This is a genomic window from Pontibacter brevis, from assembly GCF_054779655.1.
Genome location: NZ_BAAGXV010000033.1, coordinates 1 through 57,082, shown reverse-complemented (window position 1 = coordinate 57,082; position 57,082 = coordinate 1). Strand labels below are relative to the sequence as shown.

Here is a 57,082-nt window from a genome sequence, read left to right as displayed (position 1 = left end):
TTAGGGAAATCAACGGCATCTTCATCCCACTTGCTCTGGAAGTCTTTGATTAACCTCCATTTATAAACCTCATCACTGTTATTGGTTAGTCTAATTTTACGTTTATAATCATGTATAAACTGATTTAATGTGGCTTCATAAGGGAACACAGGAGCTGGCTGTTTGTCTTCTAGCAGTTCATTATTCATAGTGATGATTGTTAAATTGTTATATAATATTGAATTAGGTAGATTTATTTAAATCGGACGACTATAAGAAGTTGGGAATGCATCTAAAAAGGGTCACTTATATTTACTTTACAATCGTTTTAGTCTCGTTCAGTAACTTATCAAGAGTGCCTATTATAAATATAGCTAAATATACATATCTGCATATAAAATGTATAAGCTTTTAGGCAAGAATACTTGATTTAATGCGAAAGAAGGGATTTTAAATATATTTTGATTTATAAGCTATGTACGGAAGATACACCTTCATTCCAAAGAAATACCTTAAGGGCAAGTCTAAGGCTGTGAAGCTTTTAGATCAGTATCAGGAAGATGCCCGTTACAACGCAGCGCCTTCGCAGCTGCTGCCGGTCATCACTGGTGAGGCGCCCAACACGCTGCAGTTTTTCTCGTGGGGCCTACTGCCGCATTGGGCAAATAAAGGCTACAAGCATAAGTCAGTTAACGCCAGGGCCGAGACCCTGACCGAGAAGCCCATGTTCCGGGAGCTGGTTAACAGCAAACGCTGTCTGGTGCCGGCCGACAGCTTCTACGAGTGGAGAACCTCCTCGGCCGGTAAGCAGCCCTACCGCATACTGCTCAAGAGTGAGGAACTGTTCTGCTTCGCCGGTCTCTGGGATGAGTGGACGGACATGGCGACAGGGGAGGTTGTGAACACGTTCACCATCATCACCACCGAGGCTAATAAGCTGATGCGCCCGATCCACGACCGCATGCCGGTGCTGCTGCACCCGGAGGAAGAGGAGGAGTGGCTCTCCGGTGAGAGAGCAAATGAGCACCTGCTTTCCCTGTTAAAGCCATACCCGAGCGAAGAACTGAAGGTCTACCCGGTGTCTTCTTTGGTCAACTCCCCAGGCAACGACTCGCCCCAGGTGCTGGAGACAGCGCCAGAGCAGGGGAGCCTGTTCTAGAGGGCGCGCATCGGCTCACCAAAAGAAGTAGGAGGGTTTCTTTTTCAGAGTTAATGTCTCCCAGTCTATTTCTGTCAACAGGTCATCGTGGCGTTTCACCTGTGGGTCGTGCCAGTCTGCCTTATTTCGTACCCACTCAGCCCACTGGCCTAGCTGATCTGTGTACGCGTCGTTGGCACGGGCGGCACGCTCCACCTCGTCGGCGTATTCGCGCATGACCTTTGCCTGCCGCCAGCGCTCAGCCTCTACCAAAATATGCTTCAGGCTTGCCAGCTCTTTTTCCTGCCTAGCTTCCATCTCGCGGTACACCCTTTCCCTTTCCTCGCGTTCTGCCTGCTTCCTTTCCCGCTCCAGCCTCTCTGCATGCTTCTGCTGGCCTTTCATTTGTAGGGTGGCAAGAATTCTTGACAGCCGGTCTTCAAGCGGCTTTTTTCCGTCCACCCACTCCTTTGAGCCAAAGTTCTTATACCAAAATGCCAAGAGGCCAGAGGGCTTATATTCTGAATTGTCCCAGGTGCCATACTTAACAATGTGTTTTGTCAGCTTCTCTCGGACCCCAATCTCAAATCGCTCGCCTTTGATGACGGCGTAGGTGCTTTGGTATTCCACAACCACACTGTGCCCGAGCGCTTTCAGTGCTTTGATGAGCGTATCCATGAAGCGAAATGCTCTGGCAGCGGTTGCAGGTGAAACTTGAATGCTGAGACTCCTCTTACAGGAGTATAGGCCGTTGTAGGCCCTTTCCTTTTTTCCCCGATCAAAGACCTCTTTGGCCGCTACAATCAGCGGGTCAGGGCGCTTCATCTTGTCTGGGACGGTGACTAGATCACTGTGGTGGTCCTCCAGGTCTCGCTGCACTCTGGCCAGTGCTGAAAGGCCTGTGGGGTCATAAGCCTCGCCGTCTTCTCTTACAGTCAGTTTCACCTTCTGCTCTCCTTTGTAGGTGGAGGGCAGGGGAGTGACTTTGACTTTCTTGCCTGCTTTTACCTTCATCCAATAGCCCGCCTTAGGAAGCGGGACCTGAAGCTTAATGCAGATCTTCCTGAGGCCGTTATCAGAGAGACCATATCTTTTGGCAAGCGTGGTCATGGGTTCTGCCCAGACCATGTCGTATAGCTCATTTCTGGTGATGGTTGCTTGCTCAATTTTCATTTATATTCATATTCAATGTTTAGAGAGCGGGTTAGCAGGAAAAATTATAAAATGATCCTTGTATATAAGACTTTATAATATTATATAGAGCTATATAATATAGACTATAGTGGGTTTGTATTAACTAATGTTATTGGCTCTTGCTCCCTTAAAGTACTTAACTGTTTGCTTATAAAATCAAATTTACAGAAAGCCTTCTTTCAGACCAGGAGGATAAATTTTTAAAACACACATCAGAAATTTACTTGGCTGACTACCGAATTGCACAAGTAGTTAGGGGAATATTAGTAAATAGCTATTTTTGTTTTTTACAAAACCTATCTTTGCATAGTAACTACTAATTCTGAGCAGTTAGGTATTGCATTGTACTTATATTGTGTTTAATTGGATGTAAAATAAACTATTGTAATGCTTAATTTGCAAAATATTAATACTGCTAAAACCCGTTTATCTAGCTACAATCCTTTAACCTTTAACAATGTTCAAAACAGTTTTAGATTTTTTACAAACAAAATAACGATAAATAGCTTTAGACATATTTCGGGTTTAGAAGTAGAGTTTGACCACCCTGTAACAGTAATAACTGGAGGCAATAAGATAGGTAAATCAAGTTTATTACTTCTTATCGCCTGCAGCCATTACAAGTTCAATAAGTATGATTCAACTAAGCCTGAAACTGAATGGCGGAGACATACTTGGAGAGATGTTTTCACTTTTACGTCTTATGAATCAGCTACCAGGAACTATTCTTATGAATTGACTTGGAGAGTTGGAAACAGGCAAAAGCATGGTGAAGGAAAACGGTTAGCTACTAGTAAAGCATGGACAGGTTTAGGCAAATATAGTTCTGACCCAAATAGGATCAATGCCCAAATACATGAAAGAGAAGTAAGGTTGATAGAACTTGATCGAATGTTACCTGCTAGGAGTTTTTCAAATAGCTTAATAAGAAAGATACAAAATTTTCAGGAAGTTCGTCTACAAGAAGATATTGAAAAAGCGTTTTCATACATATTGGATATACCTTATCAAGTTGAAATTTCAAAAATTGGCTCTCATGTAAATAAGGTAGCGTATTTAATAAATTATTTAAATGAACCGTACTCTAGTTATAATGCTTCATCTGGCGAGGAATCTCTAATAAATATATTAGTTGATATTTTTGAAGCTGAAAATGATTCTTTGATTTTGATAGATGAAATAGAGGCTGGATTTCACCCATCTATTCAGAGGAAATTAGCCGATGTGATACAATATGTTTCATATCATCACAAAAAGCAGTTTATCTTAACAACCCACTCTCCATCTTTTCTATCCGCTCTTCCTCAGAAATCTCGAAAGTTTATAGATAAAGATATCAATGGCAACTTCGAAACAATAAATTCTATACCTGTAAATGCAGCTTTTTCTAGAATGGACTCTCAGGCATATCCTCTAGTTCAGCTTTATTGTGAAGATGAAGAAGCTGATTACATAATCAAGAATATTCTAATAGAACTAAATAGGACAAGAAAGAATTTTGATCGCCTTATCAATATAATCAAATCTGGACCAATTAATCAAGTCAAAAATGATTATGAACGACATAAACATAATTTTGATCAGATGAGAATTAAACTTGGGTACTGCTGTGTATTTGATGGCGATTATGTACAAGATCCGTCATATTCACATTACCACCAGAACCCAAGTGAACATTCATTTTTCTTATATCCATATGTAGCACCAGAAAAGTTCTTAATTCAGTTTTATCTTCAGCAGTTTCCAAATCCTTTACTTTCCACTGCCTTCAATTTTACTGATCATCATTCTTTATTTCAAGAAATGGTTAATTTGGGTTTGGCAGTTGACGTAGCTCAAGCTAGGCAAAATTGTTGGAATGCTTTCAGTATAACCCCCGAGTATACAACACTGAAAACTGATTTAACTCAATTCTTGATTGATACAGTTGAGCATTTTTCAGTATTAGGCGACTAAGATTATTAAGAAAAAATAATAACTCCGTTAACTTTCTGCTTATGCAGTGACCTCCCCCCGCAAAAACGGACCACTGTAAAATAGAGAAAAGGTCATTTTGCAGTGGGAGGTCAATTTGCCATATCGTTTCAATAGCGGATTTCATTTAAGAAGACAAAGTTCAATGAGACGCAGATTGTAAGTACCCCATTTTTCAGACAGCGTAAATGAGACTTTTCGCAATCTTTTCTACTACCACTACTATGAAGTGGTAATGTGGTAAACTTGCCGTGCAGGCCCTGTGTCAGGGGAGAAGTTTTCCATATTTCCACTTCTGCTTTCCAGTGGCCACTCCTTAGGCGTCAGGTTGCCAAGCGCCTCATGCGGTCTCCTGGTATTGTACTCCTCCATCCACTGCTCTGTCAACTCCCTGACCTCCTCCAACTCAATAAAAAGGTAAGCGTCCAGTACCTCCCTTCGGTAGCTTCCGTTGAAACGCTCAATGAAGCCATTCTGCATCGGCTTGCCGGGCTGGGTGTAGCGTATGCTTATCCCATTCTCCCTGCACCAGCAGGTAAAATCAGCGCTGGTGAACTCCGGTCCGTTGTCCACCCGTATGGCTGCCGGCTTGCCGCGCCAGTCAATGAGTTGCTCCAGAACCCTGATTACCCTTTTGGATGAAATGGAGGTGGCTATCTCTATTGCCAGCGCCTCCCGGTTGCAGTCGTCTATCACGTTCAGGGTCCTGAACCTGGTGCCGGAGGCCAGGCTGTCGCTCATGAAGTCCATGCTCCAGCTTCTGTTGAGCTCCGCCTGTTGGAGCAGTGGTTGCTTCACCCGCGCCGGCAGCCTACGCTTGCCCTTTCTCTTCTTGTTGAGCTTGAGCAGCTTGTAGACCCGGTACACCCGCTTGTGGTTCCAAGTCTTGCCGTCCCTCTTCAGGTAAGCCAGCAGCTTTCGGAAGCCGTAAGTGGGGTGGGCGTCGGCCAATTCCTGCAGCGCGGCGATTAACTCTGAGTCATCCTTGCTGCTCCTGTAGTAGAATTGGGAGCGGGCCAGCCCGGTTAGTCGGCAGGCCCTGGCAACGCTTAGGCCGTAGTCAGAGACGATCTCCTCGGTCAACTGCCTTTGCTGCCAGGGCCCCAGCCTTTTTTTGTGATGACCTCCCTGAGTATCTCATGGTTCAGGCTCAGGTCAGCGAACATCTTCTTAAGCCGGGCATTCTCCTCCTCCAGCTCCTTGAGGCGCTTCACGTCCGAGGCTTCCATGCCACCGTACTGGCTCTTCCACCTGTAGAAAGTGGCCCGGCTGACATTCAACTCCCGACAGATGTCCTCCGTCTTCCGACCTGCCTCGTTCTCCTGGAGGGCCTTGATGATCTGGCTCTCGGTAAATCTTGTCTTCTTCATCTACTCAGTTTAAATGTAAAACCTTTTTGTCTACTTTTAAACTGTCTCGATTTTAGGGATACTTACAAGATCAAACTTGAGGGCAAAAGAGGTGTTATGTAAAGTGTGTATCTCTTATGCCTTTGGTATCTGGGAAAATTAGATGAGGCAGCATGAGAGTGGAAACCCTCAAGAAGCTTTAGTAGCTGATAGAGAATAATTGGCAGTTCGAAAAGTTGGTAGCGGTTCTGAGTTAGAACGGGCAAGTACAGCAGCGCAGTGGCAAAAGTAGAATGTGCGCAATCAATAGATACTTTAGCACTTCAGATGGACACCTAAGTCATAAAAAGAAAGGCGTTAACTGTATGGATATCGAATTTAGTGTCCGAATAGTGTCCGAAGGTCATGAAAAAAGGCCATCAGCAGCTGCTGATGGCCTTTCGTGTAGCCCGTAGGGGAATCGAACCCCTGTTACCAGAATGAAAATCTGGCGTCCTAACCCCTAGACGAACGGGCCTTGTTGCTGTATTGCGATGCAAAGATACGGGGCGATTTCAAATCTGCAAACGGGAATGGATAATAATTTTTCTGGTGATGCTGATGTGGCTGATTTTCAGGCAAAAAATTTTTTGAACAATGGATTATGCTGGAAATTCTAACCAATACAAGTATCTTCCGTTAAATGAAGCATCCTTACAAAAACCCAACGTATAGCAAAGATGGCTAGAAATTTACACTATGAAGGGCTGAAACCAGAAGCTTTTAACCAGTTCAAGAGCAAATTGCAGACTTATGGCATTGACCTGCGCGATAACAGCGGCAGTTTCAGCGAAAAAGGAGTTTCCGGCAAGTACAACTACAATCCTGAGACGGAAGTGTTAGAGCTAAATAATATGCAGATAGGCTTCCCGGCCAGCATGATGCTGAACATGGATACGCTGGCCAGCCGCCTGACAGAGACAGTGGTGCAGCATGGAGGCAGGCCCCGGCAGGGCACAGTGTAGCTTTTTGCAGCGGCACCCCGTATATGAGATATAAAATTTTTGACAGTTTAGATACATACTAGGATACTATGGAAAACAATAGCTCACAAAACCAGAACGGAAACAACTCTAACAGCGGCAATAACTCTACCAACAGCAACAATAACTCAGGCAACAAAGGAAACAAAAGACAAGGGCAGGAGGATAGCGTTTTAACACTGCTGCAACCGCATGATATGTCCAGAACAGTGGAGTCTGCCTTGCACGTATTTCAGGGAAGAACAGATAAGCTGCCGGAACTGATGCAGGATGTTGGGCAGATTATCATGAAAGCCTCCCGGCGTTTCTCTACAACACAACTGATAGTAGCCGCGGGTGCTTTAACAATTGGTGCCGTTCTTTTAACCAAGTACGGTCCTGTGGTTGAAGATCTGGATTAGGGTAAGAAAAGATAGATTGTATTTTAGCAGAATCCCCTGGAGCAGTTCACGCCAGGGGATTCTGCTTTTTTGCGGCCGCTGCTGCATCATGGCACATCATTTGATTAAGGTGCATCTACATAGGTTTCAGCTATATAAACGTTACTAAACCAACTTAAAGATGAAGACTATGAGAAAGATGAATCTGGTGCTTTTGCTGCTGCTGGCGTTTACTTCACTCCAGGCACGGGCACAACAACAGCAACTCCCGCCCCTTGTTAGTGTTTCCGGTGTAGGGGAGGTGCGGGTGCAGCCTACAGAGGTGGTGGTGAACCTGGGCGTGGAGACGCGGGAAAAGACACTGGATGCCGCCCGCTCAGAAACAGATAAAAAGGCCGCCGCCATTATCAACTATCTTAAAAAGCAGGGGGTGGAAGCGAAGGATATACAGACCTCTTACGTAACGCTGCAGCCCATGCACAATGGTGGGGAGTATGGCAGAACTACCCCAGATTTTTACCTGGCGCAGAAGAACATGACTGTCACTATCAAGAAGCTTAACCGGTTTGATGAAATCCTGTCAGGAATATATGGCGTGGGTGCCAATCATGTACATGGCATAAATTTTCAGGTTTCTGACCTGAACAGGTATAAGGCAGAAGCACGTAAGAAAGCCGTAGCAGATGCAAAACAGAAGGCCACTGCCTTGACGGGCGAACTAGGTGCCAGGGTAGGAAGGGTTTATGCCATCAACGATGGCGGGAGTGCCGGCGGGCCAGGGCCTTTGTACAAGTCTGCTATATTGATGGAGGCTGCTGCTTATGATGGTGCCGGAGGACCTTCTATTGCAGGGGGTGAGGTGGTGGTGACCGCTAACGTGGATGTCAGCTTTATTATAGAATAGGTGGGGCAAGCGTTAAATAAGAGAGGCGGCTGCTTTATTGCAGCCGCCTCTCTTATTTATGGTTTCTGGAAGTGGGTTATTGTTTTGAAGTTGTTCTCCTCATCCAGGAGAAAGCTTAGTGGCTGCCTTGGATTCTGCAGAATTTCCTGCTCTCTTATATTCCAAGGCTTCAGCATCTCCTCCAGCATATGGGCATAAGCCAGCATTTCCCAGGGATTGAAGATCTCGTTCGTTATATCATCAATCAGGGTGTCCAGCACCAGGTGGTCATCCTCCGGCTTTACGGGGCGTACAAAGTACTCCGGCACTACATTAAATATATAAGCAGCATAAAATGCGCGTGCTTTAAATTCTGCCAGTTGAACAGGATGTAGCTGCTTCCCCTGCATGAGCTGGTACAGTTTTCCCATGGCCGAGCGAATAATGCCGTTATCTAAAAGAGTACAGACAATGGCCACAGAGCCCAGCTTAATGCTGAAGGCCATGGTGGTCAGTTCATCCTGGTATTCAAACGGCAATTTGTCTTCTGCGGGGTTCACTTCTAATAAGAACAGCGAGCAAGGCAGGAAGTCAGAAAAAACCATAGACACCCGCAGCGACTGTAGTACCTGGAAGAAAGAGCGGAACTTACCCAGCATACGCGGGTCTTCGCTGACTGCATACTGCGGCATGATCAGCGGGTTCATTTCTTTTATAAGTTCCGTTACCAAGGTGCCGTAATACATCTTGCCAATCCACTGGAACAGTTCCTGCCCCTCCAGTGCCTTCAGTCCTTCGATTCCCTTGGCTGCCGCCGTTTCTACTTTGGCCTCCAGAGGTAAGAGGTAATGGGTATGGCAATGGTCGCAGCAGGGGATGGTCAGCTGGTCAAAAGTTGTCACACTTTTATCCAGTAGCAGCAGCTCCTTGTTTTTCAGGCCGTATTGCTGCTGAAGCCACTCAGCGAAAACAGGGGCGCGGTGCTCAGGCGTAATATTGGTGCCGCACAGAAAGCAGTTTGTATCTGTAAACTGCATTTTCTCGAACGGGTCATAGAGGGTAAGGTCGATCATGCTGTTGTTTCTATTCAGGCTGCAAAGATAGCAAGAGCAGCGACGAGTTCCGAACACCAACCCCGGCCAAAGGTTTAGTTGTTAAATTATGTTAAATAAAATGGCGTAGAGTTTACTCTACCGGTAAAAGCATGCGCCGGTACATCAGCCACACAGCGGGTGTAGCCATACAGGAAAGGAAACAGGTGGTGAAAAAACAAGTGCCCGAGAATGTAAAGAGCAGGAGGGGCAAAAAAAACAGCAAGCCTGTAAGCCGGGTTCTGTTCCCGACGAATCGGGTCTTATCATTTATCTAGGCCTGCACTCACGCACAGGCTCCATCGACCTACCCACTGACATCGGACGAGCAGCCCTTAGCCCCACCAATGCGGAGCACTGTCAGCCTATTTGGTCTTTCAACTCCTAAGGTTTACCCAGCCGAACTGGTCACCCAGCCGCTGGTGCGCTCTTACCGCACCTTTTCACCCTTACCAGCACAAGGCTGGCGGTTATTTTCTGTGGCACTGGCTGTATCCCGGTTGCCCGGGACCCTTCCCGTTAGGAAGTAGGATGCTCTGTGTTGCCCGGACTTTCCTCTCTCCCCGAAGGGACAGCGATAAGACGGCTTGCTGTTAATTTTTTGTATTGCAAAGGTAACACATTTTAAAGTTAGAAAGTTTAGGAGTTAGAAAGTTAGAGGTTGAAAGCAAACTCTAACGCCTAAACTCTCTAACTCCAAAGGCTTATTTCAGTTTTACCAGCGTGGCGCCGTAGCCGAACTTCTCTTTGCGGGCATCCTCAAAAAACTTAATACCAGGGGTGCGGCTGAGTATTTTCTGTAGTTCCTTGCGAAGCACCCCATTGCCGGCTCCGTGTATAAACACAATCTCATGCATGTTGGCGGCCAGTGCCCTGTCCAGGTTGTCCTGGAAGTGTTCCAGCTGCAGCTTCAGTATGGCGCTGTTGCTCATGCCACTATGGTCCTCCACCAGCTTTTCGATGTGCAGGTCTACCTCATGTTCCGGTGCCTGCAACTTAAAAGTTTCGTGCTTCGCCGTCGCGTCTATCAGTTGCTCCGTTATTTTATCGGTATCCACGGCAACAGGCTTCTGGTCGAGCTGAAACAGGTAAGCTTCCTTGTTGAGCACAGGAGCTGTTTTCTTGCTCTTATAAAATGAACTGGCCCTGAAATGCACCTTTTTGGTGACAGGCTCATATAAGGTAGGGCTGCCGTTGCGGTGCTGTATGAACTGCACTAACAGGCCTGGCCACTTTTCAAAATCCTTCAGGTGATAATGGGTGATGACACGGGTAGTTTTAGGTGCCAGTTTATCGTTCTGCAGGCCACGGTATTTGTTTTCACGCTCTTCGCCAGATGTAAAGAGCAGGTCGTGGTCTGAATTGTTGATGATGGTAACAGCCAGCAACTCTTCTGACTGGTGAACCAGCGCCAGGTATATGCCTTGTGCAGCCAGCACAGGTGCTGACGTTTCTCTTCGGGCCACCGGTTTAATTTCCGGGTCATTTTTAAGGTAAGTTGCCTCCTCCTTCGCAATCACCACTACCTCACGGCGGGCCACCGGTATGGTGAAATCGTTATCGATGGCTACTTCTACAATGTTGTTATCTAATATGCGGGTAATAATGCCTTCCTCGCGGCCAGACATTAACCGCACACGGTCTCCTACATTCATATTTTTGTTGTTCTGTGTTCGCTATTCTTTGTTCGCTGCATGTGTCTTATCTCTGTGCCGCGTTACTCTCTTTAACAAAGGTACGGATTTATCAGGTCTGGTGTCGTGGGTTCTAAGCCTGGCCATGGTTAACGGTTTGGCTAGTACGGGACAAAAGCATGCTAGAAGTACAGTGCATGCATTCTGAAGCCATTTTTCCGGTTGTATTCCAAGGCAGGTGCAGGAATTTTGATGATGCTGAGCACATATAAAGCGGTGTTCAGGACTTTGCTGCGCCCTTTAAAGTGCATCAGGTTCAGGTCGGGGCTGATGTAGTACTGCCGGTAAGCATCGAAACCACTTGCCCTGTTGGCGTAGGGGTGGTTGTATACTATCTCATGGGCACCATACCCTACAGCCAGGTTCAGCCACCGCGGGTACCGGGCCTCTGGTTTCAGTAAGGCACCCACATTCACAGAGAGCCAATAGGTCTGGCCGTTGTAGTCTTTCAGGGCCTGCTCCGCCAGGTTGCTACCTAATACGTTCGGGCGTACTGCCGCATAAGCAGTGGTGTGGAAGGAGAATTTGGGCATCACACGCACTTCTCCCCAGGCCAGCTCCTGTGCCACCACCGCGGCTGAACCTACAGTGTTAGCAATCAAGTCGCCTGCAGAGGCACCATATTCCGGCTGAAAGCCATCAAAAAACTCAATAGGGGTTTGCAGTACAATACCGGTAAGGCCTCCCAGCAGGATGGCTTTTTTCTCTGGTACCCCCGCCCAGCGCAACATGTCTATGCCCGCCCTGCTTTCATGGAAAGCTCCCCAGAAATGCCCCGCCTTGTCCATCTGTTTCCATTGGCTATTGTCGTTGAAGAAATGAAAGCTGCTTCGTTCTTCCGCGTACCATGAATTACTCAGCGACACCAGCATGGCTGTATAGCCCGCGGTGAAGGTGGCACCCATGGCAATCAGCCGGGAGGTGTTTACGGTGGAGGTATCTGGCTGCACTTGTGCAGCAGAGGGGTGAGCCTGGCACAGCAGCAGGAGTGAGAGCAGGAATGTAATAACAGTCTTGTGGCGCATGAGCCCAAAGATACAGAATTGCCTGCTTCCATATTACAGCACAGCCACATGCCTGCTCTTCCTGCCATCATCTTAGGGTAGTGGTTGCATTTATAAATAAATACTTTCCCTGCACTATCCTTACCCTGAGAAGAAGTTGTTAGACTGAATATTGACTTGGAAAAGCCTGCACTAGATGATGCACTTTTAGTTAGCCTGTTGAACAGTAAATTATTGCTCGTCATTAAACAATTCAAAGAAGAGCTTTCAACACTGGTTTTCACTGGTAGCACGTATGGCTTGCAGCAACCGGTATTGCCTGTAAAGCGTCAGAATTTTTTTATATAAAATAAAGTGAGGGTGCAGTTGCCTTAACACAGGACTTAGGGTGGTTTTGAGGCTTCATATATGCATATAACCCTATAAAAGTTTTTACTCGTAGCTAAGGGTATACAGGTGCTAAGTCATTTAGTAGTGGTACTGGATTCCCCTCATTTTATGTGATTTGAAGTAATACAGGAGGGTGCCGTATTGTAAATATCTAATATGAAAAACCTACACCTACAGGAGGTTATAAATAAGAGGAATAGATGGGCATGGTGAGGAAGAAGACGGCAGAGATAATTTCCACCCAGGAACTTGATATAGCCATAGCTGCTACTGACTTACATTATAAATTGCAACCGGAACTTGAAAGCCATTTTGGTAAGGCAGGCCGGGAAGCATGTCTGAAAGGGGTACGCAATCACCTGGCACAGCTCTCAGAAGCGATACTTGCCTCCAGCCAGGTCCTTTTTAAAAACTATGTTGCCTGGGCTCAGGAAAAGCTGGCAGCGCGCAATATACCTGCCGGAGACCTTGCTGTTAACCTGAACTGCGTGAAGGAAGTGCTGGCGCAGCGCCTGCCTATTGAGAATTACGTGGTTGCGGCCAAGTACATGAATGGTGCTTTGCTGCAGTTGGAAAAAAAGCTAACCCGGCAATCCTCTTACCTGCGGGAGGAAGCCCCTCTCAGCAGCCTTGCCACCCAATACATGCAACACCTGATGGAAGGAGACCGGGCAGCGGCAAGCAAACTGATACTGCAGCAAGTGGAGGGAGGTACCTGTGTCAAAGACATCTACATGCATGTGTTTCAGCCAGTACAGTACGAAATCGGGCGCCTGTGGCAACAGGGGGAGCTTTCTGTGGCTCAGGAGCATTACTGTTCAGCAGCCACACAGCTGGTTATGTCGCAGCTGTACACGAACATCATCGGAGCTAAGAAAAAGGGATATAAAATTGTTGCAGCCTGTATTTCCGGTGATTTGCATGAGATAGGTATTCGCATGGTTTCAGATTTCTTCGAGATGGAGGGGTGGGAGACGTATTACCTCGGCGCAAATACCCCAAAAAAGAGTATCATCAAGACCCTTCGCGAACAAAGACCTGACCTGCTGCTCATGTCGGCCACCATGACCTACCATTTGCACGACATAACCGAGGTGGTGGAGGCCATAAGGGCAGACAATGCTATACAGCATATAAAGGTAATGGTAGGAGGCCATCCTTTCAATACGGATCCAGGCCTGTGGAAGGAACTGGGTGCAGACGGTTGTGCTGCCAATGCACAAGATGCACTGGAACAGGCGCAGAAACTGGTGAGAGAGGCTGCGGCTTAACCTTTACACGCAGCAGAAGGCATGCCTGGCTGCTCACTGCAGCAAATAGCTTTCCAGGTGTAACAAGCAGATACACCCTTGCCGCCTGCGCACTTAAAAGTGTATCTGCCACTCTTTTCCCCTAATTTCAGGAAATCAACAACCTTTTCCCCTGATTTCAGTTCTAAAGATAGATTTGGAATTATGCTGCATGCATACTATATTTGATTGAATGGCACGGAGGAAGACAGATAGCAGATCAATCATCCTCATAATCAAGTCCCATCATTTTATTGTATGCCTGCTGCAGTTCAGAGAAAGCGTGGAGGTTGCCCTCTTGCCGGCTAATCTTCATTCCTTTTTTGTATGTCTGTGCTGCTACATCGTTCTGGCCTAACTCCTCGTATAGTTTAGCAGCGTGGTAGTAAGTGCCAACATAGTTCTCATGCTCGGCCAGTAGCCGCTCATAATACATGAGCGCTTTATCCTTATCTGCCTGGCGGTACTCAGTGGCTATGGCATACAATGTAAAAGGGTCATTTGGGTCGTCTTCAAGAAACTTGAAGAGCTGCTCCAGTCTGTTTTCGTTCATTCGGAATTGACTATATTTTAATTAACTTCGCACAAATCTAAATTTAAAAAGCTAACATTTCTAACCATGAAAATATTAGTTTGCATTAGTAATGTACCGGATACTACATCCAAAATCAATTTCACAGCTGACAACAAGGAGTTTGACAAAAACGGTGTGCAGTATGTGATAAATCCCTGGGATGAGTATGCGCTGACTAGAGCCATCGAGCTGAAAGAGGCTAAAGGTGGCACTGTAACCGTATTAAACGTAGGAGAGGCCGATGCAGAGCCTAACATCCGCAAAGCCCTTGCTATTGGCGCAGACGATGCTATACGTGTAAATGCCTACCCGAAAGATTCCTTTTTTGTTGCGCAACAAATTGCAGCTGTGGCAAAAGAGAACAACTATGACGTTATCCTGATGGGTAAAGAGTCTATTGACTATAATGGCTCCCAGGTACACAACATGGTGGGCGAATTGCTGGGTATTCCTGCTGTGGTGCCGGCCTTTAAGCTGGACATGCTGGATGACACAACCGCCCGACTGGAGCGTGAGATAGAGGGAGGCAAAGAGGTTGTGGAGGTGAACCTTCCCTTTATTGCAAGCGCGCAGCAGCCTATGTCTGAGCCCCGTATCCCGAACATGCGCGGCATTATGACAGCCCGTACCAAGCCTCTGAAAGTAGTGGAGCCAACCGGCGCCGATACGAAAGTGAACTACGTAAACTACAGCAAACCTGAGAAAAAAGGCGGGGTGAAAATGATTGACCCTGAAAATGCTGGTGAGCTGATAAAATTATTAAGAAACGAAGCTAAAGTACTATAAGATATGTCTGTATTAGTATTTGTAGAAGGTCTTAACGGCGAGATCAAAAAGTCCTCTCTGGAGGCTGCATCCTATGGTAGCCAGGTAGCACAGCAACTGGGTACCACTGCCACTGCCGTTGCCATTGGCGATGTAAAGGAAGATGCCCTCAGCCGCTTGGGCGAGCAGGGAATAGAAAGAGTATTGTACGACGGAGACGAGCGCCTGAACCAGTTTGTGGCCGATGCTTATGTAAAGGTTATCGCCAGGGCAGTAGAGCAGGAAAATGCCAGCGTGCTGGTGTTCTCTAACTCCAACATTGGAGCTGCTGTAGGTGCCCGCCTGGCGGTGCGCCTGAATGGCTCCCTGGCCACAAATGTAACCAACCTGCCGAAGATTGAAGGCGACAGCTTTACCGTTACACGCGGTGTGTTCTCTGGAAAAGCTTTCGCCGATGTGGCTTTAACCGGCGATCTTAAAATAGTTGCCATCAAAAAGAACTCCATCGAAATAACTTCCGGTGGCGGCTCTGCTACGGTAGAAAATTTTTCAGCTGATTTAACAGACGCTGATTTCTCTGTTGCTGCCAAGGAGACTGTCATGCAGGATACTGGCGGTGGCATCCTGCTGCCAGAAGCGGAACTGGTGGTTTCAGGAGGCCGCGGCATGAAAGGGCCTGAGAACTGGCACCTTATAGAGGACTTGGCAAAAGAACTTGGCGCCGCCACTGCCTGCTCCAAGCCTGTTTCAGACATGGACTGGAGGCCGCATCATGAGCACGTTGGCCAGACAGGTATTACCATCAGCCCTAACCTTTATATTGCCGTTGGTATATCCGGCGCCATACAACACCTTGCGGGGGTTAACTCTTCTAAAGTAATTGTCGTTATTAATAAGGATCCTGAAGCACCCTTCTTTAAAGCCGCAGATTACGGCATTGTAGGAGATGCGTTTGAGGTAGTTCCGAAATTAATTGAAGCCGCGAAGGCTTTAGACAAATAGAATAGAAGAAACTGTGGAGAAAATTCAGTTAGAGATACTTGGTCTCTCATCAAGCCAGTCACAGACAGGCTCATTTGCACTTGTACTTGGGGAAAGAGAGGGAAACCGGAGGTTGCCGATCATCATCGGTATGTTTGAGGCGCAGTCTATCGCTATCCAGATAGAGAAGATAAACCCGAACCGCCCGCTTACCCATGACCTTTTTAAAACCTTTGCCGAGCAGATGGACGTCACCATCACAGAGATTCTTATCTCTGATTTGAAGGAGGGAGTATTTTATTCCAAAATCATGTGCACGGATGGTACAAAAGAGTTTGAACTTGACTCACGCCCTTCAGATGCTATTGCTATCGGCCTGCGCTTTGGCGTTCCGATTTACACCGTAGAAAGTGTGCTGTCGGAGGCGGGTATTATTCTGAGTGACCTGGAAGAGGACGAAGATGAAAACGAAGAGATGACAATTAAAAGCACGTCCGCCTCTACTTCATCCGGTTCTAAAGAGCCGCTCAATCAAACTTCTGTGGATGAGTTGAATAAGATGTTGAATGAGGCCCTGGAAAAGGAGGATTACGAACGTGCCGCCAAAATCAGGGATGAGCTGAACAAGCGCAACTGATAGACACCTGAAATGAATATACAGGAGTCCTGTGCCGGCATGGCACAGGACTTTTTGTTTTAATAAGATATAAGGGTTACTTTTGGCAAATTTTAGCCAAAGCATGTACGATATTTTTAGAGGAGTTATCGGTTTATTACTCTTACTGTCCATTGCATTCCTGTTCTCAAAAAACAAAAAGCGCATCGATTGGAAGCTGGTTGGCGTCGGTGTTTTCCTTCAGGTTTTATTTGGAGTACTGGTAACCCAGGTGCCATTAGTGGCTGATGGCTTTGCCGTTGTCAGCCGTGGCTTTGTTACTTTTCTTGATTTTTCGCAGGCTGGTGCCGAGTTCCTGTTCGGTAACCTGGTGAACCCTGCCAATAATAATGGCTTAGGCTATATCTTCGCTTTCAACGTTCTGCCAACTATCATCTTTTTCTCTACTATTTCCTCTGGCTTGTATTACCTGGGCATTCTGCAGAAGATAGTTTGGGGTATTGCCTGGATCATGTCTAAAGGCATGCGCCTTTCCGGGGCCGAGAGCTTGTCTGCTGCAGGTAACATCTTTCTGGGCCAGACAGAGGCTCCCTTACTGGTTCGTCCTTTCATCTCGACGATGACGCGCTCTGAGCTGATGTGCCTGATGACAGGCGGTATGGCAACCCTTGCAGGAGGTGTGCTGGCAGCTTATGTAGCGTTTCTCGGCGGTGACGATCCAGCTCAGAAAGCTATTTTTGCGGCCCACCTGCTCACGGCTTCCATCATGAATGCGCCGGCTGGAATCGTGCTGGCCAAGATTCTCGTGCCCGAAACTGAACCCGAAAAAATTACTACGAAACTGAGTGTAAACGAAGAGCAGCTAGGCGTAAACCTGATAGACGCCCTTTCCCGTGGTGCTGCTGACGGTTTAAGGCTTGCTGCCAATGTGGGCGGTATGCTGCTGGCTTTTATTGCTGTTATCGCGCTGGTAAATTACCTTCTTACGGACGTGATAGGGGTGTGGACAGGATTAAACGAATGGGTGGTGGCAAGCACCAACGGGAGTTTCCAGGGCTTCTCCCTGCAGTACATACTAGGTCAGATTTTCAGGATATTTGCCTTTATCATGGGGGTGCCGTGGGGTGATACTTTACAGGTTGGAAGCTTGCTTGGCCAAAAAACAGCTATTAATGAATTTGTGGCTTACCTTGACCTGGCCGAGATGAAGGCAGCCGGTACTTTATCGGCGAAGTCTATCGTCATGTCGACCTACGCTTTGTGCGGTTTCTCCAACTTCAGTTCAATTGCCATACAAATTGGTGGTATCGGAAGTATGGCCCCTGGCCAGCAGGGTAACCTTTCTAAACTCGGCTTTATCGCCTTGTTGGGTGCCTCGCTAGCCTGTATGATGACAGCCACCATCTCCGGTATGCTCTTCAGTATTTAAAAAAACAGAATGTCAAAAAAAAGGCTCCCGCTGCTGCAGTGGGAGCCTTTTTTTTGTAGTGTAAGAGACCTATGTTATTTTTTGTGGCAGGAGCATTCTTGCTGCTCCCTAGCTGCGGCTACTCTGGTCTTCTTCTTCTATCTTTTTAGCATCGCGCATCAGGCGGTTAGAGAAGATAAACTCATTCAGCTCCTTCACATCGGTATCCAAAATATGATCGCGGGTACCCTCCCAAAGTTTTTTGCCTTTATACAGGAAGAAGATTTTGTCACCGATCTCAATTACTGAATTCATGTCATGCGTCACGATGATGGTGGTGATGCCGTACTCCTCCGTAATCTCCTTAATCAGTTCATCAATCTTCAGAGCCGTTAAAGGATCAAGGCCGGAGTTAGGCTCATCGCAGAAGAGATAGGTGCAATGGGGGGCAATGGCACGTGCTATGCCCACTCGTTTTTTCATACCCCCACTTATCTCTGACGGCATTTTCTTGTTGGCTCCTTCCAAGCCAACGCGCTTCAGAACTGTGTTGACGCGGTCCATGCGTTCACTTTTAGACATGTCGCCCAGTATTTTCAGCGGGAACTCTATGTTTTTCTCCACATTCATGGAGTCGAAGAGGGCAGAGCCCTGAAAGAGCATGCCTATCTTCCGGCGTATTTCCTGCCTGATGTCCAGTTTATTGTTGGTGAAGTAAGTGCCGTCGAAGGTCACGCTGCCAATATCTGGCTTTACCAGCCCCACAATGCATTTCATCAGTACACTTTTACCTGTACCGCTTGCGCCTAAAAGCAGGTTGGTTTTACCAGTCTCAAAGACTGCGCTGATACCATCCAGTACTTTTACACCATTGAAAGACTTATGTATGTTATGTACTTCAATCATGATTAAAAGCTTTTTAATGCGCTGCTCTTGACCTAAAGCAGCAGGTTTGCCAGAATGAAATCGGCTATCAAAATGGCGATTACGCTGTTTGTAACGGCCCCTGTGCTTGCCTGGCCCACTTCTAATGCCCCTCCCGATGTATAGTATCCTTTAAAAGAGGAAATAGAGGAGATGAGAAAAGCAAACACAACAGATTTTATCAGGGCAAAGAGAATGTTGTAAGGAATAAATTCACTTCTGATCCCTGCCACATATTCCTGTGAAGAGATTTCACCTGTCAGCACGCCGGCAACAAAACCTCCCGCGATGGATAAAAACATGGCTAAAATTACCAGCATCGGGAAAACCAGTACGGCAGCAATCACTTTAGGCAGCACCAGGTAAGATGTAGAGTTTATTCCCATTACCTCAAGGGCATCCACCTGTTCTGTAATCTGCATTGTACCCAGTCCACCAGCTATACTGGAACCTACCTTCCCGGCCAGTACAATAGAAGTAATGGTAGGAGCCAGCTCGAGGAGTGTCATTTCCCGTACCATAAAACCTATAGTGGAACGCGGTATAAAGGCGTTATCCAGGTTATAAGAGATCTGAACACTGGTTACAGCCCCGATAAAGGTAGATACAATGGCTACGATAAAAATTGAGTTGATGCCAATCAGGATAGCTTCATCCATTGTTCTGTTGAACAGAATGCGGGGAGACTCTCCCCTTGAGACGAGGCTTATCATAAAGAGTACATACTTTCCGAAGTGTTGCAGCATAAAGGGTTTAGAAGCTGGTTAAATCATGCTATTCCAGATGATCGTAAACAAAAATACTGTTAAATACCTATATTACGTATAATATTGCAAAACATACTAAAACGATACATATCTATGCAACAATACATTTTGGTGACAGGAGGTACAAAAGGAATTGGCAGAGCTGTAATAGAACAGTTTGCCAAAGAAGGCTTTCATATCATCACCTGTTCCCGAAACGAAAAGGACCTGCAAAAGTTGAAGCTGGATATAGAACAGAATTATACTTTTTCAAAAGTCTTGTATCAGGAGGCTGACCTCAGCGATACAAAATCATTGCAGGCTTTTCTGGACTATGTAAAGCAGCTGAATGTGAAGTTGGATGTGCTGGTGAACAACAGTGGCCTTTTCATACCTGGAAAAATAACGGAGGAAGATGACGAAGCGCTGCCATACATGATACAGACAAACCTGTACAGTGCTTACTATATCACCAGGGGAGTTGTACCTGAAATGATAAAGCGCCGCTCAGGTCATATCTTTAACCTTTGCTCTACAGCCAGTATTACCCCTTATATCAACGGAGGCTCTTACTGTATATCAAAGTTCGCCATGTATGGCATGACAAAAGTGCTACGGGAGGAACTTAAAGAGCATAACGTTCGGGTAACAGCTATTCTTCCGGGTGCTACACTCACGGCCAGCTGGGAAGGGGTGGACCTGCCACCAGAACGATTTATCAAGCCAGAAGATGTGGCCATGGCCATATTCAACGCCTATGCCTTATCTGAAAATAGTGTAGTAGAAGAATTGCTGATAAGGCCGCAGCTGGGTGATTTGTGACAGGAGGTGAATACCTTCACTGTCTGTACACGATGCTGCCATAGCAGTTCAGGTAGAAGGGGTGCTGCATAGGTGAGGTTTCTTATGTAGTACTTAAAAAGTCAATGCTGTGCTCGTGCGCCTGGACTTACTATACAGGCTCTGAGATTACCTGAATGATACTTTGACCATTTTTGTCTTTTAAAACTGATAATCAAGTTACTGTATGCAGAGGAAGCCCCGTGTAAAGATATGTTGCATCAGCAGTGTGCAGGAGGCGAAGTTGGCTATTTCTGCCGGAGCGGATGCATTGGGCCTGGTAGGCAACATGCCCAGCGGTCCTGGTATTATCAGTGATGCCAGGACAAGGGAAATTGCGCGTGTTGTGCCTCCGCCAGTGGCAACTTTCCTTCTGACCAGCCATACAGATGGCGACAGCATTCTACAGCACCATCAGCGTGCCCAGACGAACACCATACAGTTTGTGGATGCCTTGCCCACAGAAGTTTATTTGCAGCTAAGGGAGGCGCTGCCGTACATTAAGCTGGTGCAGGTAGTGCACGTGCAGGGTGAGAAGTCGGTAGATGAAGCCCAGCGGGTGGCGGAGTATGTTGATGCGATACTTTTAGATTCTGGCAATCCGAACCTGGAAGTGAAGGAATTAGGAGGCACGGGCCGTATTCATGACTGGGTTATCAGCCGAAGAATTTGTGAAAGCGTACCTAAACCCGTTATCCTGGCTGGCGGCCTGAATGCGGCGAACGCGAGGGAGGCAATAGAGGTGGTGCAGCCTTTCGGCATAGACCTGTGCAGCGGTGTCCGGACAAACAGCCAGTTAGACCCTTACAAGCTGGAAAAGTTCTTTCAGGCTGTAGAGAAAGCCTAATTCCAATACGAATAAACAGACAAACTGAAAGAGAAGAAGCTTTATGGCTTTGTTCTCTTATTCACACAACTCAATAGACTATGAAATTAGAAGGAAAGATTGCTGTAGTAACCGGTGTAAGCCACGGGATAGGCCTTGCAACAGTAAAAGCGCTGCTCAAAAAGGACATGCAAGTAGCAGGGTGGGGCCGGACAGCGCCGGAACTGGAACATTCAAACTTTCATTTTTTTGAATGCGATGTGCGTTTCCCGGAATCCGTGCACCAGGCGTTTGACAAAACCATTGCAAAGCTGGGTACGCACGTAGCCGTTCTGGTAAACAATGCCGGCCTTGGGATTCCGGCCAACCTCGAAGATCAGCAGGTAGAAGACTGGCGCACCATGTTCGATACCAATGTGCATGGTCTTTTTTACTGCACTCGTCTTGTGCTGCCGGGCATGAAGGAGCTGGAGGAAGGGCATATCATCAACATTTCTTCCATAGCGGGTACCACAGGAGTGCCGGGTATGACAGGCTATGCGGCTACCAAACATGCAGTAAAAGGCATTTCCCATTCGCTCTACATGGAAGTGCGCGACTATGGTATTAAAGTGACATGTATCTACCCCGGGTCCACCGAAACGAACTTCTTTGATAACATGCAGAACTCTCCTGCAAGCCCGAATATGATGCGGCCTGAAGACATTGCCTCCACCATTCTGCACGCTTTAGAGTCTCACCCCAATTACCATCACGTGGACATAGAAGTAAGGCCGCTGATGCCAAAAGGTAAACGGCAGAAATAAGTATAGTGTGGCCCGGCTTTTGTAGATTTGCAGATTAGGATACAGCAGACGTTAGTATCTGCAGGCTTAGTAGCTGCTCAAGCTTCACCATTTCCTGTTGCACCTGCCGCTGTCCTTTATCCCTAAAGTACAATAGCAGTAAGGGAAAGGCGTTCAAGGAGTATGTCAAAAACAAACTGTATGCTGGTTCCTGTAAAGTATAAATCAAACATAATTAGCCTACTATACATTGTCTGTTGAAGTAAAGAACCTTTTTAAAATTTACGGTGCGCAGCATGCTGTGGATGATATTTCCTTTACAGTAGAGCAGGGGCAAATCCTGGGTTTCCTAGGGCCGAACGGGGCAGGGAAGTCCACCACGATGAAGATTGCCACCTGTTACCTGCCACCCAGCGCGGGTACCATTCTGGTGAATGGCCACGATGTGGTGCAGGACCCGATGGCGGTGCGCCGCATTGTGGGGTACCTGCCCGAGCACAACCCGCTTTACCTGGACATGTACGTGCACGAATACCTTGCTTTCGTGGCTTCTGTTTATGGGTTGCGCGGCAGGCAGGCGAAAGCACGGGTGCAGGAAATGGTAGAGTTGTGTGGCCTGGTGTTAGAGCAGGGCAAGAAAATTGGCGCACTCTCCAAGGGGTACCGTCAGCGGGTGGGGCTGGCACAGGCACTGGTGCACGACCCGCAGGTGCTCATTCTGGATGAGCCTACCACAGGCCTCGACCCCAACCAGATTGTAGAAATCCGCTCGCTCATCAAACGCATCGGACAGAACAAAACCGTTATATTCTCGACGCACATTATGCAGGAAGTAGCCGCTATCTGTGACCGTGTCGTGATCATTAACCGGGGCAAGCTGGTAGCCGACAGTGATGTGGAGAGCCTGCAGGCAGACCAAATCAGGGAGAAGGTGACATTGGTGGAGTTTGAGCAACCGGTAGAGGTGGAGGTGCTCCAAACTATACCAGGTGTGCTGCGCGTGGTGCCTGCTCAGGGGCATACTTATCGGGTTACCTCACGCACTGATGCAGACATCAGGGCAAGTGTTTTCCGTATAGCTGCAGAGCGAAACTGGCCGCTTGTCGGGTTACGGCAGGAAGAAAACTCCCTTGAAAAGATATTCCAACAACTCACAAAGTAAAGATGGTTTAGAAGTGCTGCAGCATGCAGGAGCGGGAGATGGTTTCTGTGACTGGACTTTCATGATGCAGCATACATAATGAACAATACATGCTCTCCATACTTAAAAAAGAATTTAACGGCTTTCTGAATTCCCTCATCGCCTACATTGTCATCACGGTTTTCCTGGTGGCCATCGGTATGTTTATGTGGGTGTTCCCGGAAAGCAGCGTGCTGGAATACGGCTTTGCCGATTTACAGACACTCTTCAACATGGCTCCCTGGCTGTTCCTGTTCCTGATTCCGGCCATCACGATGCGTACTTTCGCTGAGGAAAAACGTGAAGGAACAATTGAGTTGCTGCTAACTAAGCCACTGACGGACTTAGAGCTTATATTGGGCAAGTACTTTGCTGCTTTGCTGCTGGCTTTATTTGCGCTCGTTCCTACTCTGCTGTACTACTACTCAGTATATGAGTTAGGCAACCCACAGGGTAACTTAGATTCTGCAGCAGTGGTAGGTTCTTATTTGGGCCTGATATTCCTGGCTGGTGTTTTTGCTGCCATTGGTGTGTTTGCCTCCTCTGTTTCAGACAACCAGATTATCTCTTTCGTGATTGCTGTGTTTCTGTGCTACATCATCTACACCGGTTTTGACTTAATTGCCTCTATTCCGGTATGGGGTAGCTACAGCTACCTGATCAGCCAGTTAGGGATTTCTTATCACTACAGTTCCATTAGCAAAGGCCTTGTTGATTCACGCGACGTGCTTTATTTCCTGAGCGTCATCACTATTATGGTTTTGGCTACTAAACTTGTCTTAAGGAGCAGAAAATGGTAACAACGCAGAATAAGAGCAGGCGTGGCAGCGATATCCTGAAGTTCATAGCCTGGATAGCTGGTATCGTTCTTCTGAACGTATTGGCTGCTAATTTTTTCTTTCGCCTGGACCTGACAGAGGACAAGCGCTATACCATCGCCCCGGTTACAAAGCAGATGCTGGGAAGCCTGCAGGACGAAGTGGTAGTGGATGTGTACCTGGAAGGGGATTTTCCGGCCGGGTTCAAAAGGCTGCAACAGTCGGTGCGTGAAACGCTGGATGAGTTCCGTATCTACTCCGGCGGTAATTTGCGCTATAACTTCATCGACCCGAATGAAATCACGGATGAGAAGCAGCGCACAGAGTTCATAACTAACCTGGCTCAGAAAGGAATCACCCCAACCAACTTAAGAGCTACTGAAGAGGGCAAGCAGGTAGAGCGACTGGTGTTTCCGGGGGCAATTGTGCGGTACAAAGGCAAGGAAACAGCCGTAAACCTGCTGCGCGGAAATCTGGCAGCCTCGCCGGATGAGCGCCTGAACCAATCTGTAGAAGGGGTGGAGTACGAGCTGGCGAATGCTGTTCGTAAAGTGGCCTTCCAGGGCAACAAGGTGATTGGCTACATTACCGGGCAGGGAGAACTGGAGATGCAGCAGGTAACTGACCTGTTGGGTTCTTTGCAGGAGTACTACCGGGTAGCGCGGGGTGAACTAGGCGAAATTCCAACATTACAGGGGCTTGACCTGATCATTGTGGCGAAGCCGACTTCCCAGTTTACAGAGGCGGACAAGTACAAGATTGACCAGTTCATCATGAGGGGTGGAAAGGCTGTGTTCTTTGTAGATGCTTTAAATGCAAACATGGACAGCGTGGGCGCTGGAGGTATGTTTGCCGTACCGTACAACCTCAACCTGGAAGACTTGCTGTTCCGCTACGGTGTACGCCTGAACCCGACTATGGTCATGGACCTCAACTCCGGCTTTATCCCCATGGTAACAGGCTATGCCGGTGATCGGCCGCAAACGGAGATGATTAACTGGCGCTTTTACCCATTGCTGAATAACTTCAGCCAGCACCCTATAACGCGTAACCTGGATGCGGTTTATACCAAATTCGTGGGCACCATAGATACTGTAAGAGCCGAAGGAATCACAAAAACGCCGCTGGTCTATACTTCCCCTTATTCAAGGATTCTGGAGCCGCCTGTACCCATTACTCTAGAAGAGGCGCGTATGGAGGTGAACCCGGAGCTGTTCCAGGCAGGGCCACAGCCTGTAGGCTATTTGCTGGAGGGTGCCTTTACGTCCCTGTTCCGGAACCGCCGTGCGCCGGCCGGGGTGCCGGACACCAAAGTGCAGGAGCAGGGAGTGCCGACGAAGATTGCTGTTTTCTCTGATGGTGACCTGGTGCGGAACGAAGTTAACCCGCGTACAGGGCAGGCCTACGAACTAGGTTTCGATCGCTATAATAACATTACGTTTGCCAACAAAGACTTAGCCATGAACACCATACATTACCTGCTTGATGCAGAGGGCTTGATCAATGTACGAAGCAAGGAAATTGTACTCCGGCCCTTAGACAAGCTGCGGGTGCGTGAAGAGAAAACTTACTGGCAGTTGCTGAACCTGGTAGCCCCTATTGTGCTGCTGGGCGTATTTGGCTTAAGCCGCTATTACCTGCGGAAGCGCAAATATGAGCGCTTCTAAATTTTATCCCTCTCTTATACAGCGAGGCACGAAAAAGGAGTGGCGAAAGGCGTAGGAGAAATGCGAAATATTTATAACTTTGTCCGAATAACATTATAGGTAGAATAATGAAATTTATCGTCTCTTCATCTGCGCTTCTGAAGCAGTTATCCAGCATAAACGGAGTGGTTACGAACAACCCTGTCGTGCCAATCCTAGAGAACTTCCTGTTCGAGATCAACAACAGCACCCTTACCATCACTGCCAGTGACCTGGAGACATCCATGATCACGGAACTGGCGGTAGAGGCAAAGGAAAATGGCCGTATCGCTGCTCCTGCTAAGATCCTGCTGGAAACACTGAAGAACCTGCCAGACCAGCCGGTTACGTTCACTATTGATGAGGAGACCTATACCATTGAAATCAGCTCTTCTAACGGCCGTTACAAACTGTCTGGCGAGAACGCAACGGATTTCCCGCGCGTGCCAGTGGTGCAGGGGGCAAATGCCATTGACATACCATCCAATGTGCTGTCAAGAGCCATCAACAAAACCATCTTCGCAGTAAGCAACGATGAGCTTCGCCCGGCCATGACGGGTATCTTTGTGCAGTTGCGTTTCGACAGCGTGACCTTTGTAGCGACAGACGGGCACCGCCTGCTGCGCTACCGACGTACGGATGTGGCAACAAGCCAGGAAGCCTCTCTGATTATCCCGCGTAAGGCTTTCACGCTGCTGAAGTCTACGCTGCCTTCTGAGGCGACAGCTGTTCGCATGGAGTTCAACCAGTCCAACGCTTTCTTCAGCTTTGACAACATCCGCATGATTTGCCGCCTGATTGATGAGCGCTATCCGGATTATGAAAACGTAATACCTGTTCAGAACCCGAACAAGCTGGTAATTGACAGACAGGACTTGCTGAGCTCCGTAAAGCGTATTTCTATCTATTCCAACAAAACAACGCACCAGATTCGCCTGCGATTAAGCGGCTCTGAACTGCATGTTTCTGCCGAGGACCTTGACTTCTCTAACGAAGCGAATGAGCGCCTGGCCTGCCAGTACGAAGGGGAGGACATGGAAATTGGCTTTAATGCTAAGTTCCTGATGGAGATGCTGAACAACCTGGATTCAGATGAAATTACTTTTGAGTTATCTACGCCAAATCGTGCCGGTTTGCTGATGCCAATTGTAAACGAAGACAATGAAAACGTGCTGATGCTCGTAATGCCTGTTATGCTGAACAATTACGTTTAAAGAAGTTTAAAATAAGCTAAGACATTCAAAAAACAAGAAAGGCGAGCTGAACAGCTCGCCTTTCTTGTTTTTTGAATAGCATACACCTTTTCTTCAAGTCACAGCAATTGGTTCTTCGTCTAATGATGTAATGCACTTGTTGCTCCGGGAGACTCAGAAGTAAGGGAGTAAACGGGTTGCCCCGCAGGTAGTTTCCGTGGCTAAAATTCTTTTATTTGGTTGTTTATTACCGCTTTCTGCGCAATTGGATGTACACCGGGAAATGATCACTGTAGCCACCTAAGTAGAGGGTGCCGGAATACGTGCGACTTGGCGTGCCTCTGTACTTGCCGAAAAGGAACATGCTATGGTTAGGAGCATGTATCCCAGCAGAACCCCGCACATATTGCAGGCCTGCTTCCTCGTTCAGCAGTGACTTTGATACCAGTATCTGGTCCAGCATCTTGAAATCTCCTTCGTTCGCGTAGCTTCCTGCGCCGTTTACAAAAGTCAGGTAATGCGTGTTAAAGAGTTCTTCTTTATATGACGGGTCAGGTCTTCCTGTTGCCTGCAGCACCTCCTTCATCACGGCAGCATCCGGCTCTGCATCAAAGTCTCCCAGTACAATAATCTTAGCATTAGGATCAGCTTCCAGCTGCTGGTCTATATGCTGACGGAGGGTTTTGGCTGCGGTTCGCAGCCGGCTATCATCCTGCCTTCCTGCCCTCGTCCGGGTGCGGGGTGGCCAGTGAGTGACGTATATTGTGACCAGCTCGCCACGGAGTTCCCCTTTTACCTGCAGGATGTCACGGGAGGTATAGTTCCCGCCCCCAAAGGCAATGGGAATAGCCTGCGTATAAGTGGGTTTAAAGTGCTTTGGCTGGTAAATGAGTGCTACATCCAATCCTTGTTCGTCTGGCATATCATAATGAATGACATTATAGTCATACTTTCTAAGTGGGGGAGTATTTACAAGTTCTTCTACTACCTGCTTCGTCTCCACTTCCCCAAGACCCACGATTGCCGGGCCTCCTTTGCCCCCGATACCGGAAATAACAGAGGCCAGGTTCCGAAGCTTCGTTTCATAACGCTCCTGCGTCCACCCTCTGTCACCGGTAGGTGTAAAGGCATCATCTGCGGTTTTCGGGTCGTTCTTCGTGTCAAACAATTTTTCTGTGTTATAAAACCCAATGGTATGAAGAAGGCCTCGCTGAGAGGTTGTAGGTGATCGGGAACACCCGAAAAGGAGGATTAGGGTAAAAAAGAGGGAGAGAGTTTTAATTCCGTGGTGCATCGTGTAACTTTGTGCTCATATATCTGAATAAGAATATTACGAGATACACACACTATAAAGTTTAAAAATTGACCAAATGAAGAAATCTGAAATATATTTTAGCATTGCCTTAGATGATAACCGCGTACCCGAAGCTATCAGCTGGCGTGCAACAGATGCCGGTGACAGAATTCACTTTGCTAAAGCCATCAACATCTCGCTTTGGGACAGAGACGAGGCAGGTACCATGAAAATTGATTTGTGGACAAAGGACATGCCGGTGGATGAGATGAAGTACTTCTATATTGATACCATGGGTGCTATGGCCCAAAGTATTGCCACTGCAACCAGCGACCAGGTGATGGCTCAAAAGATTCGGACTCTCTGCGAAGAGTTGATGACACATGTAGAGCAGGACAGACAGCAGAATGACAAGCAGTAAATACTAAAACAGTAAGGCCGCCCCGAAACCGGGACGGCCTTACTGTTTTAGTGAATAACTATATTTTAGTCTGCACCTGCACTTGTTCTGGCACCGGTAGTGGCTGTTGCATCTTCGGTGCTTTCTTCCTGATTAGCATTGGCCGCAAACTCTTTGTCCATGGCCGTATATTCTTTACGATGGCCAAAGTAGTCGTTGTACTGCACGGTGCTTAACACGTTTTCAAGAAAGCGATCCCGCTCCGCATATACCTTCTGGCTTAGTGCGTCAATTTTTGCCTGGTCGCCGGCATGCTGTTCTTCAATAGCTGTTATCTGCTCCGCAACCTTTAAATTTATTTCTCTTATTTTACCTGACTGGTAGTTGTTCAGCTGTAACCCACGAATCATCTGATCAGACAGATGTTTCGCCCTTGAACTTGCCAAGGTTTTAGACGACTTATCGCCGGGTGCTTTTGGTGCCATTTTGGTTCCGGCGGCATTCGTCGCTAGAGTTGAACCAAACATCATACAAGCCATTACCAATATCTTTTTCATTGTTAAGTCCTTCCTTTAGATTGTTTAGTAGTCGTCTTTTTTCTTATACGTACAATAGCCGGGTTTTGATAGGGCAGTGGTGTCACAGTGAAGGTGACAGCGATAGCTGCACGCCTGATAATGACATACCAGGCCTATATAAACAGCAAAGCCACTCCATACCCGGAGTGGCATTGCTGTTTTATTTGAGTTGAAAACTAAAGATTAGCCTTGCATGGATATTAATTAACACTTACTGTTCTTGCAGAGCCTGCACTAGCCTCTGAGGATACACCATTACCACCACGTGTTCTGTAGGCAGCATCACTCATAAACTGCCTGTCTAGCGCCACCAGGCTCTTACGGTCACCGAAATACTCTTTGTACTGCACGGTGCTTAGTACGTTTTCTAACTTCTGGTCTCGCTCGGCGCATACATGGTTGCAAAGCTCGTTTATCTTCTCCTGGTTACCGGCATACTGCTTCTCAATGGTTAACATCTGCTTGGCTACATCCAGGTTAATTTCATTTACTTTCCGTGACTGGTAGTTATTCAGGCCAAGGTCTCGGATCATCTCATTGGAAAGGTTTGTTGCTCTCTCCTGGGCAGATACTCCGGGTGTCTCCTGTGCTGAAGCCGCAAACGCTCCACTGAATACCATGCAAGTCATTATCATTAGTTTCTTCATCATGTTTCCTTTCTATAGTTTTAAGTTTGTGCTGTCTGGTTAGGTATACAACGATGGTCCTTTCTGAATAATTCCGGACGGTGCTGTATCACTGTAACGCCTAATATAGTGCAGACATTATGCCAAAAAAGCCGATTTTAGCTAAAAAACCGGCTTTTTTGGCAAGTACATGAAATATTTTTAGAACTCATTTTTCCACATCATCGACTCCACTGGCTTCATGGTGCGGTGGTTGTATTTCGCGTTTTGCTTGGTGTTATAGTAATTTTCGATGCCACCTTTTACCTCAAAATAAATGAGCTGCCCGATGGGCATTCCATAGTACACCCGCACAGGATGCGAAACAGATATTTCAAGTGTCCAGGTGTTGCAGAAGCCAACGTCTCCTTTTCCTGCCGTGGCATGTATGTCTATACCTAGTCGCCCAACACTTGATTTACCTTCCAGGAATGGCACATGCGCATGTGTTTCTGTGTACTCCAGTGTAACCCCCAGGTACAGCGTGCCCGGCCTCAGCACATAACCTTCTTCCGGGATATCGAACACGTCAATCTCATTGTGTTTGCGGGCATCCAGCACCTCGTCTTTGTAAGTTGCCAGGTAACGCCCCAGGTGCACGTCGTAAGAATTTGTGCCCAGGCAGTCACGGTTAAATGGCTCCACGAGAATGGTGCCCTTTTCAATCTCTGATAAAATCTGCTTATCTGTTAAAATCATGGTGTGGCTAAAAAATAGTTTGTAAAATAAGCAAATAAGCTGCTATAAGACAAGGTTTATGGCTGATTGCTGCCTGGTCACGCCCAGGTGTGCCAGGAAGAAAGTGGCAGGGAGGAGCTGCAACCGTTTTTATTTTACAATTTGGCTCAATGAAAAGCAGCACCTGGATTGGGTGCTGCTTTTTGATGTTTCTAAAGTGATGTAAGCAAAGAGTTATGCCTGATGCGCTTCCTGTAGTGCCTCCAGGTTTGCCTGCAAATACTGTGCTACCAGGTCCTCTGTTACAGCTGTTGATACAAACAGCGCCTCGTACTGGGAAGGAGCGAGGTAAATCCCCCTTTGCAGCATGCTGTTGAAATACCTACCGAAGAGGGCTGTGTCTGATGTTTTTGCCGAATCAAAGTCTACTACTTTTTCCTGGGTAAAAAAGATGCTGAACATAGAGCCAATGCGGTTAATGGTATAGTACAGACCCAACTGCTGCATGTTTTGCTTCATACCAGCCACCATGTTGGCTGTTGTTTGCTCCAGTTGTATGTAGGTTTCAGGGTGCTCTTTCAGATAAGTTAACATGGCCATACCAGCTGACATGGCAATAGGGTTGCCGGATAGCGTACCCGCTTGGTACACAGGCCCCGCCGGAGCCACAAAGTCCATGATTTCTTTTTTCCCGCCATAAGCACCTACCGGCATACCGCCTCCTATAATTTTGCCCAAGGTAGTCATATCCGGAGTAACGCCATAAAGCTCCTGTGCACCTCCTGGGGCTAGCCTGAATCCGGTCATCACCTCATCAAAAATGAGTACGATGCCTTCTTTGTCGCACAGGTTGCGGAGGCCTTGCAGGAAGTCCAGCTGGGGAGTAACAAGGCCCATGTTACCTGCCACAGGTTCTAATATAATGGCAGCTAACTGGTTTTTGTTTGCCTCCACCAATATTCTCACGGCATCCAGGTTGTTATAGGGTGCGGTGAGCGTGTCGTTGGCTGTTCCTTTCGTAACACCGGGACTGTCCGGTACACCAAGCGTAATAGCCCCGCTGCCTGCAGATATCAGGAAGGAGTCCCCGTGGCCGTGATAGCAGCCTTCAAACTTAATAATTTTGTCGCGGCCGGTATAGCCACGCGCTACCCGAATGGCGGACATGGTTGCCTCAGTTCCGGAGTTCACCATACGCACTTTCTCTATGCTGGGCACCATGCTCACAATGAGTTCCGCAATCTCTATTTCTTTGCGTGTCGGAGCGCCAAAAGAAAGGGATTCTGGAATTGCTTTCTGTACAGCCTCATTTACCACTTCTGCAGCATGGCCCAGTATCATGGGGCCCCAGGAGTTTATCAGGTCCAGGAACCGATTGCCGTCTTCATCAAACAAATAAGGTCCTTTGGCAGATACCATAAACCGCGGGTTTCCACCAACTGCCCTGAAAGCCCTGACTGGGGAATTTACTCCGCCCGGGATGCTGTTTTGGGCGCGCTGGAAAAGCTCGTTACTTACTTGTGCTTGTATCATAAGTAATTTTGTGTCAAACAATGTTATACATTAGAAAACAGGATTCACAACAGTAAGTTGCAGGTTTTCTAATTTGGTGATGGGCACATACTGGTTGTCAGGATGCACTTCGTTGCGTTTATTCGGATCAGTATAACTTAAGCCAGGGTAAAATACGCCTAGGCGGGAACCGGCCTGCGCCAGCTGCTGGTTGAACTGCGGCCCGTAATTTTTAAGCATAGTACCAAAGTAGTACAGCATCTCAAAGCCTGCATAGGCATAAACAGAAGGCGGCAGGTTATATCTTCTGATATACTGCTTCCTGAACCAGCTATTAAGCGGGTTCATTTTGTTCATGTACTTCGGGCTGATGAAATATGCTTCCAGGTCATCGAGTTGGCGAAGGGTAATCTGGTTTATGTCTAGCCATTTGTCATACGTAACGAGTGGAAGCGATTTGGCCTGTCCCTGCAGCAGGCTGGTAGCGTTTACGGCTGCTGTCATTTTATCTGAGAAAACAGCCATGTGGCCTGCATCCTGCAGGTTTAATCCTCGGAACACGGCAGCAGTTGCAGTTGTCTGGCTGGAGCTGATTTTAGTAAAAGACTTTACATTGCCTCCCAGCTTCTCGAAATGCTCTCGGTAATGGTTGGCAAAGTTGGTGTCGTCTTTTGTGTTCTCATACACAATGACAGCCGTTTTAGGGGAGAAATTCAGGTAGGCATACGCGGCTGCCTGTTTAGCCTGCGTCGCTACTGATGATTCGAACAGGAAAACATTGCTGTTGCCTTGTGCCATTTCCAGGTCCTGCGACAGCGGGTTAATGACATTGATGTTATGCTGTGCTGCAAAGCGTGCCGCTACCTTGGCTGTAGATTTGTAAATAGGGCCTATCAGGAGGCTCATTTGCTTCATCTCCGGTAAGTCCAGCACCCGCTTCACGCTCATGGTGTCCGCGCTGGTGTCGTAGGTAAACAGGTTGATGTCAATGCCCTGCTTCCGCAGCGAGTCCTGTGCCAGCTTCATACCGGCGTACATATCCGTTACAAACTGGCTTTTACGGGCGGTATGCTGTGGCGCCTGGTTCAGCTGAAAGGGTAGGAGTAAGGCTACATTGTACCCCTGGCCGCGCAAAACGCTTTCACTTAAATAGCGGCTGCGGTCTAGGTTATGCTTTGCTACCAGGTTCTCCAGTTTCTGGCGATCCTGCGGACGGTACCAACCTGTAATCAACTTGTCTGCGTAAACCTGAGCTACTGTTTTGTCATTGTCATACCGCTGCAGCAGTCGCTCAAACGTAGTCTTGTCGTTTAGCTTGTTCAGGTAAAAACGTTTCAGTCCTTCTGCATCACTAGCCAGAGCAGAGCCTTTCAGTTCCTGTAGTTTACTCAGTGCCCGCTCATAATTTCCCTGCTCAAACAGTACATTGGCCAGCAGGTAATCAGCATCAGCCATCCCGGTCCAGTCAGGGTGCTGGTTCTGAAGCTGTAGCAGCATTTGGTAGGCTTCATCCGGCTGGTTGTTTTTAAGAGCCGCCAGGGCATAGAAATAGGAAGCTTCCGGTGCATAAGGGCTTTCGCTGCCAGTGAGGGGCAAGAGTTCGGGCATTGCCTGATCATACCGCTGCTGCTGCAGCAGTATTTTGCCATTGCTGTAGTTTGTGCCTGCGTCCTGTACCTGTGCCTGTGCCGGCATAGCCAGTGCTCCAAGCAGCAAAAGGCCGGCAGCTTTATTCCAAAAGCTTCTAATCATACAATTTAGATTCGATATAAAAGACATGTTGACAAAAGGTGTAAGACCTTTTTCCGTATCGGGGCCTTTGTCTTTTGCCAACATATCATTCTTTTACTTGTTATTCCCACTCAATGGTTGCAGGTGGTTTAGAGCTGATGTCGTACACCACGCGGTTAACACCTTTAACCTTATTGATGATATCGTTCGAAACATCTGCCAGAAAGTCGTACGGTAAACGGCACCAGTCGGCTGTCATTCCGTCAACACTTGTTACGGCACGAAGCGCTACCACGTGCTCATAGGTGCGCTCGTCACCCATCACACCCACCGACTGTACCGGCGTAAGGATAGCACCTGCCTGCCATACATCGTCGTACAGCCCGGCACTTTTAAGGCTGCTGATAAAGATGTGGTCTACCTGCTGCAGGATATCCACTTTCTGCGGCGTTACATCGCTCAGGATACGGATAGCCAGGCCTGGCCCCGGGAAAGGGTGGCGGCCAATGATGGTTTCGTCTATTTTCAGGGTCCTGCCTACTAAGCGCACCTCGTCTTTGAACAGCGTATTCAGTGGCTCTACCACCTGCAGCTTCATAAAGTCCGGCAGGCCGCCTACGTTGTGGTGCGATTTAATGGTGGCTGAGGGTCCCTTCACGCTAAGGGATTCAATCACGTCAGGGTAAATCGTGCCCTGTGCAAGCCACTTCACGTCCTCTATCTGGTGTGCCTCGTCATCGAACACTTCAATAAAAGTGCGGCCAATGGCTTTGCGCTTTAATTCAGGATCTCTTATACCTTCTAAAGCGGCATAAAACCTGTCTTTTGCATCAACCCCTTTTACGTTTAGGCCCATGTGCTTGTAAGAGTCGAGCACAGTTTCAAACTCGTCTTTGCGCAGCAGGCCATTATCTACAAAGATGCAGTAAAGGTTTTTGCCGATAGCCTGGTGAATGAGCATGGCTGCCACACTGGAGTCTACGCCACCTGATAAACCGAGCACCACCTTGTCGTTACCTAGTTTCTCCTGTAGCTGTGCCACAGTACCTTCTACAAACTGTTCGGCTGTCCAATCCTGCTGACAGCCGCAGATGTGCACTACGAAGTTGCGCAGCAATATCTTTCCTTCGTCGGAGTGTGTTACTTCCGGGTGGAACTGGATGCCGTACGTTTCCTGGTCACGCAGTTTGTAGGCTGCCACGCGCACACTCGGTGTGCTGGCAATTACCTCTATATTGTCCGGTACCTCCTTAATGGTGTCGCCATGTGACATCCATACCACTGAACCCATGGTAAGCTCCTTCAGCAGGCGATCGGCATGATGCAGATCACTCAGGCGGGCACGACCGTATTCGCGGATAGTAGAAGGTGTAACTTCGCCACCATACTCGTGTGCGATTAGCTGAGCGCCATAGCACACGCCTAATACCGGTTGCTTGCCAAGGTACTGGTCTAAATCTAAAGTGGGGTGCTCTTCGTCTCGTACTGAGCAGGGGCTGCCCGAGAAGATAACTCCTTTTACATCTTCCGTAAGGGGAGGCACATTGTTGTAGGGGTATATTTCGCAATATACATTTAGCTCGCGCACCCTTCTGGCGATGAGTTGGGTGTATTGGGAGCCAAAATCGAGAATGAGAATTTTTTCTGGCATGTGCAAAGGTAAGGTGCTTTTACAGTTTTTGCCAATTTTATTAGATATAAGCATCAGGCGGGAGCATTGAGCCTCAAGTTTACCTTGCTACAGCAACTGTTCTAAAGCTAACGCTGTGTGGCATCTTGCTGCTTTAGCGAATTGCATCTTTTTTTTAAGTTTAAAGTACGTTGATACTGAATATAATAGGCTTCACGGCAGAAGAAATCTGTATTTTTTTAAAGGGTAGATTTGCATTGAATAGCTTTTTATGTACCTTTGCAACGGCAAATCGGCACGGCCAGCTCCTGCTGAACTCCCCCAGGACCGGAAGGTAGCAAGGGTAGGTGGTTGAGCGGCGCGATGTCGGTTTGCCACTTTTTTTTGCCCTTTCCTCAAGCTTTTCGCTTTCTCCCAAATTTCCCTTGATTACTTTCCTGATTCTCAATTAATGCGTTAGATTTGTAGCTAAATCAACATTCCAGCATTATGAAATTTTTTATCGACACTGCTAACCTGAATGACATACAGGAAGCATACGACATGGGCGTTCTGGACGGTGTAACCACCAATCCATCCCTGATGGCAAAAGAAGGCATCTTTGGCCACGATAACGTGATGGCCCACTACAAGAAAATATGTGAGATTGTAGATGGTGACATCAGTGCTGAAGTTATCGCAACTGAATTCAATGAAATAGTGCGTGAAGGAGAGGCTTTGGCTGACCTGCACCCGAACATCGTTGTAAAAGTACCAATGATCAAGGAAGGCGTGAAGGCTATCCGTTATTTCAGTGATAAAGGCATTAAAACAAACTGTACACTGGTATTCTCTGCCGGCCAGGCTTTATTGGCTGCAAAGGCGGGAGCCACATATGTTTCTCCGTTTGTGGGTCGCCTGGATGATGTGTCTACCAATGGTTTGAATCTGATCGAGCAGATTGTGCAGATTTATGACAACTATGGCTACCAGACAGAAGTACTGGCTGCCTCTGTTCGCCACGTAATGCACCTGGTGCAGTGTGCTGAAATTGGCGCAGATGTGGTAACATGCCCATTGTCTGTTATCACCGGTTTGCTGAAGCACCCGCTTACAGATAGCGGACTGGCAACATTCCTTGCCGACCACGCCAAAGGAAACAAGTAATTTCAATTACGAATTAAGGGTTACGAATTACGATTGGCAGGCAGCGCTTTGAAGCTAAACTCCGTGCCACTTGTAATTCGTGATTCATAATTCATTTCTCCCCACGATGTACATCATCAAAGTAAAAGGCAAGGCCAAAATCCCGGACTATATCCAGCTGCGCGATAATAATTTTGTGCTTATTGCTTATTTTAGAGCTGACCGACCGCTTAAGAACCTGGACCGCTATGGACTGGAAGGGAAGGAAGATGCATTGGCAGCCGTTATTGCATCACTGGAATTTGGCAAGCTTCAGAAATTAGAAATTTAAGTTTTTATGAGTTTTTCTTCTAGCCCTGTGGTGTCGCTGCGCGATGTTGCCGTTTATCAGGATGTGAACACCATTCTCAGTAATGTCAGCTTTGATGTGGAGAAAGGGGAGTTTGTGTACCTGGTTGGCCGCACCGGAAGTGGTAAAAGCTCGCTGCTCAAAACACTTTACGCGGACCTGCCGCTCCTGACTGGCCACGGATCCGTTGCTGACTTTAAACTCACAAAGCTGCCACGCAAACAGGTGCCTTACCTGCGCCGCAAGATCGGCATTATCTTCCAAGATTTCCAGCTGTTGTTCGACCGAACTGTAGCAGAAAACCTGTCGTTTGTGCTGCGTGCTACCGGCTGGAAAGATAATTCTAGGATTAAGCAGCGTATTTCTGAAGTGCTGATGCGCGTAGGTCTCGATGCCGCGGCTACCAGAATGCCGCACCAGCTTTCGGGAGGCGAACAGCAGCGCATTGTGATAGCCCGTGCCCTGCTGAACGAACCCGTTATCCTTTTTGCTGATGAGCCTACCGGTAACCTGGATCCACTGGTGGCGGACGGCATCATGAATCTTTTCTCAGAGATAAACAACAGCGGTACGGCCGTACTCATGGCCACACACAACTACGAAATTATTAACCGTTACCCGAAGCGTGTTCTGAAGTGTGTGGAGGGTAAAGTGCTGGATTCACAGGTGCAGGAATTCAACCTTATAAACGGATTCTGATCCTTCCTTTCTGCTTATCATTATCAATAAACAGGATACAGCAGTACTTGCATCTGCCGTACCCAAATCCCTGTATTACTGGATGTTATACTGTGATCTGAGGTCGCGGTACCGTGCCTGAGCCTGCTCAATGGTTGTTCTGGCCTGCTGTGACAAAGCATCCTGCAGGTTCCTGTAGCGCGTATTAAGGGAGCTCCACCAGCCCTCTATCAGGTCCCAGTCGCGGCCTTCGTACTGCTGCCCGTTTTCTGCAATTCTGTCTACAAAGCGCTGGTAAGTATTGGCCAGGTCCTCCTGGGTGATATCACTTAAATCATCGTTTTTTATTTCCAGGCCTAAAAGATCTCTTCGAAGCCTGTACCTTCTACTGGCCTCCTCATACTGTTGCTCCCGTCTTTCGATGGCCCTGTTATACCTGTTCTCAAGGTCCTGCACCTCCCGGCGCTGCTCTTCGGTGTACTGGTCCTGGTTTTGGTTCACGGCCTGGAGCCGTTGGTTAAACTGCTGCTGCATGTTTTCTTTCATGGCAGCCCACTCCGTACTGTCATAGGTTTCAGACTCTATGGCCCTTATTTCTGTTTCAGTGAGCGAGTCCCCTTCGAAGTCTGTTACAAAGGTCCGGTAGTCTTCGTAGGCTGCATCTGTTTCTGTTTCCTGGTTATTATCGGTGTTGCAGGACACTAGCAAGGGCAGGCAAATTGCTGCCGCTATGAGTTTGAGTTTGTGAAGCATAGAATATTATTAATTGATGATGTTTAGTAACGCGTCTTCATCCGGATGGTTACGGGAGATGACCTGGCGTGGCACTATAAGTACATAAAGGGGCATTTCAGCTGATTTGTGAAGCAATGCCTATATTTGTGTTACACCGGTAAAGAACGGAAGGCATGGAAGATATAAAAATGACAAATACGAAGGCAGCTTATGCACAGCTGAAACCAGAACTGGACGCGGCTTTCAACGCTGTTATGGAAAACATGCAGTTTGTGAATGGCCCGCAGCTGGAAAGCTTTGCTAGAAAGCTGGAGGAGATGGTGCAGGTGCGTCATGCTATGCCCTGTGCCAGCGGCACAGTAGCCCTCCAGTTAGCGCTGAAGGCCTTAAACCTGCCAGCAGAATCTGAGGTCATACTGCCTGCATTCTGCGATGCTACTGGTGCTGAAGTGGTAAAGATGCTGGGGCTAAAGCCGGTTTTTGCTGATGTACTGCCAGATACTTTTAATCTTGATCCTGCAGCGGCAGAAAGAGCGGTGAGTGCTACTACTTCGGCCATTCTTCCAGTGCATCTGTTCGGACAATGCGCTCACATGAAGCCTGTCCTGGAAATGGCGCAGGCACACAAGCTGTGGGTGGTGGAGGATAGTATACAGTCTTTAGGAGCAACCTATACGGAGCCAGGTGAACGTACGCTGCCAGCCGGCGCGATAGGGGACATGGGTGTTACTTCTTTCTTCCCCACTAAAGCAGTTGGAGGAACGGGAGAAGGTGGGGCATTGCTGACAAATGAATCAAGTCTTGCCGAAAAAGTGCAGCAGCTTTTAACAGCAGGCTCGTCTGCTAGTGGCACGGCACTGGATACACTGCAGGCGGCAATGCTGGAGGTGAAAATTAAAATCGTGGATGCCCATAATAAGAAGCGGGAGGAGGTAGCCCGTTTTTATGACGATGCCTTCAGGAAAACAGAACTGGTGCTGGCACCATACCGCGCGCCATACAGTTCGCATGTGTATCAGCAGTACACCATCCGTGTGGCTCCTGAACTACGGGATGACTTGCAGGAGTATCTGCACGACAACCATATTCCAAGCGTTGTTTATTATCCAAAGCCCCTGCACCTGCAGGAACAGTTCTCTTACCTGCACTACAAGCCAGGAGATTTTCCTGTGGCAGAAAGTCTTTCGCGAAGTGTACTGTCACTGCCGATGCATTCAGAGTTAAAGCAAGACCAGCTTGAATATATCTGCCACCATGTGCTGACCTGTACCAGGCGACACGCTTAAAGCCCTTGCTCCGTAGGCATAAGAAAGCATGTCTGCCGGGCAATATGATGTATTTTTCCCCAGCGTTTCTTTCTGCCATAGTACCTGCGGAATGTAGACCTATCGCAGAGTTATGTCCTGCATCGCTTAGCTTGTTCTAAAAGAATAAAGCTGTCTGTGCTAGGTGTTTATGTGCGGGAACATTAGCTAAAGCTTCCAGCCTGTGAGGCCAAGCACTACTTTCTTCAGCCATGCGTTCATTTCCGGGTAGATGTTCAGGCCAATGCTTAGTCCGCCATAAACAGCCACAATCAGGAGTGAGCGCACCAGTATGTCCAGATACACATTCTGCAGATAAGGCACCAGATAGGAGATGCCCAGTGCAACAGCCGCTATGATAACAATCTGACCTGAAGCCCAGGAAAAGGGCTGGATTTTATAAATGAACTGCACAAACAACAACCGGCTCATGTTCATGAAGATATAGGATAACATAGAAGCCAATGCCGCACCATTGATGCCGTAGCGGGGAATAAAATACCAGTTTGTCCAGATAGTGAGTATGGCCAGTGCTATATTAAATACCAGGTCCCAGCGGTATTTTTCAGAAGTCGCTAAAATCACCCCGTTCAGGCTGGTGGCTAAATCAACAATACGGGCAAAAGAAAGAAAAAGCACCACATACTTTCCGGCACGATACGTTTCCGGCATAAAGGAGAAGAGGTTGTCAATATTCGCCCAAATGCCAATAAAGAGCAGCAGCCCTACAATAAGATTCACCATCGTGACGTGCCTGTACAGTTTTGCCATCCCGTCCAAATCCCTGTCTTTCCAGTAGTCGGCTACCTGTGGTGAGGCAATTTTAAGAATAGACCTTGCCGGCACCATGATGGCGCTCGTCATAAAAAAGGCGGTTGTATAGATGCCATTATCGCTCAGGCTGTAGGAGCTGATCATTACCTGGTCAACGGTGGTGATGATGGTGGTGGACAAGTTGCCCAGAAACGTGAAGAAGCCGTAATACAACATCTCCCGCATCGGGATAATACGCAAACCAGCCAGGGTGGGGCGCAGGTAAAGTTGCTTCAGCCAGATAGTATACAACACCAATACCAGAGCCCCTGCCGAATTGAGAATGACGTACAGCAATACAAACTGACTGAAATCCATCAGGCCCAGTGCGTACACTGTGATAAGCAATGTAGTGAGAATACGCAGCAGGAAATCCTGGACAAACGAGGAGACAATGGTTTTATACAGGGACCGCAGGTAGGCTGTAAACATGTTGTACAGCAGCGTAAACAGTGCCAGTGGTATAATATAATAATAGTAGTCCAGGATCAGCGGCGACTTAGCCTGGTAATAGTCTATTACAGCAGGCTTCAACAGTAGGTAAAGCCCTGTCGCGACAGCAAAACCAAGTAAAGGAATAGATAATAGTAAGAAGAGGAAACCATTGTGCTGCCGTGCTTTATCCCGGAAGTAAGGAAAGTAGCGGGTGCTCATGTTGACAAATCCCAGGGCCGAGAACTGCGCAAACATGACGGATATGGTCAGCAGGAGCCGTGTCAGGCCTACTTCGGCTTCATCGAGGTAATTCGGAAAAAGCAGGATAGTATTGACGTAGCCGATAAAGATGCCGGCGTACGAGATAGCGGTGTTCCAGATGCCTTCGCGCTGTAATTTCCTCATTAAGAATGCTCCAAACTATAAATGTAGCGGATTCTGACAACATAGGAGAAGGAATATAATTCTGGTCTCTGCAGAAATATAAAATACCCTACCTGTTTCTTTCAAGGTTAAACTCCTTCTGAACAAAGCCAGCAATGTGCTGCAGCGCCAGGTCACTGCTTCTGCCATCGTAGGTGGTGCCAACAGTCGCATTATAATACTTTGCTCTGCCTACTACGTTCGGCCTGGAGGTTAAGCGGTCCTGTAATAGCTGTATCAGCGCTTCAGGGCTTTCGGCAGTGTCAATCAAACCATGCTGTATATAGCCGTAGTAGTCGTGTAAATTCTGAGAGGGATTAAAGTCGTAGTAAATGGACCAAACATTGAGCAGCACCGCTTCCAGGTGTATGCCCGAAGTAGCGCTTACCTGCACATCAATTTGCTGCAGGTACGCAAACGTGGGAACAGACCGACTGTCAGAGATGCGGATGTTCGGGCTTAGAGCAGCAAGCGAAGCAAAACCGCGCTTATCGCGGGGGTGTGGCCGCAGTATAATGTGAAGGTGGGGGAGTTCGGACGTGAGTGCCTGCAACAGCTTCTCTATTTCATCTAAATTATCCATCAGATTACAGCCAATGCCAATCGTGCGGATGTTTTTGCTTGTGTTTCGATGGGGCACGTACTTATCCGCTTTGGGCATGCCAATCAGTTCCACCTGTCCCTGCACAGGACCGCATTGTTTGTATTTATCCAGCGAGTCCTGGCCCTCCAGCAGATTCAGGTCGAAGGAGAGGGGCGGGAAAATAGTGCTTACGCTGGCGTGCTGAATGTAAATGGTCTTTATGCCTATCGCTTTTGCCGCCATAAGCATGGCGCGGGCGTCGGCATTGTGGTCGTTGGCAAAAACAACGGCAGCAGGTGCATACTGCTTCAGTTTTTGGTGATACACTTCATAAAAGCCGACAGCATCGTAAAGCAGGTCATAAAAGCGGAGCGTTAGTTGCTTTTTGTTTTTCAGAAACTGCAGGAACAGGGCAGGGAATTTGTAGTAGTAGAGCAGCTTGCGGCGCAGCGAAAGCCTCTCCACATCATTCTTATATTTACCTATGTTCTTGCTTTGCCCTGCTACGAAAACAGCATCCGGCATTTGCTGCTGCACAAAATGGAGGCTGTCGTAATTGTTCTGGCTCACCACATACAACCATACTCTTCCCCGTAGTTTTTCAGGCTTCTCAACTGATTGAAACAGGTTTCCTGTGAGTCGCAGGAAAGTGTACCCCGCCACACGAACAAGGCGCTTTAGGGGGCTTTGTGGGGAAGCGGCATTTTTAGCACTCTGCGGCAGGTTGTAAAACCCTTCGGAAAAGTGCATGTACAGGATATTCTTGTAAAGGGCGTACCACTGCTCCATGTACTACACCAAATCCCAGCTTAGTGGCGTGCCTGCTTTAATGTCCTGCTTCGCCGGCTTGCCTAGCAGGCCCTCATAATATTTAGGCGCCAGCCCCAGGCCTGGCCGGATAACACGAATATTTTCCCTGGTGAAGGTGTCTCCAGCCTTTATATCCCTGGCAACATAAACAGAACGCTTAAAGAGCCGGCTCTTTTCCTCAGCCCGCTGTACGCCATACTGCACATGCCCCAGTGCCTCCCAGGCTCTCTCTGTCTCCACTACCAGCGCATGCAGCTCCACGGGTTCCAGTGAAAAAGCGGAGTCCACGCCGCCATCGAGCCTGCTGAGGGTAAAATGCTTTTCGATAACAGTTGCCCCCAGAGCCACGGCAGCCACTGGTGCGCCCACTCCCATGGTATGGTCTGACAGGCCTACCTGCACACCGAACAACTCCCGCATGTGCGGAATAGTGACCAGATTTGTATTTGCTGGCCTGGCAGGGTAGGTGCTGGTGCATTTAAGCATGATGAACTCCTCGCATCCTGCCTCCCGCAGTACCCGCACTGCCTCGTCTAATTCAGATACAGTTGCTGCCCCGGTGCTGATGATAACGGGCTTTCCGGTGGAAGCAACCTTGCGTATCAGCGGATGGTCAGTGTTTTCGAAAGAGGCAATCTTATAGGCCGGTGCGCCTAGTTCCTCTAAAAAGTCTACGGCTGTTTCGTCGAAGGGAGAGGAAAAAGCCAGAATTCCCCTTTCCCTGGCACGTTCAAAAATAGGTTTGTGCCACTCCCAGGGGGTGTAAGCCTCCTGGTATAAATCGTATAGCTCCCGGCCTTTCCAGAGTGAGTTCTCATCTTCTATGGTGAAGGCACCGGGCAGTGTCATGGTGTCGGCGGTGTAAGTTTGCAGTTTAATGGCATCAGCACCTGCGTCAGCGGCGGCATCTACTATAGCCAGGGCCCGCTCCAGCGATTGGTTATGGTTGCCAGACATCTCTGCTATAATGAAGGGCTTATGCTTCGGGCCTACTAAACGACCGCCTATATTTATTTCCTGTATCATGTTGGTGCTTAATATTATAAATGCTGCTGCTTTAACTGTAGCATGAATCGGTGCGCCTGCGGGTGCTCCATGTCTGGCTGGCCGTAGCTGAACCCTGCTTTTTCAAAAGAACGAACAGAGGCAACGTTTTCTCTTTGCACCAGCCCCTCCACCTGCTCTATATCAGAGCGCTGTGCTGCCAGTGCCTGAACTCCCTTTTGAAGCAGGTGGAGCCCAAGCCCCTGCCCTCTGAAATCAGCATCTATCAGGTAGCTGATCATGGCTCTGCCGCCACTGATGTTAAACCGGATATGTGCTACAGGCTTACCGGCTGCTTCTGCAATATAAAGAAGCGTTTGTTCATCCTCCAAAACAGCCTTCAACCAGCGGGTGTGGTTGTCAATTGTAATGGGGTTCGGGTTAAAACTATTTTTACGCACCTCCGGATCATTTGCCCAGCCAAAGAGGAGCATTGTGTCTTCTTCTGTGACCTCACGCAGCGACAGGCTGGCACTAAGGCTGAGTTTACGGAAACTTTGTTTCAGCCGTACATCACTGTGCCCGTCGAAGTGCTGCCGTTGGGTAGTAACCTGTTGTTGGAAAAGCTTGCTTAAAGAGGAACTTGTTAACAAATTATGTAAGTCATTGTATTCATGCGCATTGCCGCTGTCAATTAGGTAGTGGTACAAAGCCTCCTGATTGTCTGCAGTCTGCAGTACAAACAGGGTACCTCCTACAGCCGCATATTCATAAGCCACACCACTTGCAGCAGTTACAGCCAGAGCACATTGCTGCATCAGGTCACGCATTTGCCCGGCCGTCAGGTTGCGGTGCAGGGTAATATAATCTTTATCCTGAAGCCATGACAGTAGTTCCACTAAATGACGGTAAGCCGCACCCACAACTATCTCTATGCGCTGGATGACAATGTTCTGGGAGAGTTCCTTTGCCAGTTGTAACGTTTTGTTTCCGGGGTCAGCACCTCCCAGGTTCAGCAGAACGGCAGGCGTACCCTCTGGCAGGATTCTTTCTGCTTTGGAAGCCTCCAGAAAAGGAGGCCGAAGCAGCACATATTTTGGCCCCAGGAGTAGTTTTGTATAAGTGGTCCTGCTGTACAGGTGTGGTTTCACACCACCTGCCTGGTTGATGATAAGGTCCGCCACAAAATGAAAGGCCTGTATGTCGTCGATGCATACCAGCGGGCTTCCTTTACTTTTGATGCTTTCCTGGTAGGCTGTGTCAAAATGATAGCCGTCGAGCACTACGATTTCCTCAGCAGAGATATAAGCATCCAGCTCATGAACAAATCTTTCTTCGGATGTGGCGCAGGCAGGAAGATGAATCAGCCCATGACACACTTTCCGGATTTGTTCCTGTAGTTCAGGTCCGGGGGCCTGTATGGCAAACACACATTCAAACTCTTCGCGGAGCATGCTCACCAGTGCCAGTGAGCGTATAACATGGCCTAAGCCAATCTGGCTGTTGCCATCTGCCCTGAATATTATCCTACGCTTCTTATTCATCATTAGCCTTTCTTAGTCGCCGTAAAACCCTCAGGAAGCCGCCTTTCTGTAGCAGCTTCTCCGCCGCCTCCATTTCTTCTTTTTCGGATACGAAGCCTTTACGTTGTGTATTGTGCGCGTTTACAGCAGAAACCCACGGGTTTTCCTGTAGCAGCCGCTCTACATCAGCTAAACCAAAAAGGCTTTTAACCTCATACAGCCTCTCATACACTAAGGAGGCTAAAGCATAATCTGAGGGATAATCTACCGTAAGCCTTAAGGTACTGAGTGAGGACTCTATTCTTAAGCTCTGCCTCTTAAAGCTTTCTTCACGGCGAACGTACGGGGTGACATGTTCTTTGTCTGCAGCCTCTGTTGCTTCTTGTGCCGCACGCTCCAGTGCCCTAAGATTTACTACTTCTACATTTGTGCCCAGCGGCAGGCCCTCTGTAATGGTATAGTCGGCACTGTTCGCCATATGCTGTTGTACAGCGTAAGCAACCGTTTCCGGAAAAATAAAAGGGTTATCTCCTGTCAGACGTACAACCACATCCAGGCTATTTGCTTTCGCCGCGTTCAGGAACCGCTCTAAAACATCATCCGTAGCCCCTCTGTAACATCCGATACCATGGCTCTCGCAGAAAGCCTGTATGGCATCATCTGCAGGTTGCTCAGTAGTAGCCACAACTACTTTTGCCAAACCAGGTGTGGCGGAGGCTCTTTGCACAACATGCTCCAGTAAAGCGGGGCCACCGCCAAAGGGGAGGGGCAGAAGTGCTTTGCCTGGGAGCCGCTCGGAACCGAGCCGTACCTGTATGATTGCACCGACCGTTACCATGCCGTCCAGCCTCCGTCGATAACCATGTTCTGGCCTGTCATAAAAGCAGATGCATCGGAAGCCAGGTATACAAAAGCACCCTTCAGGTCTTCTGGCAGACCGATTCTGCCAAGTGGGTTCTTCTTCTCCAGCTTCTTGATAAACACTTCATCCTGCTGTACAGCCTGGCTTGGGAAAGGACCTGGGGTGACGGCATTTACGGTAACCTGATGCTTTCCTAAGTAACAGGCAAAATAGCGGGTCATTTGTAAAACACCTGCTTTGGCTGCACCATAATGCGGTGGATTGAGAGAGGCAGGGCTTTCGTCGTAAATACTGAAATCAGGAGATACCATGCCATACATAGAAGACACATTGATGATGCGACCTCCGTTGTCCTTCATGTACGGAATTACTTCCCGAATGCAGCGGTACACGCTGTTCAGGTTTCCGTCAATTCCGAAGGCCCACTCTTCATCACTGAGGTGTTCCGGGTGCTGCCCCCTGGAGTAAAAGGCATTGTTTACCAGGATGTCAAGTCTGCCTTGTGCTTCAGCTATTTGTGAGAAAGCAGTTGCTATACTTTTGGTTTGTGCTATATCGCAAAGCTGAAACCGGATATTCATTTTATTTATATTGGCAAAAGCCCTCTTGAACTTATCCTCATCACGGCCGAGCACATACACATCTGCGCCCGCTTCAGCTAAACCCACAGAGATGGCAGTACCCAAATGCCCATAACCACCTGTAACTAAAGCAGTCTTGCCTTCAAGCGAAAAAAGTTTGTTAAGACTGATGCTCATTATTTTGTCCAGTTATAGGGTAATAAAATATCCTCGTTATGATCCTGGTAATTCAGCAGTTCCTGTACTAGTTGCGGACTTAAGGTAACAAGGCTGTAGTCAATATTTTCCTGCAGTGTCGCCAGGCTTTCAACGCCAATCACCACATTCGTAATGTGCTGATTGGCAAGAGCAAAGCCTAGCAGCATTGCTCCGAGGGGCAACTGATGGTCCAATGCCAGCTGTTGCAGCCGCTGTAGTTTGGGTGCGACAGAAGACAAGTGTGCAGGAAGCGCTTCTGGGGCTACAAAGTAAAGCCCCTGCAGGTAGATAGAACGCACGTGTGTCTCAATGCCATGTTTTCTCAGCAGGGGCAATACCTCCTCAAAGCGCCGGTCGAACACACTGTAAGGAAACTGTACGACATCAATCTGCACATCCCTTTCAAGAAGCTCAATGGCCTCCTGTGGATGGTAAAGTGAAATTCCGATTTTATCTACTTGTCCGCTATTCTTTAGCTGCTGCAGTTCATTCATAATGCCTGGGTTGCTGCTGTAGGAAGCATAACTATGCAGGAGGTACCCGTGCAGATGATCAACCCCCAGTTTACTGAGTGAATCGTGAAAAGCTTCGCTTACGGACAGGCCCGGCCTGTTTGGCGGGTATTTGGTAATCAACTGAAAGTTCAGGTTATTTGCCCGGCAGGAGGTGCCTATACTTGCCTCACTCTCACCATATGCGGCAGCGGTATCTAAAGTATTGATGCCAGCTTCATGGGCGCTTGCAAGTATCTTGTTTACTTCCTGCTGGCTTATCTGCCCCCGTTTGTTGCTGATGCCATAGGCTAAGCCAAACTGGACTGTGCCTAGTATCAGCCGGTTCCTATTTACTTTTCCTGCCAAGGCCACTACGCTACAAATTCCTTCACCTTTTGAATGACAAAAGCCTGTTCTTCCTGGGTCAGCGAAGGGTACATGGGCAGGCTGAGGCATTCGGCATAATAATGCTCTGCCTTCGGGTGATCCCCTTTGCTGTGGCCTAGGCTGCGGTAATAGGGCATGGTGTGCACAGGGATATAGTGCACCTGTGCATATACCTGGTGCTGGCGCAGGTATTCGTATAGCCCTTCGCGATCCTGCACCCGTATCACGTACAGGTGGTAAGCATGCCCGGTGTCGCCTTCTGGTCCCAACGCTGCAGCACTGGGACCAAGCACCTTTATACCCTCCATTTCCCTGAACGCATCATCATATATTCTGGCAATGCCTTTTCTTCTGGCCAGGCCAGTGTCTGCCCGCTGCAACTGCGAGATGCCCAGCGCGCACAGCATATCCGGAATGCGGTAGTTGTAGCCCAGTTCCTGCATCTCCATGTACCAGCCACCATGATTTTCTTCCATCAGGTCTGGATCGCGGGTGATCCCGTGGGTGCGCAGCTGCACCAATTTTTTGTAGAGTTGGGCATCATTGGTGGTAATCATACCGCCCTCGCCGGTGGCAATGTGTTTAACCGGGTGGAAAGAGAAAATGGCTAAATCAGCATACCGGCCGTTTCCACACATCTGCTTTTTTCCATTGCTGTCGTAGAAAAACCCGCCCGGTGCATGGCAGGCATCCTCTATTATCCAGAGGCCATGCGCATCTGCAAGCGCCTTCAGTTCCTCCATGTTTACCGGGTTGCCCGCAAAATCTACTGGAATGATACCGCTGTAGTAGCCTTTCGGCTTACTTTCCAGCAGCTGCCGTACCTTGTCTGTATCCAGCAAGGCGGTGGCAGGGACAATGTCTGCAAATTCTACTGTGCCTCCGCAGTAACGCACACAGTTGGCAGAAGCCACAAAGGTAATTGGTGTGGTGATGACCCGTGACTCCTCGTTCACGCCCAACGCCATTGTGCACAGGTGCAGGGCAGCCGTACCGTTCGAAACTGCTACAGCGTAAGCAGCTCCCACATAATTCGCAAAGGCCTGCTCGAAGGCAGCTACCTTCGGTCCCTGTGTCAGGAAGTCGGACTGCAGAGTTTCTACTACAGCTTCGATGTCAGCTTCAGTGATGTGCTGCCTGCCGTATGGTATTAGCTTATGCGTATTTTTTTCTGTTTGCTGCGTCACGGGTGAATGTTTGGGTGCTGGAATATTATCTTATACCGGGAGTTACGTCGAAATGAGGGTCAACATGCTGTCGAATTTCCTCACGCAGCTGCTCTACGCTCAGCCACTCCGCATTTGTGCCTGAGTTATACTTAAAGCCCATTTCCACCATCTTCCCATTGTGCGCCTTCAGGAAATCTGCGGGAGCCCATGTGGGAGTGGAGGGGAGGATAACGTAGTACTTCTCCAGTTCCACAGTGCTGAGGGAGTCGGTCTCAGTTATCATCTCCTCATGCAGTTTCTCGCCAGGCCGGATTCCGATAATTTCCTGCTTACAATCCGGGCCAATAGCTTCTGCCATGTCTGTAATAACATAGGAAGGAATCTTAGGAACATAGATTTCTCCACCCCAATGGTGCTCCAGTGCATGGAAAACCAGCTCCACGCCTTCTTCGAGTGAAATGTTGAAACGTGTCATTTCGGGGTGCGTGATGGGCAGCACGCCCTCACTTCGTTTTTTCAGGAAGAAAGGTACAACTGAACCCCGCGAACCGATCACGTTTCCGTAGCGAACAACCGAAAAACGAATATCGCGCTTGCCTTTCATGTTGTTGGCAGCCACAAACAGCTTGTCAGAACAAAGTTTGGTAGCGCCATAGAGGTTGATAGGAGCGGCTGCTTTATCTGTAGAAAGCGCTACCACATCTTTCACACCAGCGTCCAGGGCGGCATTGATGATGTTTTCGGCACCAAGAATATTTGTTTTGATGCACTCCATGGGGTTATATTCTGCAGCAGGCACCTGTTTCATGGCGGCGGCATGCACAATAATGTCAATGCCTTCGCAGGCCCGCTTAAAGCGCTGGCCGTCGCGCACATCACCGATAAAATAGCGGATGGAGTTGTACTTGCTATGCGGAAAAACCTGCGACATCTCGAACTGCTTTAGTTCATCGCGGGAGTAAATTACAAGGCGCTTGATATTCGGGAAACGCGCATACACCATTTCCACAAACTTTTTCCCGAAGGAGCCTGTGCCCCCTGTAATCAATATAGATTTATTGTTGAGGTCTAATGCCATCTCTAAGATTTATGCTTTATACGACAGGTGGCGTATGGTCACCTATCAGGATGCAAGATACTCGTTTTTCAGTATATCTATTAAAACCCTACCGCAGCTGCAATCCTGTTATTTTTCCTCTACCAACCTCTTCACCACTTCAGCCAGTTCCTCTGTCAAAGCCCTTCTCGAGTAGCGGGCGTGGTTAATGGAAGGCAGGTCCTGGTTTGGGTTGATCTTCCAGGCCTTGCTCACCTGTGTCATGTGGTCCACCATCAGGTCGTAGGCAGTGTAGTGGAAGAGGCGGCCAGCACCGCATTCGTCTATGATGCGGTCAGTGTCGGAGTGAACAGGCCCGAGACAAACAATAGGTTTATTGGCGGCCAGGTACTCGAACAGCTTACCAGGAACATTTGAATAAACAGTGTCTACGTCAGCAATAGCCAGTAGGAGCATCGTGCTTTCCATCAGATACTTAATTGCCTGCTCATGCGGCACATAAGAGATGAACTCCGTAATACCCAATATCCCCGCCTTCTCGATTCGCTTCTTTACCCCGTCTGATACCTGCCCTACAAAACGTAGCTTGTAGTTTATTTCGCTGTGCACCGACATCATGTGGGCCAGCACCTTCAGAAAAACATCTATGTTATAGCTTTCCGTAATAGTGCCGGTGTAGGTGATAAGTAACTCATCTTTTGGTGGCTTGGACGGTAATTTGAAGTCATCCTCGTCATATCCATTTGGAATCACGTGAATTTTATCTGCATCTATGCTGACCGGCTTGTTCAGGAAAAGACGTTTGGTATCTTCGCTGGTTACAATGATGGCATCCGCTTCCTCCAGGACCTGCTGTTCATACTTTTCGTCCAGGCGTTTGGCTAGCGCGGTATGGTGCAACTGGTCGTAATAGTGGATGTTCGTCCAGGGGTCGCGCAGGTCTGCTATCCAGGGCAGGTTGTGCGTTTTTTTTAATTTAGAACCAATAAGCTGCGTAGAGTGGGGCGGGCTGGTGGACAGAATAGCTTTATAATCTCCTGACTGTAGCAGTTCGTCTGCTTTTTTTATGGCATGTTTGTTCCAGCCTACACGGGCATCCGGTATAAATAAATTACCACGTACAAACTTAAACACCTTGTCGACAAAAGTGTCTTTGCCTTTTTGGTTGGCAAAACCACTGAACGGTATTTCTTTCTTGCCGGATATCTTTTTATAGTATTCGAAAGGTTCTGTGGTGGAGGTACGATGCACCTGCAACCCCTGTGGCACCTCTTTCTCAAACGTCGGGTCAAGCAGGGGGTAAGAAGCCTGCTTCTCGTCCACTGTCAGCACGGTTGGCTGCACATTAAACTGCGGAAAGTATTTGCAGAATTTCAAGCCCCGTTGTACGCCAGGTCCACCAGATGGGGGCCAGTAATATGATATGTATAAAAGATTCGTTGTATCGTCGTTTTTCAATTGCTTTCCTCTGCTTTGCTTTCGTTTCAAATATAAAAATAATATTACGCACCTGCGCTGTTGCTGTTTCTATAAGTATGCTGTCATTACAACAGTTTCATAGAATTCAGAAACAACGCATAGTTAAATCGTAGTTATACTATACAGTTTCATTTGTAAAACTTCTTACAGGGCAAGATGAATAATGCCGGAAGGCATACAATGTGCATAGATTTCTTGCTGCAGCCTTGTTATTCATAAGCTGTTATTCGTAAATAAAAGAGATATTGCTTATTTTTGTAAGTAAACCCAGAAAAAGAGATGTTTGATAATTTAAGTAACAAATTAGACCAGGCTTTTAAAACACTTAAAGGCCAGGGAAGCATTACAGAAATCAACGTGGCGCAAACCATCAAAGAGGTGCGCCGTGCCCTCGTGGATGCTGACGTTAACTATAAAGTAGCCAAAACTGTAACCGACAAGATCAAGGATGAGGCGATGGGCCGCGATGTTCTGATCGCTGTGTCGCCTGGGCAGCTGATGGTGAAGATTGTGCACGAAGAGCTGACAGCCCTGATGGGCGGGGAGAAAAAAGATATTAACCTGAAGGGCGACCCGGCTATTATCCTGATTGCCGGTTTGCAGGGTTCAGGTAAAACAACTTTTACCGGTAAGCTGGCCAGTTACATCAAAAAGCAGGGCCGCAATGTGCTGGTGGCTGCCTGCGACGTGTACCGTCCGGCTGCAATCAACCAGCTGCAGGTGCTGGCAGGGCAGGTAGGCGTAGAGGCGTACACGGAGATGGATAACAAGAATCCCGTACAGATTGCCCTTAATGCCATTGAGCATGCTAAAAAGACAAATAAAAAAGTAGTCATCATCGATACCGCCGGTCGTTTGGCCGTGGACGAGGCGATGATGAAAGAGATAGCCGAGATCAAGAATGCTGTAAAGCCAACGGAGACCTTGTTTGTTGTAGACTCCATGACAGGCCAGGATGCGGTGAATACAGCTAAAACCTTCAACGAGCGCATCAACTTTGACGGCGTGGTGCTGACCAAGCTGGACGGTGACTCCCGTGGTGGTGCAGCCCTTTCTATCCGTGCGGTAGTAGAAAAGCCAATCAAGTTTATCTCTACCGGTGAGAAAATGGAGGCACTGGATCTGTTCTACCCGGATCGTATGGCTCAGCGTATTTTGGGTATGGGTGACGTTATTTCCCTTGTAGAGCGTGCGCAGCAGGCTTTTGATGAGGAAGAGGCGAAGCGCATCAACAAGAAGATCCGCAAGAACCAGTTCAACTTCGACGACTTCCTGACGCAGCTGGAGCAGATCAAGAAGATGGGTGACATCAAGGACTTGGTAGGCATGATACCGGGAGTGGGCAAAGCATTGAAGGATGTTGAAATTGATGAAGGTGCTTTCAAACCTATTGAGGCTATCATCAAGTCCATGACGCCTGCAGAGCGTGAAAACCCGGATATGATCAGTGGTAGCCGCCGTCAGCGTATTGCCAAAGGTAGTGGTACCGACGTGCAGCAGGTAAACAACCTGATGAAGCAGTTCAACGATATGCGCAAGATGATGCGCTCTATGAACAAAATGGCTGGTAAGCGCGGTGGTTTAGGCAACCTGGCTAACCTGATGAAGAAGTAAATCTTTTTTGTAAGACGTACAGTCTGAATACTACAGCAGGGGCTGCACCAGATAAGTGCAGCCCCTTTTGCTTTACATCAATAAGCTTTCTTGTTCTCTTTTTGCTCCCACACCTGGAATCCTTTCCTTGCTTCCTCTGGCAGTAACTGCTGCATGGGAATTCTCCGCTTTTCAACAGGCTTTTCTATTTCTTTATAAATAAGGGCATCGTCAAAACCGATGCTGGCAGCATCCTCCCGGGTGTTACCATAATAGACGTTCCGGAACCTGGCCCAATAGATAGCACCGAGGCACATCGGGCAGGGCTCGCAACTAGTGTAGAGGTCGCAGTCGGAGAGGTCGAAGGTGCTCAGCACCTGGGATGCCTTGCGGATAGCGTCTACTTCCGCATGTGCGGTGGGGTCATTGGAAGAAAGTACGTTGTTGAAGCCACGGGAAATAATCTCGCCGTTGCGTACCACCACGGCTCCAAATGGTCCGCCGTAGCCCTGTTCCATTTTCTCTACAGAAAGGCGGATGGCCTCTCTCATAAACTCTTCCTTTTCATTCATGCGCTTTCAGGTACTCTGTAAGGGTTTGCAGGCTTTAGTGATAATTAAATATAAGTGATAAAGCTGATAAATGCATAGGGCTCAAACAAATCAACTTCTGTCGTTCTGATTCCAGTTCAGGAACTGTTACCCCATTTTAACACCTGTACACCCTGTACAGGTAACCACTAGTACGGGCTATGCTTTGTTTCGCAGTTGTACTTAGCTTTCTAGGCCTCTTATGCGCAGCACCTGCACAAAATGCCTCTGGTGCAGTGGCTAGTGCTGAGATTATGCCGCAAGACTCTTTGGCGTTGCTGGCAAACGAGTGGGTGTTGCGTGAGCGCCTGCATGAAAAGGATGGAAAGCTGCAACCTGTAATTCCACTTGAGGCGCTGAGGCTGGAACTGTACCCGGATCAGACTTATAAACTCATCCGGCAGCATAAAACGGAAAGCCACCTGAACAGTATGGAGACAGTAGAATGGGGAAACTGGGAGGTAAACGAAGACAGGGGCCTGATTAGCGTGCAGGTCATGAACGTGGATGGGCGTTCCATTCTCAGCGCCATGCTGAACCGCTGGCAAATAGCGCAGCTGACACCTCAGCTGCTGGTTCTGAACGAGTTTGGTTTTGGAGATGAAATTCTGGTGTTCGAACGGGCAAAATAGGTTATTCCACGCAAAAATAGCTTACACGACACTTGTGCTTTTTATCGCATACTCGTCGTGTAAGCTATTACGCCCTTGCCCTCTTGTATCAGAGGCGGGTGATTCTTCGTGCAAGCTATAGTATTTTTACGTGTCTTATTTTCAATGGTTCATGAAGGTACTTAAAGTCTTTGTTATAATTTGCTGTTAGGTAGGGTTTTACTAACATGAAGCGCCCTCAAATATCTTATCAGGCAGTGCCTGCGTATTTAAGGCAGTGTTCATATGTAAATCAACCATAAGAAGATGATAAGAAGAAATTATTTGTATGCTTTTCTGATGCTGTTCATTAGTATCATAGCGTTGGGTAGTTGTACAACTGCGAGAGAGCGGGAAATGGAGGATGCCTTGGGCGACTTCAGGACATGGGTCAACCAACAAACCTCACAAATTGCCAGTCTAACGGAAGAGGACTGGGAACGGACAAAGCAGGACTTCCGGATGCGCACACAGGAACTTGACGAGCAACAGGATGAATTTACTGATGAATTGAAGGCAGAGTATCAGCAGCTGAAGGAGGAGTTTAACCAGGCGGATGAGTCTTATGCGGATGTTAGGTACCAGGCGCGTAAATCAGAGTGGGAGCGAAACCTGCTCGGGCGTTGGGCTGACATGGCGACTATAAATGCAGCCAACGTGCGTGAGGCCTATACTACGTTCATAGAGAATGTGCGGGCGAAGCATGAGAACTGGACAGATGTGGACTGGGATATGGCCAAATTAGTATTGGAGGAACTGAATGACCGAAAAAGCGAAATAGAAGGAAATATAGATACTGAAACAGAAGTAAAGATAAAAGCGCTGCAGATGGAGTTCCGTGCCCTTGAAACAGCCGATGACATAACCGGAGATTAGATGATAACCCGTCCTTCACGGGCATCACCATACAGCACCGATTGCCCTTTCTGGTGGCGGTAACCACTGTACCAGGCCAGCAAGGCATCAAACTGGTGCCAGTTCTGCGGGCTTTCACTTAATTCAAAAGGTATCTGACCTTGCAGCGCTCCTTCAGAATCAGGGAGTGCTGCAAGGTCTTTTTTATAACCGGGCAGTTGTGGCAGTACCTGTTGCACGAGTGCAGCGGGATAAGTCTCTAAAACGGCCACGCCTTTTTCTGCCAGTTGGGCCCTTAACCGGATGGCCCGAGCCGTGAGGCCACCAATGAACATAGGCGACATGGCCTGCAGTTCTCTGTCTGCCTGCCTGTAGAAGTAGTCGGCGGTGGGAGTGTGGGTGCCTTGAACATATACTTTGGGGAGCGTGAGTGGGGCGTCCAGGTACAGAATTTTGGGCTGAAGTTCCTGAACCAGTTGGAGTAACCACTTGTCCGCATCCTGCCCACTGTTACTTTGCCACACATTTACCTGCCCTTGTACCAGCATTGCTGCGGCCGTGGTGCCTGCCAGCTTAGAGCCATAATCCACACCCATGTGCTGGGGCATTTCATCTGTTTTCATGAGTAGCTATTTTGTGTCTGTAAAAGAACCAGGAGGTAGCATCTGCACCAGGCCAGGAGCGCATTCCGGGTTTACCATACTTCAGCCATCCCCACCAAGCCAGGTGGAGGTTTAGTTAAGTTCAGGACTTCAGGCAGAATTACTCTTCTGAAGGCAGGTGTGCCAACCGGGGTGATGTAGCAGCTGGGATCTCCTTAAGCTGATAGCTTTCGACCATTCTCTTGTGCAGCGTCTCTGCCCCCCAATAGCCGCTGGCAATACTACGGCGAATGGTGTAAAGCGGCATCTCATCGTCGCGGCTGTTGGCCAGCTGAAAAGCCGCCATAATGCCCCTGTTTTTCAGTTCGGCGATAGCTTCTTTGTTCCATAAGCCAAATGGATAGGCAAAGTAGGTCACTGGCTTGCCGGTAATCTCCTCCAGCACTTTAGATGGCTTCTCTACCTGCGTTACCCAGTCCTCACCTTTCAGCTTTTTCACGTTCTGGTGATCCCAGGTGTGGCTGCCAATGCCGTGCCCTCTGTCAGCAAGTTCCTTTACCTGTTCTCTGCTCATATAGCGGGGGCGGCCTAAAGACACCGTCATCACAAAGAACATGCCCCTGAAACCGTATTTCTCCAGCACTGGTGCGGCCTCCGTATATTGGTCGAGATTAGTGTCATCAAAAGTAAGCATGATAGGCTTCTCCGGTAAAGGGGCGCCCGTGGTAAGGTAGGCCGTCAACTGATCAGGCAGAATGGTGTGGTACCCGCTGTCGGCCAGCATTTTTATATGCTCTTCGAAACGTGCGACGGGTACTATATAATCTTTCGCCTGCCTCGAATCTGAGGAGCGCCAGTCACGAATCTGGTGGTAACACAGAATAGGGACCTGCGGGCGGGCCAGCACCGTCATGGCATCAGCTTTCAAATCAATAACGGTGGAGACAGGCGCTTCTTCTGGTGCAACTGGTATTTCAGAAGGGGGTAAGTCAGTTCTTTCAGTGGCGGGTGCTGTAGTGGCTGCTGTTTTCTGGTTTTTTGCCTCATCACAGGAGGAAAAAAAGAAAACTGCGGCAGCAGAGAAGGCACAGAAACTGCGGGTAAAAAGCGTATTCATATAGTAGTCGGAATATGATGTAAAATACGCAATACCAGCCTTCTGCAGGGGAAAAGGAGCTTCATTTTTTTTGCCTCCAACGTACCTGTAGTATCTTTTCCGGCTAATCAGTTTAATTACAAGCACATAGCCTGCTGATCATAAATAAATAACGCCCTGCTTTTCAATTGGTAGGTTTGTGAGACTAACAGCCTGCGCTTTTTATAGTTGCACAGACTTCCTGATGACAGGAATCTTTTTTATGATGAGTGTGTTAAAAAATGAAGACAACATCAGAAACAAGGTGTATAGTAAATCAGTGATCAGGAAATCACTCATGTAAGTACCCCTAAAATCGAGACAGTTTAAAATTAGACAAAAATCTTTAATGAGCTCCTCCCATTTTTAGGGCCGGTCAAAAGTAGAGAATTCGGGTTTCACTATATTCTTTTTTACCCACTCTTCCGGCGTTATGTCACCTAATGAACTGT

55 protein-coding genes, 1 tRNA gene and 2 other RNA genes (1 of these 58 cut by a window edge) are annotated in these 57,082 nt (G+C 48.0%); 26 read left to right on the top strand and 32 right to left on the bottom strand.

The genetic code is table 11. From position 1 onward, the window contains the following. Positions 1–188, bottom strand: the start of a protein-coding gene (locus ACYVB1_RS11585; protein ID WP_460923740.1) for an AAA family ATPase. The gene continues 1,948 nt to the left of window position 1, outside the view; the window shows 188 of its 2,136 coding nt (coding positions 1–188); it begins with the start codon at positions 186–188; the stop codon falls past the left edge of the window. 266 nt (positions 189–454) lie between these two features. Here ACYVB1_RS11585 and ACYVB1_RS11580 point away from each other — a divergent pair, with 266 nt between their 5' ends. Then, positions 455–1,138, top strand: a complete 684-nt coding sequence (locus ACYVB1_RS11580) for an SOS response-associated peptidase (RefSeq protein ID WP_460923739.1) — start codon at positions 455–457, stop codon at positions 1,136–1,138. 15 nt (positions 1,139–1,153) lie between these two features. Here ACYVB1_RS11580 and ACYVB1_RS11575 read toward each other — a convergent pair whose 3' ends face one another. Then, on the bottom strand, positions 1,154–2,290 hold the full coding sequence (locus ACYVB1_RS11575; RefSeq protein WP_460923738.1) for a hypothetical protein: 1,137 nt from the start codon (positions 2,288–2,290) through the stop codon (positions 1,154–1,156). 408 nt (positions 2,291–2,698) lie between these two features. Between ACYVB1_RS11575 and ACYVB1_RS11570 the strand changes: the two genes are divergently transcribed. Continuing rightward, on the top strand, positions 2,699–4,267 hold the full coding sequence (locus ACYVB1_RS11570; protein ID WP_460923737.1) for an AAA family ATPase: 1,569 nt from the start codon (positions 2,699–2,701) through the stop codon (positions 4,265–4,267). Positions 4,268–4,507: 240 nt separating this feature from the next. Here ACYVB1_RS11570 and ACYVB1_RS11565 read toward each other — a convergent pair. Beyond that, positions 4,508–5,655, bottom strand: a protein-coding gene (locus ACYVB1_RS11565; protein WP_460923736.1) for an IS3 family transposase whose coding sequence is annotated in 2 segments (ribosomal slippage) — positions 4,508–5,394 and positions 5,394–5,655 — 1,149 coding nt in all. Because the reading frame shifts where the segments join, the coding sequence is not laid out codon by codon here. 424 nt (positions 5,656–6,079) lie between these two features. Beyond that, positions 6,080–6,151: transfer RNA gene (locus ACYVB1_RS11560), tRNA-Glu, on the bottom strand. 202 nt (positions 6,152–6,353) lie between these two features. On the opposite strand from ACYVB1_RS11560, the gene ACYVB1_RS11555 reads away from it, so the two are divergent. From ACYVB1_RS11555 to ACYVB1_RS11545, 3 genes are all read left to right on the top strand, one after another. Further along, positions 6,354–6,638, top strand: a complete 285-nt coding sequence (locus tag ACYVB1_RS11555; RefSeq protein WP_460923735.1) for a hypothetical protein — start codon at positions 6,354–6,356, stop codon at positions 6,636–6,638. Between the two features lie 68 nt (positions 6,639–6,706). Then, a complete protein-coding gene (locus ACYVB1_RS11550) occupies positions 6,707–7,057 on the top strand; it encodes a hypothetical protein (protein WP_460923734.1) in 351 nt (116 codons plus the stop codon). Between the two features lie 169 nt (positions 7,058–7,226). Then, a complete protein-coding gene (locus ACYVB1_RS11545; RefSeq protein ID WP_460923733.1) occupies positions 7,227–7,940 on the top strand; it encodes an SIMPL domain-containing protein in 714 nt (237 codons plus the stop codon). 56 nt (positions 7,941–7,996) lie between these two features. On the opposite strand, the gene ACYVB1_RS11540 is transcribed toward ACYVB1_RS11545, so the two are convergent. The 4 genes from ACYVB1_RS11540 to ACYVB1_RS11525 all read right to left on the bottom strand — a co-directional run bounded on the left by ACYVB1_RS11540 (position 7,997) and on the right by ACYVB1_RS11525 (position 11,729). Continuing rightward, positions 7,997–8,992 carry a hypothetical protein gene (locus ACYVB1_RS11540; RefSeq protein WP_460923732.1) on the bottom strand — a complete coding sequence of 332 codons (996 nt, stop codon included), beginning with the start codon at positions 8,990–8,992 and terminating at the stop codon, positions 7,997–7,999. Positions 8,993–9,225: 233 nt separating this feature from the next. Continuing rightward, positions 9,226–9,604, bottom strand: an RNA gene (gene rnpB, locus ACYVB1_RS11535) — RNase P RNA component class A. 110 nt (positions 9,605–9,714) lie between these two features. Further along, positions 9,715–10,665: a Smr/MutS family protein gene (locus tag ACYVB1_RS11530; RefSeq protein WP_460923731.1), complete on the bottom strand. Its 951-nt coding sequence runs from the start codon at positions 10,663–10,665 to the stop codon at positions 9,715–9,717. Positions 10,666–10,826: 161 nt separating this feature from the next. Beyond that, the gene (locus ACYVB1_RS11525; RefSeq protein WP_460923730.1) at positions 10,827–11,729 is read right to left on the bottom strand and encodes a DUF2279 domain-containing protein; all 903 of its coding nucleotides are present in this window, start codon (positions 11,727–11,729) and stop codon (positions 10,827–10,829) included. Positions 11,730–12,304: 575 nt separating this feature from the next. On the opposite strand from ACYVB1_RS11525, the gene ACYVB1_RS11520 reads away from it, so the two are divergent. Next, complete coding sequence (locus ACYVB1_RS11520) at positions 12,305–13,369, top strand: cobalamin B12-binding domain-containing protein (protein ID WP_460923729.1); 1,065 nt, start codon at positions 12,305–12,307, stop codon at positions 13,367–13,369. Positions 13,370–13,607: 238 nt separating this feature from the next. Here ACYVB1_RS11520 and ACYVB1_RS11515 read toward each other — a convergent pair whose 3' ends face one another. Beyond that, positions 13,608–13,940, bottom strand: coding sequence for a tetratricopeptide repeat protein (locus tag ACYVB1_RS11515; RefSeq protein WP_460923728.1), 333 nt, complete (start codon positions 13,938–13,940; stop codon positions 13,608–13,610). A 66-nt stretch (positions 13,941–14,006) separates the two neighbouring features. On the opposite strand from ACYVB1_RS11515, the gene ACYVB1_RS11510 reads away from it, so the two are divergent. The 4 genes from ACYVB1_RS11510 (at position 14,007) to ACYVB1_RS11495 (ending at position 17,752) form a co-directional block, all read left to right on the top strand. Then, complete coding sequence (locus ACYVB1_RS11510; RefSeq protein ID WP_460923727.1) at positions 14,007–14,747, top strand: electron transfer flavoprotein subunit beta/FixA family protein; 741 nt, start codon at positions 14,007–14,009, stop codon at positions 14,745–14,747. A gap of 3 nt (positions 14,748–14,750) precedes the next feature. After that, positions 14,751–15,728 carry an electron transfer flavoprotein subunit alpha/FixB family protein gene (locus ACYVB1_RS11505; protein ID WP_460923726.1) on the top strand — a complete coding sequence of 326 codons (978 nt, stop codon included), beginning with the start codon at positions 14,751–14,753 and terminating at the stop codon, positions 15,726–15,728. 13 nt (positions 15,729–15,741) lie between these two features. Continuing rightward, positions 15,742–16,344, top strand: a complete 603-nt coding sequence (locus tag ACYVB1_RS11500; protein ID WP_460923725.1) for a bifunctional nuclease family protein — start codon at positions 15,742–15,744, stop codon at positions 16,342–16,344. Between the two features lie 103 nt (positions 16,345–16,447). Next, positions 16,448–17,752: a NupC/NupG family nucleoside CNT transporter gene (locus ACYVB1_RS11495; protein ID WP_460923724.1), complete on the top strand. Its 1,305-nt coding sequence runs from the start codon at positions 16,448–16,450 to the stop codon at positions 17,750–17,752. A gap of 108 nt (positions 17,753–17,860) precedes the next feature. Here the strand turns inward: ACYVB1_RS11495 and ACYVB1_RS11490 are convergent, their stop codons facing one another. Together ACYVB1_RS11490 and ACYVB1_RS11485 are read right to left on the bottom strand one after the other, a co-directional pair. Then, positions 17,861–18,637: an ABC transporter ATP-binding protein gene (locus ACYVB1_RS11490; protein ID WP_460923723.1), complete on the bottom strand. Its 777-nt coding sequence runs from the start codon at positions 18,635–18,637 to the stop codon at positions 17,861–17,863. 32 nt (positions 18,638–18,669) lie between these two features. Further along, positions 18,670–19,401 (bottom strand): MlaE family ABC transporter permease, encoded by a 732-nt coding sequence (locus ACYVB1_RS11485; RefSeq protein ID WP_460923722.1) that lies wholly within the window; start codon positions 19,399–19,401, stop codon positions 18,670–18,672. Between the two features lie 114 nt (positions 19,402–19,515). Between ACYVB1_RS11485 and ACYVB1_RS11480 the strand changes: the two genes are divergently transcribed. The 7 genes from ACYVB1_RS11480 to dnaN all read left to right on the top strand — a co-directional run bounded on the left by ACYVB1_RS11480 (position 19,516) and on the right by dnaN (position 26,749). Continuing rightward, entirely contained in the window at positions 19,516–20,223 is a 708-nt protein-coding gene (locus tag ACYVB1_RS11480; protein ID WP_460923721.1) for an SDR family oxidoreductase, read from the top strand. 205 nt (positions 20,224–20,428) lie between these two features. After that, positions 20,429–21,088: a phosphoribosylanthranilate isomerase gene (locus ACYVB1_RS11475; RefSeq protein WP_460923720.1), complete on the top strand. Its 660-nt coding sequence runs from the start codon at positions 20,429–20,431 to the stop codon at positions 21,086–21,088. A gap of 80 nt (positions 21,089–21,168) precedes the next feature. Then, positions 21,169–21,873 carry an SDR family oxidoreductase gene (locus ACYVB1_RS11470; RefSeq protein ID WP_460923719.1) on the top strand — a complete coding sequence of 235 codons (705 nt, stop codon included), beginning with the start codon at positions 21,169–21,171 and terminating at the stop codon, positions 21,871–21,873. Positions 21,874–22,102: 229 nt separating this feature from the next. Then, positions 22,103–23,014: a gliding motility-associated ABC transporter ATP-binding subunit GldA gene (gene gldA, locus ACYVB1_RS11465; RefSeq protein WP_460923718.1), complete on the top strand. Its 912-nt coding sequence runs from the start codon at positions 22,103–22,105 to the stop codon at positions 23,012–23,014. A gap of 89 nt (positions 23,015–23,103) precedes the next feature. After that, on the top strand, positions 23,104–23,832 hold the full coding sequence (gene gldF / locus ACYVB1_RS11460; RefSeq protein WP_460923717.1) for a gliding motility-associated ABC transporter permease subunit GldF: 729 nt from the start codon (positions 23,104–23,106) through the stop codon (positions 23,830–23,832). Beyond that, on the top strand, positions 23,826–25,517 hold the full coding sequence (gldG, locus tag ACYVB1_RS11455; protein WP_460923716.1) for a gliding motility-associated ABC transporter substrate-binding protein GldG: 1,692 nt from the start codon (positions 23,826–23,828) through the stop codon (positions 25,515–25,517). The genes gldF and gldG overlap by 7 nt, the downstream gene beginning before the upstream one ends. Positions 25,518–25,624: 107 nt before the next feature. Next, entirely contained in the window at positions 25,625–26,749 is a 1,125-nt protein-coding gene (gene dnaN / locus ACYVB1_RS11450) for a DNA polymerase III subunit beta (protein ID WP_460923715.1), read from the top strand. A 226-nt stretch (positions 26,750–26,975) separates the two neighbouring features. Here the strand turns inward: dnaN and ACYVB1_RS11445 are convergent, their stop codons facing one another. Further along, positions 26,976–28,022, bottom strand: coding sequence for an endonuclease/exonuclease/phosphatase family protein (locus ACYVB1_RS11445; RefSeq protein WP_460923714.1), 1,047 nt, complete (start codon positions 28,020–28,022; stop codon positions 26,976–26,978). A 76-nt stretch (positions 28,023–28,098) separates the two neighbouring features. Between ACYVB1_RS11445 and gldC the strand changes: the two genes are divergently transcribed. Further along, a complete protein-coding gene (gldC, locus tag ACYVB1_RS11440) occupies positions 28,099–28,443 on the top strand; it encodes a gliding motility protein GldC (RefSeq protein WP_460923713.1) in 345 nt (114 codons plus the stop codon). Between the two features lie 65 nt (positions 28,444–28,508). On the opposite strand, the gene ACYVB1_RS11435 is transcribed toward gldC, so the two are convergent. The 6 genes from ACYVB1_RS11435 to guaA all read right to left on the bottom strand — a co-directional run bounded on the left by ACYVB1_RS11435 (position 28,509) and on the right by guaA (position 35,237). Continuing rightward, positions 28,509–28,979, bottom strand: a complete 471-nt coding sequence (locus ACYVB1_RS11435) for a hypothetical protein (RefSeq protein WP_460923712.1) — start codon at positions 28,977–28,979, stop codon at positions 28,509–28,511. Positions 28,980–29,200: 221 nt separating this feature from the next. Further along, complete coding sequence (locus ACYVB1_RS11430; RefSeq protein ID WP_460923711.1) at positions 29,201–29,650, bottom strand: hypothetical protein; 450 nt, start codon at positions 29,648–29,650, stop codon at positions 29,201–29,203. 177 nt (positions 29,651–29,827) lie between these two features. Further along, positions 29,828–30,364 carry a dCTP deaminase gene (dcd, locus tag ACYVB1_RS11425; protein ID WP_460923710.1) on the bottom strand — a complete coding sequence of 179 codons (537 nt, stop codon included), beginning with the start codon at positions 30,362–30,364 and terminating at the stop codon, positions 29,828–29,830. Positions 30,365–30,577: 213 nt separating this feature from the next. Next, positions 30,578–31,876, bottom strand: coding sequence for a glutamate-1-semialdehyde 2,1-aminomutase (gene hemL, locus ACYVB1_RS11420; RefSeq protein ID WP_460923709.1), 1,299 nt, complete (start codon positions 31,874–31,876; stop codon positions 30,578–30,580). Positions 31,877–31,906: 30 nt separating this feature from the next. Further along, on the bottom strand, positions 31,907–33,607 hold the full coding sequence (locus ACYVB1_RS11415) for an ABC transporter substrate-binding protein (protein WP_460923708.1): 1,701 nt from the start codon (positions 33,605–33,607) through the stop codon (positions 31,907–31,909). Positions 33,608–33,707: 100 nt separating this feature from the next. Beyond that, complete coding sequence (gene guaA / locus ACYVB1_RS11410) at positions 33,708–35,237, bottom strand: glutamine-hydrolyzing GMP synthase (RefSeq protein ID WP_460923707.1); 1,530 nt, start codon at positions 35,235–35,237, stop codon at positions 33,708–33,710. Between the two features lie 263 nt (positions 35,238–35,500). Between guaA and ffs the strand changes: the two genes are divergently transcribed. The 4 genes from ffs to ACYVB1_RS11390 all read left to right on the top strand — a co-directional run bounded on the left by ffs (position 35,501) and on the right by ACYVB1_RS11390 (position 37,389). Next, positions 35,501–35,597, top strand: an RNA gene (gene ffs / locus ACYVB1_RS11405) — signal recognition particle sRNA small type. 108 nt (positions 35,598–35,705) lie between these two features. Next, positions 35,706–36,362 carry a fructose-6-phosphate aldolase gene (gene fsa, locus ACYVB1_RS11400; protein ID WP_460923706.1) on the top strand — a complete coding sequence of 219 codons (657 nt, stop codon included), beginning with the start codon at positions 35,706–35,708 and terminating at the stop codon, positions 36,360–36,362. A gap of 106 nt (positions 36,363–36,468) precedes the next feature. Then, positions 36,469–36,672, top strand: coding sequence for a fructose-6-phosphate aldolase (locus tag ACYVB1_RS11395; RefSeq protein WP_460923790.1), 204 nt, complete (start codon positions 36,469–36,471; stop codon positions 36,670–36,672). 6 nt (positions 36,673–36,678) lie between these two features. Further along, positions 36,679–37,389, top strand: a complete 711-nt coding sequence (locus ACYVB1_RS11390; protein WP_460923705.1) for a cell division ATP-binding protein FtsE — start codon at positions 36,679–36,681, stop codon at positions 37,387–37,389. Between the two features lie 75 nt (positions 37,390–37,464). On the opposite strand, the gene ACYVB1_RS11385 is transcribed toward ACYVB1_RS11390, so the two are convergent. Next, the gene (locus tag ACYVB1_RS11385; RefSeq protein WP_460923704.1) at positions 37,465–38,121 is read right to left on the bottom strand and encodes a hypothetical protein; all 657 of its coding nucleotides are present in this window, start codon (positions 38,119–38,121) and stop codon (positions 37,465–37,467) included. Positions 38,122–38,276: 155 nt separating this feature from the next. On the opposite strand from ACYVB1_RS11385, the gene ACYVB1_RS11380 reads away from it, so the two are divergent. Continuing rightward, positions 38,277–39,389, top strand: a complete 1,113-nt coding sequence (locus ACYVB1_RS11380; protein ID WP_460923703.1) for a DegT/DnrJ/EryC1/StrS family aminotransferase — start codon at positions 38,277–38,279, stop codon at positions 39,387–39,389. A gap of 186 nt (positions 39,390–39,575) precedes the next feature. Here ACYVB1_RS11380 and ACYVB1_RS11375 read toward each other — a convergent pair whose 3' ends face one another. The 10 genes from ACYVB1_RS11375 to ACYVB1_RS11330 all read right to left on the bottom strand — a co-directional run bounded on the left by ACYVB1_RS11375 (position 39,576) and on the right by ACYVB1_RS11330 (position 51,103). Then, a complete protein-coding gene (locus ACYVB1_RS11375) occupies positions 39,576–41,060 on the bottom strand; it encodes a lipopolysaccharide biosynthesis protein (protein ID WP_460923702.1) in 1,485 nt (494 codons plus the stop codon). Positions 41,061–41,148: 88 nt separating this feature from the next. After that, positions 41,149–42,450 carry a hypothetical protein gene (locus tag ACYVB1_RS11370; RefSeq protein ID WP_460923701.1) on the bottom strand — a complete coding sequence of 434 codons (1,302 nt, stop codon included), beginning with the start codon at positions 42,448–42,450 and terminating at the stop codon, positions 41,149–41,151. A gap of 3 nt (positions 42,451–42,453) precedes the next feature. Next, positions 42,454–43,497, bottom strand: coding sequence for a pseudaminic acid synthase (gene pseI, locus ACYVB1_RS11365; protein WP_460923700.1), 1,044 nt, complete (start codon positions 43,495–43,497; stop codon positions 42,454–42,456). Between the two features lie 14 nt (positions 43,498–43,511). After that, positions 43,512–45,002, bottom strand: coding sequence for a UDP-2,4-diacetamido-2,4,6-trideoxy-beta-L-altropyranose hydrolase (gene pseG, locus ACYVB1_RS11360; RefSeq protein WP_460923699.1), 1,491 nt, complete (start codon positions 45,000–45,002; stop codon positions 43,512–43,514). Continuing rightward, positions 44,992–45,816: a cytidylyltransferase domain-containing protein gene (locus ACYVB1_RS11355; protein WP_460923698.1), complete on the bottom strand. Its 825-nt coding sequence runs from the start codon at positions 45,814–45,816 to the stop codon at positions 44,992–44,994. Before ACYVB1_RS11355 ends, pseG begins: the two co-directional genes overlap by 11 nt. Then, positions 45,810–46,598, bottom strand: a complete 789-nt coding sequence (locus ACYVB1_RS11350) for an SDR family NAD(P)-dependent oxidoreductase (protein ID WP_460923697.1) — start codon at positions 46,596–46,598, stop codon at positions 45,810–45,812. Before ACYVB1_RS11350 ends, ACYVB1_RS11355 begins: the two co-directional genes overlap by 7 nt. Continuing rightward, the gene (locus ACYVB1_RS11345; RefSeq protein WP_460923696.1) at positions 46,598–47,479 is read right to left on the bottom strand and encodes an aldo/keto reductase; all 882 of its coding nucleotides are present in this window, start codon (positions 47,477–47,479) and stop codon (positions 46,598–46,600) included. Before ACYVB1_RS11345 ends, ACYVB1_RS11350 begins: the two co-directional genes overlap by 1 nt. A 5-nt stretch (positions 47,480–47,484) precedes the next feature. Beyond that, a complete protein-coding gene (pseC, locus tag ACYVB1_RS11340; RefSeq protein WP_460923695.1) occupies positions 47,485–48,687 on the bottom strand; it encodes a UDP-4-amino-4,6-dideoxy-N-acetyl-beta-L-altrosamine transaminase in 1,203 nt (400 codons plus the stop codon). Between the two features lie 25 nt (positions 48,688–48,712). Further along, a complete protein-coding gene (gene pseB / locus ACYVB1_RS11335) occupies positions 48,713–49,747 on the bottom strand; it encodes a UDP-N-acetylglucosamine 4,6-dehydratase (inverting) (RefSeq protein WP_460923694.1) in 1,035 nt (344 codons plus the stop codon). Positions 49,748–49,855: 108 nt separating this feature from the next. Beyond that, entirely contained in the window at positions 49,856–51,103 is a 1,248-nt protein-coding gene (locus tag ACYVB1_RS11330) for a glycosyltransferase family 4 protein (RefSeq protein WP_460923693.1), read from the bottom strand. A gap of 381 nt (positions 51,104–51,484) precedes the next feature. On the opposite strand from ACYVB1_RS11330, the gene ffh reads away from it, so the two are divergent. Next, positions 51,485–52,819, top strand: coding sequence for a signal recognition particle protein (gene ffh, locus ACYVB1_RS11325; protein WP_460923692.1), 1,335 nt, complete (start codon positions 51,485–51,487; stop codon positions 52,817–52,819). Positions 52,820–52,896: 77 nt separating this feature from the next. Here ffh and ACYVB1_RS11320 read toward each other — a convergent pair whose 3' ends face one another. Beyond that, a complete protein-coding gene (locus ACYVB1_RS11320; RefSeq protein ID WP_460923691.1) occupies positions 52,897–53,370 on the bottom strand; it encodes a nucleoside deaminase in 474 nt (157 codons plus the stop codon). Between the two features lie 272 nt (positions 53,371–53,642). Between ACYVB1_RS11320 and ACYVB1_RS11315 the strand changes: the two genes are divergently transcribed. Both ACYVB1_RS11315 and ACYVB1_RS11310 read left to right on the top strand, forming a co-directional pair. Beyond that, entirely contained in the window at positions 53,643–54,020 is a 378-nt protein-coding gene (locus ACYVB1_RS11315) for a hypothetical protein (RefSeq protein WP_460923690.1), read from the top strand. 285 nt (positions 54,021–54,305) lie between these two features. Continuing rightward, the gene (locus ACYVB1_RS11310; RefSeq protein ID WP_460923689.1) at positions 54,306–54,914 is read left to right on the top strand and encodes a hypothetical protein; all 609 of its coding nucleotides are present in this window, start codon (positions 54,306–54,308) and stop codon (positions 54,912–54,914) included. Here ACYVB1_RS11310 and ACYVB1_RS11305 read toward each other — a convergent pair. Both ACYVB1_RS11305 and ACYVB1_RS11300 read right to left on the bottom strand, forming a co-directional pair. Continuing rightward, a complete protein-coding gene (locus ACYVB1_RS11305) occupies positions 54,911–55,516 on the bottom strand; it encodes a hypothetical protein (RefSeq protein ID WP_460923688.1) in 606 nt (201 codons plus the stop codon). The two genes, ACYVB1_RS11310 and ACYVB1_RS11305, sit on opposite strands and share 4 nt — an antisense overlap. A gap of 139 nt (positions 55,517–55,655) precedes the next feature. Next, positions 55,656–56,738, bottom strand: a complete 1,083-nt coding sequence (locus ACYVB1_RS11300; RefSeq protein WP_460923687.1) for a polysaccharide deacetylase family protein — start codon at positions 56,736–56,738, stop codon at positions 55,656–55,658. Between the last annotated feature and the right edge of the window lie 344 nt (positions 56,739–57,082).

Coding starts and splice junctions, on each gene's coding strand:
- ACYVB1_RS11580 (WP_460923739.1), top strand. CDS start 455: ATGTACGGAAGATACACCTTCATTCCAAAGAAATACCTTAAGGGCAAG.
- ACYVB1_RS11575 (WP_460923738.1), bottom strand. CDS start 2,290: ATGAAAATTGAGCAAGCAACCATCACCAGAAATGAGCTATACGACATG.
- ACYVB1_RS11570 (WP_460923737.1), top strand. CDS start 2,699: ATGCTTAATTTGCAAAATATTAATACTGCTAAAACCCGTTTATCTAGC.
- ACYVB1_RS11555 (WP_460923735.1), top strand. CDS start 6,354: ATGGCTAGAAATTTACACTATGAAGGGCTGAAACCAGAAGCTTTTAAC.
- ACYVB1_RS11550 (WP_460923734.1), top strand. CDS start 6,707: ATGGAAAACAATAGCTCACAAAACCAGAACGGAAACAACTCTAACAGC.
- ACYVB1_RS11545 (WP_460923733.1), top strand. CDS start 7,227: ATGAGAAAGATGAATCTGGTGCTTTTGCTGCTGCTGGCGTTTACTTCA.
- ACYVB1_RS11540 (WP_460923732.1), bottom strand. CDS start 8,992: ATGATCGACCTTACCCTCTATGACCCGTTCGAGAAAATGCAGTTTACA.
- ACYVB1_RS11530 (WP_460923731.1), bottom strand. CDS start 10,665: ATGAATGTAGGAGACCGTGTGCGGTTAATGTCTGGCCGCGAGGAAGGC.
- ACYVB1_RS11525 (WP_460923730.1), bottom strand. CDS start 11,729: ATGCGCCACAAGACTGTTATTACATTCCTGCTCTCACTCCTGCTGCTG.
- ACYVB1_RS11520 (WP_460923729.1), top strand. CDS start 12,305: ATGGTGAGGAAGAAGACGGCAGAGATAATTTCCACCCAGGAACTTGAT.
- ACYVB1_RS11515 (WP_460923728.1), bottom strand. CDS start 13,940: ATGAACGAAAACAGACTGGAGCAGCTCTTCAAGTTTCTTGAAGACGAC.
- ACYVB1_RS11510 (WP_460923727.1), top strand. CDS start 14,007: ATGAAAATATTAGTTTGCATTAGTAATGTACCGGATACTACATCCAAA.
- ACYVB1_RS11505 (WP_460923726.1), top strand. CDS start 14,751: ATGTCTGTATTAGTATTTGTAGAAGGTCTTAACGGCGAGATCAAAAAG.
- ACYVB1_RS11495 (WP_460923724.1), top strand. CDS start 16,448: ATGTACGATATTTTTAGAGGAGTTATCGGTTTATTACTCTTACTGTCC.
- ACYVB1_RS11490 (WP_460923723.1), bottom strand. CDS start 18,637: ATGATTGAAGTACATAACATACATAAGTCTTTCAATGGTGTAAAAGTA.
- ACYVB1_RS11485 (WP_460923722.1), bottom strand. CDS start 19,401: ATGCTGCAACACTTCGGAAAGTATGTACTCTTTATGATAAGCCTCGTC.
- ACYVB1_RS11480 (WP_460923721.1), top strand. CDS start 19,516: ATGCAACAATACATTTTGGTGACAGGAGGTACAAAAGGAATTGGCAGA.
- ACYVB1_RS11475 (WP_460923720.1), top strand. CDS start 20,429: ATGCAGAGGAAGCCCCGTGTAAAGATATGTTGCATCAGCAGTGTGCAG.
- ACYVB1_RS11470 (WP_460923719.1), top strand. CDS start 21,169: ATGAAATTAGAAGGAAAGATTGCTGTAGTAACCGGTGTAAGCCACGGG.
- gldF (WP_460923717.1), top strand. CDS start 23,104: ATGCTCTCCATACTTAAAAAAGAATTTAACGGCTTTCTGAATTCCCTC.
- gldG (WP_460923716.1), top strand. CDS start 23,826: ATGGTAACAACGCAGAATAAGAGCAGGCGTGGCAGCGATATCCTGAAG.
- dnaN (WP_460923715.1), top strand. CDS start 25,625: ATGAAATTTATCGTCTCTTCATCTGCGCTTCTGAAGCAGTTATCCAGC.
- ACYVB1_RS11445 (WP_460923714.1), bottom strand. CDS start 28,022: ATGCACCACGGAATTAAAACTCTCTCCCTCTTTTTTACCCTAATCCTC.
- gldC (WP_460923713.1), top strand. CDS start 28,099: ATGAAGAAATCTGAAATATATTTTAGCATTGCCTTAGATGATAACCGC.
- ACYVB1_RS11435 (WP_460923712.1), bottom strand. CDS start 28,979: ATGAAAAAGATATTGGTAATGGCTTGTATGATGTTTGGTTCAACTCTA.
- ACYVB1_RS11430 (WP_460923711.1), bottom strand. CDS start 29,650: ATGATGAAGAAACTAATGATAATGACTTGCATGGTATTCAGTGGAGCG.
- dcd (WP_460923710.1), bottom strand. CDS start 30,364: ATGATTTTAACAGATAAGCAGATTTTATCAGAGATTGAAAAGGGCACC.
- hemL (WP_460923709.1), bottom strand. CDS start 31,876: ATGATACAAGCACAAGTAAGTAACGAGCTTTTCCAGCGCGCCCAAAAC.
- ACYVB1_RS11415 (WP_460923708.1), bottom strand. CDS start 33,607: ATGATTAGAAGCTTTTGGAATAAAGCTGCCGGCCTTTTGCTGCTTGGA.
- guaA (WP_460923707.1), bottom strand. CDS start 35,237: ATGCCAGAAAAAATTCTCATTCTCGATTTTGGCTCCCAATACACCCAA.
- fsa (WP_460923706.1), top strand. CDS start 35,706: ATGAAATTTTTTATCGACACTGCTAACCTGAATGACATACAGGAAGCA.
- ACYVB1_RS11395 (WP_460923790.1), top strand. CDS start 36,469: ATGTACATCATCAAAGTAAAAGGCAAGGCCAAAATCCCGGACTATATC.
- ACYVB1_RS11390 (WP_460923705.1), top strand. CDS start 36,679: ATGAGTTTTTCTTCTAGCCCTGTGGTGTCGCTGCGCGATGTTGCCGTT.
- ACYVB1_RS11385 (WP_460923704.1), bottom strand. CDS start 38,121: ATGCTTCACAAACTCAAACTCATAGCGGCAGCAATTTGCCTGCCCTTG.
- ACYVB1_RS11380 (WP_460923703.1), top strand. CDS start 38,277: ATGGAAGATATAAAAATGACAAATACGAAGGCAGCTTATGCACAGCTG.
- ACYVB1_RS11375 (WP_460923702.1), bottom strand. CDS start 41,060: ATGAGGAAATTACAGCGCGAAGGCATCTGGAACACCGCTATCTCGTAC.
- ACYVB1_RS11370 (WP_460923701.1), bottom strand. CDS start 42,450: ATGGAGCAGTGGTACGCCCTTTACAAGAATATCCTGTACATGCACTTT.
- pseI (WP_460923700.1), bottom strand. CDS start 43,497: ATGATACAGGAAATAAATATAGGCGGTCGTTTAGTAGGCCCGAAGCAT.
- pseG (WP_460923699.1), bottom strand. CDS start 45,002: ATGATGAATAAGAAGCGTAGGATAATATTCAGGGCAGATGGCAACAGC.
- ACYVB1_RS11355 (WP_460923698.1), bottom strand. CDS start 45,816: ATGGTAACGGTCGGTGCAATCATACAGGTACGGCTCGGTTCCGAGCGG.
- ACYVB1_RS11350 (WP_460923697.1), bottom strand. CDS start 46,598: ATGAGCATCAGTCTTAACAAACTTTTTTCGCTTGAAGGCAAGACTGCT.
- pseB (WP_460923694.1), bottom strand. CDS start 49,747: ATGGCATTAGACCTCAACAATAAATCTATATTGATTACAGGGGGCACA.
- ffh (WP_460923692.1), top strand. CDS start 51,485: ATGTTTGATAATTTAAGTAACAAATTAGACCAGGCTTTTAAAACACTT.
- ACYVB1_RS11320 (WP_460923691.1), bottom strand. CDS start 53,370: ATGAATGAAAAGGAAGAGTTTATGAGAGAGGCCATCCGCCTTTCTGTA.
- ACYVB1_RS11315 (WP_460923690.1), top strand. CDS start 53,643: ATGCCGCAAGACTCTTTGGCGTTGCTGGCAAACGAGTGGGTGTTGCGT.
- ACYVB1_RS11310 (WP_460923689.1), top strand. CDS start 54,306: ATGATAAGAAGAAATTATTTGTATGCTTTTCTGATGCTGTTCATTAGT.
- ACYVB1_RS11305 (WP_460923688.1), bottom strand. CDS start 55,516: ATGAAAACAGATGAAATGCCCCAGCACATGGGTGTGGATTATGGCTCT.